The organism is Streptomyces sp. NPDC057280, assembly GCF_042668605.1.
Classification (GTDB): domain Bacteria; phylum Actinomycetota; class Actinomycetes; order Streptomycetales; family Streptomycetaceae; genus Streptomyces.
Genome location: NZ_JBHUYR010000006.1, coordinates 1 through 57,548, shown reverse-complemented (window position 1 = coordinate 57,548; position 57,548 = coordinate 1). Strand labels below are relative to the sequence as shown.

General features: G+C 69.7%; 48 protein-coding genes and 1 pseudogene (1 of these 49 running past the window's edge). 33 read left to right on the top strand and 16 right to left on the bottom strand.

The annotated features are described in order from the left end of the window. From ACFUO4_RS30320 to ACFUO4_RS30305, 4 genes are all read left to right on the top strand, one after another. Nucleotides 1–865, top strand: partial view of an MSMEG_0565 family glycosyltransferase gene (locus ACFUO4_RS30320; RefSeq protein WP_383490851.1) — the 3' portion only. 248 nt of this gene lie to the left of the window's left edge; the window shows 865 of its 1,113 coding nt (coding positions 249–1,113); the start codon falls outside the window, past its left edge; it ends in the stop codon at nt 863–865. 25 nt (nt 866–890) lie between these two features. After that, nucleotides 891–1,280, top strand: a complete 390-nt coding sequence (locus ACFUO4_RS30315) for a VOC family protein (protein WP_383490849.1) — start codon at nt 891–893, stop codon at nt 1,278–1,280. 366 nt (nt 1,281–1,646) lie between these two features. Then, on the top strand, nt 1,647–2,378 hold the full coding sequence (locus tag ACFUO4_RS30310) for a hypothetical protein (RefSeq protein ID WP_383490847.1): 732 nt from the start codon (nt 1,647–1,649) through the stop codon (nt 2,376–2,378). Nucleotides 2,379–2,756: 378 nt separating this feature from the next. Then, nucleotides 2,757–3,014 (top strand): hypothetical protein, encoded by a 258-nt coding sequence (locus ACFUO4_RS30305; RefSeq protein WP_383490845.1) that lies wholly within the window; start codon nt 2,757–2,759, stop codon nt 3,012–3,014. Nucleotides 3,015–3,221: 207 nt separating this feature from the next. Here the strand turns inward: ACFUO4_RS30305 and ACFUO4_RS30300 are convergent, their stop codons facing one another. Beyond that, a complete protein-coding gene (locus ACFUO4_RS30300) occupies nt 3,222–3,947 on the bottom strand; it encodes an NAD(P)H oxidoreductase (protein ID WP_383490843.1) in 726 nt (241 codons plus the stop codon). 59 nt (nt 3,948–4,006) lie between these two features. Between ACFUO4_RS30300 and ACFUO4_RS30295 the strand changes: the two genes are divergently transcribed. The 5 genes from ACFUO4_RS30295 to ACFUO4_RS30275 all read left to right on the top strand — a co-directional run bounded on the left by ACFUO4_RS30295 (nt 4,007) and on the right by ACFUO4_RS30275 (nt 9,450). Next, complete coding sequence (locus ACFUO4_RS30295) at nt 4,007–4,942, top strand: AraC family transcriptional regulator (RefSeq protein WP_383491559.1); 936 nt, start codon at nt 4,007–4,009, stop codon at nt 4,940–4,942. Nucleotides 4,943–5,076: 134 nt separating this feature from the next. Further along, nucleotides 5,077–5,586, top strand: coding sequence for a hypothetical protein (locus ACFUO4_RS30290; RefSeq protein ID WP_383490841.1), 510 nt, complete (start codon nt 5,077–5,079; stop codon nt 5,584–5,586). A 199-nt stretch (nt 5,587–5,785) separates the two neighbouring features. Further along, on the top strand, nt 5,786–6,592 hold the full coding sequence (locus tag ACFUO4_RS30285) for a MarR family transcriptional regulator (RefSeq protein ID WP_383490839.1): 807 nt from the start codon (nt 5,786–5,788) through the stop codon (nt 6,590–6,592). 162 nt (nt 6,593–6,754) lie between these two features. Then, nucleotides 6,755–7,687: an alpha/beta hydrolase gene (locus tag ACFUO4_RS30280; protein WP_383490837.1), complete on the top strand. Its 933-nt coding sequence runs from the start codon at nt 6,755–6,757 to the stop codon at nt 7,685–7,687. A gap of 371 nt (nt 7,688–8,058) precedes the next feature. Further along, entirely contained in the window at nt 8,059–9,450 is a 1,392-nt protein-coding gene (locus tag ACFUO4_RS30275) for a cytochrome P450 (RefSeq protein ID WP_383490835.1), read from the top strand. Between the two features lie 123 nt (nt 9,451–9,573). On the opposite strand, the gene ACFUO4_RS30270 is transcribed toward ACFUO4_RS30275, so the two are convergent. From ACFUO4_RS30270 to ACFUO4_RS30260, 3 genes are all read right to left on the bottom strand, one after another. Continuing rightward, nucleotides 9,574–11,064 (bottom strand): FG-GAP and VCBS repeat-containing protein, encoded by a 1,491-nt coding sequence (locus ACFUO4_RS30270; RefSeq protein ID WP_383490833.1) that lies wholly within the window; start codon nt 11,062–11,064, stop codon nt 9,574–9,576. A 393-nt stretch (nt 11,065–11,457) separates the two neighbouring features. Beyond that, nucleotides 11,458–12,429 carry an alpha/beta hydrolase gene (locus tag ACFUO4_RS30265; protein WP_383490831.1) on the bottom strand — a complete coding sequence of 324 codons (972 nt, stop codon included), beginning with the start codon at nt 12,427–12,429 and terminating at the stop codon, nt 11,458–11,460. A gap of 96 nt (nt 12,430–12,525) precedes the next feature. Beyond that, nucleotides 12,526–12,843: a putative quinol monooxygenase gene (locus ACFUO4_RS30260; RefSeq protein WP_079307888.1), complete on the bottom strand. Its 318-nt coding sequence runs from the start codon at nt 12,841–12,843 to the stop codon at nt 12,526–12,528. Nucleotides 12,844–12,987: 144 nt separating this feature from the next. Between ACFUO4_RS30260 and ACFUO4_RS30255 the strand changes: the two genes are divergently transcribed. Both ACFUO4_RS30255 and ACFUO4_RS30250 read left to right on the top strand, forming a co-directional pair. After that, entirely contained in the window at nt 12,988–13,893 is a 906-nt protein-coding gene (locus ACFUO4_RS30255; protein WP_383490829.1) for an AraC family transcriptional regulator N-terminal domain-containing protein, read from the top strand. Between the two features lie 157 nt (nt 13,894–14,050). Further along, on the top strand, nt 14,051–14,800 hold the full coding sequence (locus tag ACFUO4_RS30250) for an SDR family oxidoreductase (protein WP_383490827.1): 750 nt from the start codon (nt 14,051–14,053) through the stop codon (nt 14,798–14,800). 151 nt (nt 14,801–14,951) lie between these two features. Here the strand turns inward: ACFUO4_RS30250 and ACFUO4_RS30245 are convergent, their stop codons facing one another. Then, entirely contained in the window at nt 14,952–15,713 is a 762-nt protein-coding gene (locus tag ACFUO4_RS30245) for a class I SAM-dependent methyltransferase (protein WP_383490825.1), read from the bottom strand. An 897-nt stretch (nt 15,714–16,610) separates the two neighbouring features. On the opposite strand from ACFUO4_RS30245, the gene ACFUO4_RS30240 reads away from it, so the two are divergent. Both ACFUO4_RS30240 and ACFUO4_RS30235 read left to right on the top strand, forming a co-directional pair. Then, the gene (locus tag ACFUO4_RS30240) at nt 16,611–17,564 is read left to right on the top strand and encodes a phosphotransferase (protein ID WP_383491557.1); all 954 of its coding nucleotides are present in this window, start codon (nt 16,611–16,613) and stop codon (nt 17,562–17,564) included. 210 nt (nt 17,565–17,774) lie between these two features. After that, complete coding sequence (locus tag ACFUO4_RS30235) at nt 17,775–18,089, top strand: hypothetical protein (RefSeq protein WP_383490823.1); 315 nt, start codon at nt 17,775–17,777, stop codon at nt 18,087–18,089. A 143-nt stretch (nt 18,090–18,232) separates the two neighbouring features. On the opposite strand, the gene ACFUO4_RS30230 is transcribed toward ACFUO4_RS30235, so the two are convergent. Then, nucleotides 18,233–18,511, bottom strand: a complete 279-nt coding sequence (locus tag ACFUO4_RS30230) for an Atu4866 domain-containing protein (RefSeq protein ID WP_079307882.1) — start codon at nt 18,509–18,511, stop codon at nt 18,233–18,235. 208 nt (nt 18,512–18,719) lie between these two features. On the opposite strand from ACFUO4_RS30230, the gene ACFUO4_RS30225 reads away from it, so the two are divergent. Together ACFUO4_RS30225 and ACFUO4_RS30220 are read left to right on the top strand one after the other, a co-directional pair. Next, nucleotides 18,720–19,472 (top strand): Atu4866 domain-containing protein, encoded by a 753-nt coding sequence (locus tag ACFUO4_RS30225; RefSeq protein ID WP_383490821.1) that lies wholly within the window; start codon nt 18,720–18,722, stop codon nt 19,470–19,472. A 191-nt stretch (nt 19,473–19,663) separates the two neighbouring features. After that, the gene (locus ACFUO4_RS30220) at nt 19,664–21,055 is read left to right on the top strand and encodes an amidohydrolase family protein (RefSeq protein ID WP_383490819.1); all 1,392 of its coding nucleotides are present in this window, start codon (nt 19,664–19,666) and stop codon (nt 21,053–21,055) included. A gap of 154 nt (nt 21,056–21,209) precedes the next feature. Here the strand turns inward: ACFUO4_RS30220 and ACFUO4_RS30215 are convergent, their stop codons facing one another. Then, nucleotides 21,210–21,677 (bottom strand): hypothetical protein, encoded by a 468-nt coding sequence (locus ACFUO4_RS30215; RefSeq protein ID WP_383490817.1) that lies wholly within the window; start codon nt 21,675–21,677, stop codon nt 21,210–21,212. Between the two features lie 300 nt (nt 21,678–21,977). On the opposite strand from ACFUO4_RS30215, the gene ACFUO4_RS30210 reads away from it, so the two are divergent. Further along, the gene (locus ACFUO4_RS30210) at nt 21,978–25,064 is read left to right on the top strand and encodes a S8 family peptidase (RefSeq protein WP_383490815.1); all 3,087 of its coding nucleotides are present in this window, start codon (nt 21,978–21,980) and stop codon (nt 25,062–25,064) included. A gap of 293 nt (nt 25,065–25,357) precedes the next feature. Beyond that, entirely contained in the window at nt 25,358–26,263 is a 906-nt protein-coding gene (locus ACFUO4_RS30205; RefSeq protein WP_383490813.1) for a hypothetical protein, read from the top strand. 85 nt (nt 26,264–26,348) lie between these two features. Here the strand turns inward: ACFUO4_RS30205 and ACFUO4_RS30200 are convergent, their stop codons facing one another. Then, nucleotides 26,349–26,603: a hypothetical protein gene (locus ACFUO4_RS30200; RefSeq protein ID WP_383490811.1), complete on the bottom strand. Its 255-nt coding sequence runs from the start codon at nt 26,601–26,603 to the stop codon at nt 26,349–26,351. Between the two features lie 20 nt (nt 26,604–26,623). Here ACFUO4_RS30200 and ACFUO4_RS30195 point away from each other — a divergent pair, with 20 nt between their 5' ends. Then, nucleotides 26,624–27,043, top strand: a complete 420-nt coding sequence (locus tag ACFUO4_RS30195; RefSeq protein WP_383490809.1) for an alpha/beta fold hydrolase — start codon at nt 26,624–26,626, stop codon at nt 27,041–27,043. Nucleotides 27,044–27,220: 177 nt separating this feature from the next. Further along, nucleotides 27,221–27,748: an SMI1/KNR4 family protein gene (locus ACFUO4_RS30190; RefSeq protein WP_383490807.1), complete on the top strand. Its 528-nt coding sequence runs from the start codon at nt 27,221–27,223 to the stop codon at nt 27,746–27,748. 251 nt (nt 27,749–27,999) lie between these two features. On the opposite strand, the gene ACFUO4_RS30185 is transcribed toward ACFUO4_RS30190, so the two are convergent. Further along, nucleotides 28,000–29,574: a glycosyltransferase family 39 protein gene (locus ACFUO4_RS30185; protein ID WP_383490805.1), complete on the bottom strand. Its 1,575-nt coding sequence runs from the start codon at nt 29,572–29,574 to the stop codon at nt 28,000–28,002. A gap of 573 nt (nt 29,575–30,147) precedes the next feature. Then, on the bottom strand, nt 30,148–30,645 hold the full coding sequence (locus tag ACFUO4_RS30180) for a GNAT family N-acetyltransferase (RefSeq protein WP_383490803.1): 498 nt from the start codon (nt 30,643–30,645) through the stop codon (nt 30,148–30,150). 209 nt (nt 30,646–30,854) lie between these two features. On the opposite strand from ACFUO4_RS30180, the gene ACFUO4_RS30175 reads away from it, so the two are divergent. From ACFUO4_RS30175 to ACFUO4_RS30150, 6 genes are all read left to right on the top strand, one after another. Then, a complete protein-coding gene (locus tag ACFUO4_RS30175; RefSeq protein ID WP_383490801.1) occupies nt 30,855–31,679 on the top strand; it encodes an SCO2525 family SAM-dependent methyltransferase in 825 nt (274 codons plus the stop codon). Between the two features lie 69 nt (nt 31,680–31,748). After that, nucleotides 31,749–33,614 carry an SCO2524 family protein gene (locus tag ACFUO4_RS30170; protein WP_079307862.1) on the top strand — a complete coding sequence of 622 codons (1,866 nt, stop codon included), beginning with the start codon at nt 31,749–31,751 and terminating at the stop codon, nt 33,612–33,614. Beyond that, nucleotides 33,611–34,528 (top strand): SCO2523 family variant P-loop protein, encoded by a 918-nt coding sequence (locus tag ACFUO4_RS30165; RefSeq protein ID WP_079307955.1) that lies wholly within the window; start codon nt 33,611–33,613, stop codon nt 34,526–34,528. The genes ACFUO4_RS30170 and ACFUO4_RS30165 overlap by 4 nt, the downstream gene beginning before the upstream one ends. Continuing rightward, a complete protein-coding gene (locus ACFUO4_RS30160; RefSeq protein WP_383490798.1) occupies nt 34,525–35,490 on the top strand; it encodes an SCO2522 family protein in 966 nt (321 codons plus the stop codon). The genes ACFUO4_RS30165 and ACFUO4_RS30160 overlap by 4 nt, the downstream gene beginning before the upstream one ends. After that, nucleotides 35,487–36,452 carry an SCO2521 family protein gene (locus tag ACFUO4_RS30155; protein ID WP_383490796.1) on the top strand — a complete coding sequence of 322 codons (966 nt, stop codon included), beginning with the start codon at nt 35,487–35,489 and terminating at the stop codon, nt 36,450–36,452. The genes ACFUO4_RS30160 and ACFUO4_RS30155 overlap by 4 nt, the downstream gene beginning before the upstream one ends. Before the next feature lie 16 nt (nt 36,453–36,468). After that, nucleotides 36,469–37,536: a DUF6879 family protein gene (locus ACFUO4_RS30150; protein WP_383490794.1), complete on the top strand. Its 1,068-nt coding sequence runs from the start codon at nt 36,469–36,471 to the stop codon at nt 37,534–37,536. Between the two features lie 148 nt (nt 37,537–37,684). Here ACFUO4_RS30150 and ACFUO4_RS30145 read toward each other — a convergent pair whose 3' ends face one another. Then, the gene (locus tag ACFUO4_RS30145; RefSeq protein ID WP_383490792.1) at nt 37,685–38,641 is read right to left on the bottom strand and encodes an alpha/beta fold hydrolase; all 957 of its coding nucleotides are present in this window, start codon (nt 38,639–38,641) and stop codon (nt 37,685–37,687) included. A 63-nt stretch (nt 38,642–38,704) separates the two neighbouring features. Here ACFUO4_RS30145 and ACFUO4_RS30140 point away from each other — a divergent pair. Next, nucleotides 38,705–39,699: pseudogene (locus ACFUO4_RS30140) on the top strand (helix-turn-helix transcriptional regulator). Between the two features lie 259 nt (nt 39,700–39,958). Beyond that, nucleotides 39,959–41,359: an alpha/beta hydrolase family protein gene (locus ACFUO4_RS30135; RefSeq protein WP_383490790.1), complete on the top strand. Its 1,401-nt coding sequence runs from the start codon at nt 39,959–39,961 to the stop codon at nt 41,357–41,359. A gap of 103 nt (nt 41,360–41,462) precedes the next feature. On the opposite strand, the gene ACFUO4_RS30130 is transcribed toward ACFUO4_RS30135, so the two are convergent. After that, nucleotides 41,463–43,997, bottom strand: a complete 2,535-nt coding sequence (locus ACFUO4_RS30130; protein WP_383490788.1) for an ATP-binding protein — start codon at nt 43,995–43,997, stop codon at nt 41,463–41,465. Further along, nucleotides 43,910–44,740 carry a BTAD domain-containing putative transcriptional regulator gene (locus ACFUO4_RS30125; RefSeq protein ID WP_383490786.1) on the bottom strand — a complete coding sequence of 277 codons (831 nt, stop codon included), beginning with the start codon at nt 44,738–44,740 and terminating at the stop codon, nt 43,910–43,912. The genes ACFUO4_RS30130 and ACFUO4_RS30125 overlap by 88 nt, the downstream gene beginning before the upstream one ends. Before the next feature lie 212 nt (nt 44,741–44,952). Between ACFUO4_RS30125 and ACFUO4_RS30120 the strand changes: the two genes are divergently transcribed. From ACFUO4_RS30120 to ACFUO4_RS30110, 3 genes are read left to right on the top strand one after another with little or no spacing between them, the layout of a single operon-like run. After that, entirely contained in the window at nt 44,953–46,080 is a 1,128-nt protein-coding gene (locus ACFUO4_RS30120) for an FAD-dependent oxidoreductase (RefSeq protein WP_383490784.1), read from the top strand. A 5-nt stretch (nt 46,081–46,085) separates the two neighbouring features. Beyond that, the gene (locus ACFUO4_RS30115) at nt 46,086–47,654 is read left to right on the top strand and encodes an FAD-dependent monooxygenase (protein WP_383491556.1); all 1,569 of its coding nucleotides are present in this window, start codon (nt 46,086–46,088) and stop codon (nt 47,652–47,654) included. Further along, nucleotides 47,651–48,313 (top strand): SGNH/GDSL hydrolase family protein, encoded by a 663-nt coding sequence (locus ACFUO4_RS30110; protein ID WP_383490782.1) that lies wholly within the window; start codon nt 47,651–47,653, stop codon nt 48,311–48,313. Before ACFUO4_RS30115 ends, ACFUO4_RS30110 begins: the two co-directional genes overlap by 4 nt. 147 nt (nt 48,314–48,460) lie before the next feature. Here ACFUO4_RS30110 and ACFUO4_RS30105 read toward each other — a convergent pair whose 3' ends face one another. After that, nucleotides 48,461–48,829: a MerR family transcriptional regulator gene (locus ACFUO4_RS30105; RefSeq protein ID WP_079307844.1), complete on the bottom strand. Its 369-nt coding sequence runs from the start codon at nt 48,827–48,829 to the stop codon at nt 48,461–48,463. Nucleotides 48,830–48,965: 136 nt separating this feature from the next. On the opposite strand from ACFUO4_RS30105, the gene ACFUO4_RS30100 reads away from it, so the two are divergent. Beyond that, a complete protein-coding gene (locus ACFUO4_RS30100) occupies nt 48,966–49,649 on the top strand; it encodes an SDR family oxidoreductase (RefSeq protein ID WP_383490780.1) in 684 nt (227 codons plus the stop codon). 296 nt (nt 49,650–49,945) lie between these two features. Then, a complete protein-coding gene (locus tag ACFUO4_RS30095) occupies nt 49,946–51,631 on the top strand; it encodes a SpoIIE family protein phosphatase (protein ID WP_128112045.1) in 1,686 nt (561 codons plus the stop codon). Nucleotides 51,632–51,711: 80 nt separating this feature from the next. On the opposite strand, the gene ACFUO4_RS30090 is transcribed toward ACFUO4_RS30095, so the two are convergent. Continuing rightward, a complete protein-coding gene (locus ACFUO4_RS30090; RefSeq protein WP_383490778.1) occupies nt 51,712–53,199 on the bottom strand; it encodes a hypothetical protein in 1,488 nt (495 codons plus the stop codon). A gap of 539 nt (nt 53,200–53,738) precedes the next feature. Between ACFUO4_RS30090 and ACFUO4_RS30085 the strand changes: the two genes are divergently transcribed. After that, on the top strand, nt 53,739–56,288 hold the full coding sequence (locus ACFUO4_RS30085) for a discoidin domain-containing protein (protein WP_079307836.1): 2,550 nt from the start codon (nt 53,739–53,741) through the stop codon (nt 56,286–56,288). A gap of 176 nt (nt 56,289–56,464) precedes the next feature. Here the strand turns inward: ACFUO4_RS30085 and ACFUO4_RS30080 are convergent, their stop codons facing one another. After that, nucleotides 56,465–57,415, bottom strand: coding sequence for an SMI1/KNR4 family protein (locus ACFUO4_RS30080; protein ID WP_383490776.1), 951 nt, complete (start codon nt 57,413–57,415; stop codon nt 56,465–56,467). Between the last annotated feature and the right edge of the window lie 133 nt (nt 57,416–57,548).

Here is a 57,548-nt window from a genome sequence, read left to right as displayed (position 1 = left end):
AGCCTTCGAGTCGTTCGCGGCGGCGTACGACATCGTCCACGCCCAGGACTGCATCAGCGCCAACGCGGTCGGCGGCCGGTGCGTGCGCACGGTCCACCACATCGACCACTTCACCACCCCCGAACTGGCCGCCTGCCACGAGCGGGCCATCGTCGAGCCGTACGCGCACATCTGTGTATCGGCCGCCGTCGCCACGGAACTGGCCGACGGCTGGGGCATCGAGGCGGCGGTCATCCCCAACGGAGTGGCCTACGACCGTTTCGCCACCACCGAGCCGGCCGCCCGCGCGAACTGGCGTGCCCGTCTGGGGCGTTACGTCCTCACCGTCGGCGGCATCGAACCCCGCAAGGGCTCGCTGGACCTGCTGGAGGCTTACGCCCTGCTGCGCTCCGCCCACCCGGACGTACGGCTGGTGATCGCGGGCGGCGAGACCCTCTTCGACTACCGCGACTACCGAGCCCGCTGGGAGGCCCGCGCAGCCGAACTCCGCGTCGAACCCGTTGTCTTGGGTCAGGTCGCCGAGGACGAGCTGCCACCCCTGGTGGCCGCCGCCTCCGCTTTCGCCTTCCCCTCCGTCAAGGAGGGCTTCGGACTTGCCGCGATGGAGGCACTCGCCGCGGGAGTTCCGCTGGTCGTCCGCGATCTGCCCGTCCTGCGCGAGGTGTTCGACACCGCCGCCCGTTTCGCGACCACGTGCCAGGACCTGGCCGCCGAGCTCGGCGCCGCGCTCACGGACGACACCCCCAGGCGCAGGGAGAAGGGCCGCCGACTCGCAGCCCGCCACACCTGGACCACCGCTGCGGAACGCCATCTGGCGTTCTACGACTCTCGGCTGAGGGGCGCCGAGGCTTTCGGGCGACCCTGACGAGGGGGTTTGAGAGGATCGACCCATGGCGGACTCATCCATGCAGATCAATGCCCTCATCGTCGATGCCACGGACCCCGAGCGACTCGCTGCTTTCTGGTCCGAGCTGCTCGGCAGGCCGGTCGTGGGCCGCACGGGCCCCTACGTGTGGCTGCGGCGGGAGAACGACCTGGGTCTGGGCTTTCAGCGGACCGCCGAACCCAAGTCAGGCAAGAACCGGATGCACTTCGACGTCACCTCTCCCGACCCCGCCGCCGAGCAGCAACGGATCGAGGCCCTCGGCGGGCGCAGGCTGGAGAAGTACGACGACGGCGGGTTCCTGGTGATGGCGGACCCTGAGGGCAATGAGTTCTGCGTCATCCCTGAGGGCCCCTTCGGACTCGACGACGAAGGGCGCGCGAACTACCTCGACTGACACCCGAAGCTTGACGGCAAGCCGGCCCCAGGGGCTCCACCTGTGGTGCTGGAGAGGCCGCCTGGCGTGGGCCGCCCCGGGGTGACGGCCTGGCGCCGGCTGCCGGACTGTACCGAGGCCGGCGTCTGCCCACACCTGCACACCGACCTGCCGACCGAACCGCGCCGCGCCGGCCTGCTGGATCCGAGAACCGCTTGATCGTCGACCGTCACGGAACCCCGACGGGGACCGGGGCTATGAACGACTCCGCACCCGCTATGAGCGACGAGCCGACCCCCATCAAGGCATGCTCGAACCCGCCTGCGGGATCATCTGCCTCCGACGGCTTCTGAAAGCAGTGGACGTGCAGCAGTAGGCTCCTGACACGTGACCTCTTCTCCCCATGGCGTACCTGTGCCACTCCGCCATGAGCCCCGTCCGGAGACCAGGCAAGAGGCGGACGACGACGCGTTGATCAAAGCTCTGCAGGCTCGGGCATGGGATCCGGGCCTGCGATTCGACCGCGCGGACGTCCCTGTCGCGTGGATCATCGAGCGTTATGGCAAGCCCCGGTTGGACCGGATACAAGACGACATCGTTTCGTATGGCAATGACGGCACGGTTGAGCTCAAGGCCGAGACCGAGGAAGTGGCCGACTACTACGCCGACGCTCCTCGCGGGCCGCTGTTCCCTCCGATCTCCCTGTCGGACGTCGAGAAGGCAGAGCACAGAATCGGACGACGTCTCCCTGAGCTCCTTCGGCGCCTCTACTCCGAGGTCGCCAACGGAGGATTCGGACCCGATGGCGGGCTTGCCTCCCTGACCGACGGCAACCGGGCCCCAGGGCACGTTCGCGATTGGCCGTGCGCGGCCAGCATCCACGAACGCAACCGATCAGAGGGCATGCCACCATCGTGGCTCTTTCTCACCTACGGCGGCTGCACGATGGAATGGCATGTCTCATTGAGCGCAGTCGACAACCCAGTGCTTCTCTACGACGCCGACGGTTACACCGCCGACGAAGGCCCTCATGACGGCCTTCGCCACGCCACCGCCTCACTACGCACATGGCTGTGGACCTGGGCTTACGGCGGTGACGTCTGGGATGAAGTCCAGTGACTTCCCTTATGAGCAGGCGTGACGACGCGCGCCCATTCAGGCAGCACTCCGGCAGATTTCGCAGGTGTCCGCCAGACCGCGTGACCAGCTCTTTGGACGTCGTCTCATTTGGTCAGCCTGTGCGACGATTCGCCGGCCAGTGGAAGACATGAGCGGGGGCGCGATTCGATGCAGTACGTCAGTCTCGATGCGCAGGTCGGTGACGTGTCAGGGGTCTTGGACCCGTCTCGCTACCTGAGCTGCCTACCCTCGATCTCCGGTGACCTGCCGCCAGGCGCCCGGGCTTTCGCCACGGACGCGGACCACTACGACTTTCGGAGCAGACGATGTGTCAAGGACCTGACCATTCGGGCTGCCCGGGGCGCCGGTGGTGAGGCGATGGAGGTCGAGTTCCAGCACAGTTGCTGCAAGCATGACGAAGACCTGCTGATCCGCTACGCAGGGGTGTCGAGCTACACCATCGACCCCGTCGGCAACGGCCGAGGGACGGACCTCGGGGCTCTGATTCTCGACGAGATCCTGCCGCACGAGGATGGCTGCAGCCACGAAATCGCCTGCTGGGACGGCACTCTCACGATTGTCTGCCGTGACCTTCAGGCGACCTGGACTGAGACCGCCTGCTCGAGGGAGTCGTAGGCGCGACAGGTCGTGGGGATTGTCGAGCGGCTGGTGCCGGATGGGTTGTTCACCGCACCGCCGATGAGCCGTTGCCCGTGACAGCCCCCGGTGGTGAGAAGAGCCACGTGCCGTGCGGCCCGCATCGCCGCTTCGTTGATGCGGGCCGTCTTATCGATCGGGTGCGGGCTGAGGATCACCCCGTCGGGTGGGAGCCGGTGTCTGTCCTCAGGCCGTCGCCAACTCCGCCGCTAGGAACTCTTCCACGGCCTTCTGCGCGCGACGGTCGAACTCGGCATACTGCGCCTCGCGCTCGGCTCCCGCAACCGCGTCGCCGACCAGCAGATTGCCCTCGGCATCGACGCGCTGCGGGCGCTCCTCGGCGTCGGGGAGCAGGGCGACGGACGAGTGGGAGAACCCGCAGTAGTAGGCGATGCCCTCGCTCAGATTGGTCTCCAGCAGGGCCTGCATTCCCTCGGTGACGGGGTCCTCGGAGGTGGCGCCGGCCAGGCCCAGCCACAGTATGCGCTTGCCCGCCAGGCGCGGCTTGCTGCGGCCGTAGGCGAACCCGTAGTTCCACACGCGATCGATCCAGCCCTTGAGGAGGGCGGGCACGTTCTGCCAGTACACGGGGAACACGGCGACGACGACATCGGCGTCGAGAACGCGCCGCATATGGGCTTGGACTTCGTCCGAGTACGGCTTCTCCCGGTTGCCCCAGTCGGGCTGGTCCGCCACGTTCATCCGCGGGTCGAACCCCTCGGCGTGCAGGTCGAGCAGGTCGACGCGGTATCCGGCGTTCTCGAGTCGCGCGGCGGTCCGGCGGGCGGTGTGCGCGGTGAGGGAATCGGCCCGATGGTGTGCGACGACGACAAGTGCGGTCCTGGCAGCGCTGCTGCGGTGCGACACGTCTTCTCCCGGCTGGTCTCGGTCAGTTCGACCAGTCCAGTACATCCGTGATCCATTAGACGATCCATAGGGGAAACGCTCTGATGCATAGGAGTTCGTCTACGATCGTATCCGTGGACCCATTGAGTACGCTGCTCAGCGGCATCCGGGCCGAGGGCTCGGTCGTCTGCCACGCCGTGCTGGAAGCACCCTGGACCATCCGCTTCGTCGACGGCGCCCCGCTCACCATGGTCAGCGTGCTGCGCGGCGGAGGCGTCCTGCTGCTGCCCGACGGCAGCCGACAACCGGTCGGCGTCGGGGACACGGCCATCGTGCGCAGCTCCGACCCGTTCCACCTCGTGGACCATCCGGACACCCCCGACCGCCCACACGTCGAGTACGAAATCGCATGCTTCACAGGGGACGCCGAATGCACTGCCGAAGACCTCGGCGGCATCCGCTGGGGCAACGAACCGGACGGAGCGACCGCACTGATCGTGGGCGCGTACCGCGCCTCGGGCCATCGCCATGAACGCCTGCTCCGAGCCTTGCCGCCCGTACTCGTCGTCAACGAGGACACCGAGGTCTGCGCCTGGCTGGAGACCGCCGCCGCCGACGCCGCCCAGCGCACGGCCGGCTCCCAGGCGCTGATGGACCGACTGCTGGACTGGGCCCTGGTGTGCACGCTGCGTACCTGGTTCGAGCAGGCAGGCTCGGAAGCCCCCGCCTGGTATCGCGGCCTGGCCGATCCGATCCTCGCCCCCGCTCTCGAAGCCTTCAACGCCCGGCCCTCCAGGAGCTGGACGGTAGAGGCGCTCGCCACCGAAGCCGGCGTCTCCCGCGCGCTGTTCGCCAAGCACTTCACCAAGGTCATGGGCCGCCCGCCACTGACCTACCTCACCGAATGCCGTATGGACGAGGCCGAGGGACTCCTGTCCGACACCGACTCCTCCATCGCTCAGATCGCCAAGTCTGTCGGCTACGCCGACGCCTTCGGATTCAGCGCCGCCTTCAAACGCCACCGGGGAGTGAGCCCCAGCGCCTTCCGCGCCCACAACTGAGTTCGACGGCGAGGCGGGCGTCCTCGTCGGGCTTCGTCACTTCCACTGCCGGTCGGGGCGTGTCGTCGGCGTAACGACGCCTGTGACACTAGTGACAGGACCGCGACAAAGAAGCCCACAACTGTCGGTGGAGCATGCCGGTCTCACCCTGCGTGGACGGCAACGACCGGCCGTCCCGCCACAACATCACCAGGGGGAACACCATGAAGTCGATCCGCCACAAGGCAGTCACCGCCGGCGCCCTCGCCGTCCTGGCACTCGGCGGCACGCTCGCCGCGACCACTCCGGCCTCGGCCTCCACCGCCGGCGCCTACAACGGGGCGTGCGGCGCCGGGTACGAGGTCTTCATGTCGACGCCGATCAACTCTTCGCGGACCACCGTGGCAGCGACCACCTACGTGGCCTACAGCTCCGCGGACAAGCAGTGGTGCGCCGTCACCGTACGCAACAAGCCCGGTGCCCGCGTGTTCATGGAAGTCACCCTGGACACCTGGCCGACGAGCAGCTCCACGGCGACGGACGCCGGCTCGTACACGACCTACGCCGGCCCGGTGTACAAGGCCCTCCCCGAGCCGGGCCAGTGCATGACCTGGAGCGGTTCGATCGACATCTACTACAACTCCGACCGTGGCCTGTGCCCGTGACCTGCCCCTCCTCCAGCGGAGTACCGGCGTGTGCCCGGCCGGTCTCACGCTGCAGGGGGTCTGCGTCCGCGCGGTGAGCGGGCTCTCGGCGCACCGATGAGTTTGAGTGTGCGGGGCGGTCCAAGTCGGTACACCTGACGAAAGGGAGAACCCGATGGGTAAGGCGCGCGCGGACTCGAGGACTCACATCGCCCGTCGCATGTATGAGCTCTGGGAGCCGATCTGCCTGGTCACCTACTTCGCGGACGAGTGCAACGAGGAACTGGCGGCGCTCGGCCACCGCACCTACTGGGACGGCTACTTCGCCAGCCGCGCAGCCCCGCTGGGGCGGGTGCCGGCCGAGGTCGTGCACGCCGCGTTCTACAGCTTCGCGGACGGGGAAGCCGCGCGGCACATCCCCAGTGCCTGGGAGACGATCCCGCCGGAGGCGTCGCTTGCGGCACGGGAACGGGGCAGCACCGCCTCCCTGCGGCGGATCCTCGGCGATGAGCCGGCCAAGGCCCCGGGGCTGGTGCGCGCCGCCGATCTCATCACCGCGGCCGCTACGAGCGCGCCCATGGAAGGCCGGGTGATGTACGCCGGGATGCGCACCCTCGCGGTGCCGAGCGACCCCGTCGCCCGGCTGTGGCACTCCGCCACGATGCTGCGCGAGCACCGCGGTGACGGGCACATCGCCGCGCTCGTCGGGGCAGGCATCGGCGGCACCGAGGCTCACGTGCTCTCCGCGCTGGACATGGGCATTCATCCCCCGCAGTCGTTCGGGCGCATCCATCACCTGCCGAAAGCGCGCCTGGCCGTGGTCATGGACGGCCTGCGCGAACGCGGACTCATCGACGCCGACGACCACTTCACCGACGCGGGCCGCGAGACCAAACAACGCATCGAAACCCTCACGGACGAGTTGGCCGCACCGCCGTACGACTGCCTGACCCCCGCCGAACTCGACGAACTGATCACCGAGCTCGAACCCATCACCGCCAGACTGGTGGCCACAGGCTCCCAGTGACCCGCCGCAACGGCTGCGGTGGGCCGCATGGCAACAGGAGAAGGTGTTGTCGGGTCCACCTCTGCGGTGGTGTTGGACCGCTGGTCGGCGAAGCGGGCCGTTCGTAGCGTCGTGGTCATGATGGATGACACGCACGAACAACGAACGGGTGCCACCAGGCGGATGGCATTGCGTGGGCTGGGACTCGCGCTAGGGGGCACGGCACTGGCCACCGGGCTCGGAACCGCGCCGGCCGCAGCGGACCCGCGTCGCGGGCTCACCACCTACGTGCTGGTGCACGGTACCCACAGCGCCGGCGCGTTCTGGATGCCGATCGCGCGGGAGCTGACGCTGCGCGGTCACCGCGTCGTCATGGTGGACCAGCCGCGGCACGGCGCGGAGGCTTTCGTGCCGGAGTCGTATCAGCGACAGGACCTCGAAGCGATGGCGGTCGAGGCTTCTCCGCTGAACGGCCTCGGACTGGAGGACTACGAGGCGCGCGTCACGGGCATCGTGAGGCGGGCGGCACGCCACGGCCCGGTGGTGCTGGTCGGGCACAGCCTGGGTGGCGTATCGGTCAGCCGTGTCGGCGATGCCGTCCCGCATCTGCTGCACCACATGTGCTACATGGCAGCCTTCTGTCCCAGCCGCGTCCTGCCCACGGCGGACGCCTGCACGGCGGCACCCGAGAACGCCGACGCCGTCAGCCCGGTCGAGCTGGCGGTGGGCGACCCGGACCGGCTGGGTGTCCTACGGCTGAACTGCCGGACCGGCGACCGCCGTGCGCTGGCCGTCCTGAAGGAGATGATCTGCGCGGACTACTCCGACGCCGAGTTCCGCCGGATACTGGCCGGCATGCAGACCGACGAACCGGTCGCCGCTTATGCGGGCCGAGCGGTCGGCCGGGCTGGTAGCTGGGGACGCGTTCCCCGCACCTACCTCCGTTTCGGCAGGGACCGGACGATCGCCACCGCACTCCAGGACAGAATGATCGCGGAAGCCGACGCGTTCACGCCCGGCAACAGGTTCCGGGTGCACGATTTTCCTGGGGCGTCACACGTCGGGCCACTGGATCCCGTCCCGGTCGCTGAAGTCCTGGACAGGCTCGCGGGGTAGAGGGAGCGGGCACTCGATGAAGTCACAGGCCGCGAGTGCCACTGCCGGAGCGCGCCGAAAGCCGGACCAGGTCGCGGACAAGCGGCGAGGGGTGGGGGCGCTCCCCAGGGCGATTTCAGATTCCGGATGTTCGCGCGGCTTCGCTGATGGCCGGCGGCACGGAGGCAGTTGATCGCGATGCCCGCCCCGGCGGTGCGAACGTACGACCGAAGCGCTCTCCAGAGGCATGCGCCTGCGGGGCGGCCCCAAGTGGCTCAGGCCGGTCGAAGAAGAGTGCCGTGAATCGGCGCAAAGATCACTTGAGGCATTTCGCTGGCGGATGTGGGGAAGACACTCGCCCGCATCGACGTCCACATGAGGAGTGCCAGGCTGTGAATGCCTCCCCTGCCGCACCCGCCCCCGTTCCGACCGCTCCTGGCGGGCTCCCGCTTATCGGGCACGCCCATCATCTGGTGCGCACCCCGCTGCCGTTCATCTCATCGCTGCGCGATCACGGCAGCGTCGTCCGAATACGTCTGGGGCCGACCCCCGCCTACGTCGTCACCGATCCCGTGCTCACCCGCACCGTTCTGGTCACCGAGGCAGCGCACTTCGCCAAAGGAGGAAAGATCTTCGACGTCCTGCGGGACGTCTTCGGCGACGGTCTGGCCACGATCGGCGACGGCGACACCCACCTGCGCAACCGCCGACTGATGCAGCCCATGTTCAACAAGGCCCACATCGCCACCCGCCGCACGGCCATGATCGAGCAGGCCAGGTCCATGGCCGAGGAGTGGGAGGAGGGGCAACACCGCGACGTGTTCGCGGACATGAACGACGTCACGCTTGCCGCCTTCCTCGTCGCGCTCTTCGGCGCGGATCTCCCCGCGAACCTGCAGAGGGAGTTCACCACGCTCATGCCCGCGCTCATGAAGGGGGCGATCCGGCAGACCGTGCTGCCGCCCTGGGTGACCCGGCTCCCGCTGCCCGCGAACCGCGCCCAGGCCCGCGGGATCGCCCGGCTGCGCGCCCTCATGGACCAGGCCATCGACCACGGGTCCACCCGGCAGGCCGAGACGCCCGCAGACGTGACCGGGGCGGCCGGATGCCCGCACCAGGCCGCCGCCGCCCACCAGGCCGGATTGTTCGACACGCTCAGGGCTGCCGAGGACCAGTTCACGCGGGAGCAGCTCCAGGACGAGGCCATCACCCTCATGAACGCGGCGATCGAGACGACCGCCACCGCCCTCGCCTGGACCCTGTACGAGCTCACCCGGAACCCCGGGATCGAAGAACGGCTGCGCGCCGAACTGGCCACGGTCTGCGCCGGGCGGCCCCTGCGCGAGGAAGACCTCGACCAGCTCTCCTATGCCCGACAGGTCCTGCAGGAAGGTGTCCGCAAATACGGGCCGGCCTGGATGGTGACCCGGACCGCCACCCGGGACGTCGACCTGGGCGGGCACCGCATCCCGCGGGGCGCCGACGTCGTGTGGAGCCCGTACCTCCACCAGAACGACCCGGCCCACTTCCCCGACCCCGGCGCCTTCGACCCCGACCGCTGGGCCGACGGCCGTACGCCCTCGACCCGCGAGTCGTTCTTCGCCTTCGGGGACGGCCGCCGCAAGTGCATCGGAGAGAACTTCGCCTGGGTCGAGATGCAGATCATCCTCGCGACCGTCCTGGAAGCCTGGCCCCGGTTCCGTCTCGTCTCCCGCCCGCCCCGCGCCGAGACGGCCATCACCGTCAAGCCGGACCGACTGGCCATGGCCTTCGGAACCTCCTGAGCGGAACCGTCAGGGATCTCGCCGGGCTTCACCGGTCCGGCGAGATCCTGCCTCGTCGGGTCTCACCGCATGTCGGTCCGCCGCGCACCCGCGCGGGCGACCGGACGGTCCCACCGCAATGGCCTAGCGGTCGAAACCGCCGCCGAGGCGGCCGGCCGTAGTGCCCAGGCCCAGTGCCGACGGGCCGAAGGCGGCGGAACCGGTGCCGGTCGGCACGGGCGAGGCGCCCTTGAGTACCCAGACGCCGCCCGCGGAGCTGTTCTCGCCCGGGGCACCGACCCAGAGTTCGGCGCGGCCATCACCGGTCGTGTCCGCCAGATGCACCGCGGCCCCGAACGCGTCGGACCGCTCCGAAGTACCGGGCACCGACGTGCTGTTCTGCGTGAACGTCTTCGCGCCGGAGGCGGTGATGCCGGATGGACTGCCGTGCAGGAGGGTCACCGCGCCGGCGTCGGCGGCGCTGCCGACGTCCTCACCCGGTGCTCCGACGGCGAGGTCGAGGCGGCCGTCGCCGTCGAAGTCGCCGAGACGGACCGAGGCGCCCCAGTCGTCGCCGTACTCGCCGGTGCCCGGGACACCAACGGTGTCCTGGTCGAAGCGGATGCGTGGAACGGTGGTGTCGGGGCCCGAGGGGCCGCCGCGCACGATCTCGACGGCGCCGCCCACGGCGTTGACATCCTCGGTGCCCTGCATGTCCTCGTCGCCGGCGCGTCCCAGGACGATGTCGGCGTGGCCGTCGCGGTCGAGATCGCCGACGGCGACGTCCCGCCCGCCGTCGATGCTCTGACCGGTGGCCGCATCGTGCAGGGTCCGCCCGGTGGTGAGGCCGTGCGTGGAGCCGGGGAACCAGTTGACCAGACGGGGGCCGTGGTAGGGCAGTTCGTCCTCGCCGTGGGAGATGACGGCGACGACGTCGTCGAGGCCGTCGCCGTTCACGTCTCCCGCGGCCAGGACGGGTGGGTTCCACACATCCTCCGCGTCGCCGCCCACACGGGCGTCCATCGCCGCCGTGTGTGCCGGGCCGGTGGTGCGGCCGAAGGGGCCGTACGCGACGGTGGTGCCGGTGGCGAGGTCGCGGTGGCCGTCGCCGTCGAAGTCCCCTGCGGTCAGGGCGACGCCCAGGCGTTCGAACGGGGCGCCCTTGATGACAGTGCCTCCGGTCAGACCGTCCTTGGCGCCCCACAGCACGGTCAGCGTGCCCGCCTGGTCGTCGGTGTCGCCGACCGCCTCGCCAGGGGTGCCGACGACGAGGTCGGTGAACCCGTCGCCGTCGAGGTCGGCGGCGGTCAGGGTGGCACCGAAGGAGTCGTCGCGCTCCGCGGAACCCGGCACCCCGGGCGTGTTCTGGCTGTAGACGCGGCGGGTCTGGTCCTTGAGGGCCTTCGTGCGGCTGCCGTACGTCACCGCGACGGACCCGGCGCGCTCCCGGCCGTCGACGGTGGCCCCCGACGCGGCTGCGGCGGTGTCGGCCACGCCGTCACCGTTGAAGTCCGCTCGCGTCGTGCCGGCGGCCTGCGCGGCGGCGGGCCCTGCGAGGGCTGCGGGGGAGAGGGCGGCGGTCGCGGCCAGGACCACACAGACGGCCGTGGAAGAACGAGACGAGCGGGTGCGCACAGAACCTCCTGCTCACGAATGCGGTGATGCGACAGACCCCTGTATCGGTCCGCGCACCAGCTCAAGACCCCGCACGTCACCGGATGGTTGTACAAGATCCACCGGCAGTTCGCAGGCTCGGCGTACGGCGATGGGCGCGTCCCGCACACCTGCGGGCTGCCGGGGCGCCAGTGACCAGACCCTTGTTTCCTTGACCTGAGGGATGCCGAGGCCGGCTTGCGGCACGGAGGCGGCCGTCCGTACCGGGGGTGGCGATGGCCTCGCTCCTGTGCGGCGCGGGCGAGGTAGAGGCCCCGGCGAGGGCCCGCCCCCGGGTGGCGTGGTGCTGCCGATCCTTGCAGCTGGGTCCGACCGCGATCCGTGAGAGCCGTGGTCGATCGCCCCCGGCCATGGTCAGCGGCGTAGTTCCGGGAGTCGGGCGAGCCAGTCCGTGCGGGTCCGGCGGGCTGTGGTCGAGACGTGAGCCTGCGGGTAGAGGGCGTCGAAGCCGTGGAAGCCGCCCGCCCAGACGTGGAGTTCGGCCTGCCCGCCCGCTGCCCAGATGCGGGTGGCGTAGTCGGTGTCCTCGTCGCGGAAGACCTCGGCGGAGCCGGTGTCGATGTAGGTGGTCGGCAGGCCCGAGAGATCCTCGGCCAGTGCCGGCGAGACGTATGCGGACACCTCGCCGTCGCTGAGGTCGCTGAGGTCGCCGAGGACCGAGGCCCATCCGAACGCGTTCATCTCACCCGTCCAGACGCCCGGCACGCCGGAGTACTGGCGGCTGGAGGTGCTGGTGTTGCGGTGGTCGAGCATGGGGCAGATCAACACCTGCGCGGCGAGGGCCGGGCTGCCGAGGTCGCGGGCCAGCAGGGCGACGCCGGCGGCGAGGCCGCCTCCCGCGCTGGCGCCCGCGACGATGATCCGGGTGGGGTCGATGCTCAGTTCGGCGGCGTGTTCGGCGACCCAGAGCAGTCCCCGGTAGCAGTCGTCGACGAGGGCGGTGCCGGTGGCTTCGGGTGCGAGCCGGTAGTCGACGGAGACGACGACCGCGCCGAAGCGGTCGAGCCACTCCAGTGGGATGTCGATCTGGGAGAAACGGTCGCCCATGACCATCCCGCCGCCGTGGATCCAGTAGACGCAGGGTGCGGCGGTGGTGCGATCGGTGGTCGGCGGGCTGAGGACCGACAGGGGGATCGGGGCACCGTCCTTGGCGGGCACGGTGATCTCGCGCCGCTCGACCTGTCGGTCGTCGAGGAGGGATTCGACGGGTGGCGAGGGGAGTTGGCGCAGGTGAGCGAGGACTTCCGGGCTAAGACGGGACATGAGGGGCATGTCGGCCAGGAGTTCGCGCAGTTCGGGGTCCAGGGCGGGGCGTGCCATGGTCACGGTCGTTTGCCTTTCGTGGGTGGTGCCGGACGGCCGGTAGAGGAAGGTGCCGCCTCGGCGGGCGCCGACCCGGCGGGCCGGGGGATTGATCGGGCTTCAGAAGGTGGCCTTGCCGCGGACCGGGACGTAGTCGGTGTACTCGGGTTCCTTGGCCAGCAGCGGGTCGATCTGCGCCACGATGGCCTGGGCGCCCTCACCGGCGAAGATCCGGTGATGGTCGTCCTCGCTGGTCCAACCCTCGGTGACGTGGACGACGTCGGGATCGGACGCGGAGCGGGAGACCAGGTAGACGACGCAGTGTTCGCTCGCGCCGGGGTTGCCCTCGGTCAGGCCGGTCAGCAGCAGATCGACCAGTCGGTCGCCCATGCCGGGCCTGGCGGTCAGGGTGGCATTGAAGCCATAGTCGGCGATCATGGTTGCCCTCTCGGTCGGTGGTGGAGTGCGGTGATTCCATTCAATCCACCTGACCTGCGGGAACGTTAGAACGATGCTTGCCCGCACTTGCACGATCCTCGCGAGTACGGGAGCCGCGGCGTGCAACGGTGCTGCAATGGCCCCATGCCTCTCGAAGAGTTCCGCACCCTCCTGGCCCGGCATGCCCGGCCCGACTGGACCACCGCCATCGACGGCGTTCTCGTCTCGAAGGTCGACCGCTCGGACCCGCCGGCCCCGTCCATGTCCGGCATGGTGCTGGCGGTCATCGCCCAGGGCGCCAAACGGCTGGCTCTGGGCGACCGGGTCTACGAGTACGGCGCCGGGCAGTTCCTGGTCGCGTCCGTCGACCTGCCCGTCACCGGACAGTTCACTCAGGCCGACCCCGCACAGCCGGCGCTCGGCTTCGGGCTCGTCCTGGAACCCTCCGCCGTCGCCGAGTTGCTCCTCCAGGCCGGCCCCGGAGACGCCCGCCGCGCCGGCGGAGGAACGCCCTCGGGAATCGCCGTCAGTGATGCCCCGCCCGCGCTGCTCGACGCCGTGGTCCGGCTGCTGCGGCTGCTCGACGAGCCCCGCGACCGGCCCGTACTGGCCCCGCTGGTCAAACGCGAGATCCTCTGGCGCGTGATCACCAGCGAGCAGGGGGCGACGGTCCGTCAGCTCGGTCTCGCCGACAGCAGTCTCAGCCACGTCTCCCGGGCCGTGCGCTGGATCCGCGAGAACTACGCACAGCCCTTCCGTGTCGAGGACGTGGCACGGATGTCCGGCATGAGCGCCTCCGCCTTCTACCGCAACTTCCAGGCGGTGACCGCGATGAGCCCCATCCAGTTCCAGAAGCAGATCCGGCTTCAGGAAGCCCGGCTGCTGCTCGCCACCCACCCGGGTGATGTCACCGGCGTCGGCCAGCGCGTCGGCTACGACAACCCCTCCCAGTTCAGCCGGGAGTACCGCCGCCAGTTCGGCGCGCCGCCCAGCCGGGACGCCGCGCGCCTGCGCGATGCCGTGCGCGCGCCCGCCGGTGTCCTGCCCTGAGCGGGGATACGACCGCGAAGGAGGATTGTGCAAGGGGGAGCGAGGATAGAACTACTGTTCCCGCAGGTCAGAGCGATTCAATGGGATTACCAGTTCTTCTGCGGAGCAGGAAAGTGCCTGTCTCCGCGGATCCCGTCACATCGCCGAGGGGCACAGCATGAAGACAGTTCTGATCACGGGTACGTCGTCCGGATACGGCCGCCAGACCGCCCTCCACTTCCACGCGCAGGGATGGAACGTCATCGCCACGATGCGCACCCCCCGTGCGGGCATCCTGCCCGAGTCGGACCGGCTCCGCGTCATCGAACTCGACGTGACCGAGCCCGCGAGCATCACGGCCGCGCTCCAGGCGGCGGGGCCCGTCGATGTCCTGGTCAACAACGCGGGCGTCCCCTCGATGAGCGTGGTCGAGGGCATTCCCATGGCGCGGGTGCGGGAGGTGTTCGAGACCAACACCTTCGGCGTGATGGCGACCACGCAGGCGGTGCTGCCCCAGTTCCGTGAGCGCGGCTCCGGCGTGGTGGTCAACGTGACCTCCAGCGTGGTGCTGGGTCACATGCCGCTCTCAGCCGTCTACAAGGCGAGCAAGATGGCCGTTGAGGGATTCACCTCGTCCCTCGCGCTCGAACTCGCGCCGTTCGGTGTGCAGGCGAAGACGGTCCAGCCGGGTGCCTGCCTGACCACCAACTTCGCCACCAGGGCGACAGACGCTACCGCACCGGACGAGCTGGTCCCGGCACCCTACGCACCGTGGGCGAAGAAGGCCATGGACTCGTTCACAGGCCAGGAGCTGTTCACCAAGGAGACCGATGTCGCCGAGGCGGTGTGGCGAGCCGTGCACGACACGACCGGCCAGCTGCGATTCCCGGCCGGTCCCGACGCGGTCTGGCTCGCCCAGGCGAAGTGACCGACCAGCAGGCGGGGTCTGCCGAAGGCGACACCGCTTGCCGTTCACCGCCGAGAACGGCGCCAACCGCGCCCTCAGAAACGGGAAATCGCCTCGTTCTGCCGTGGGCGGTGTCTGTGGGCACGGCGATACCCCGGTGCGTGCGCAGCCGTCAGCCGACCAGCCGAGCTTTCCAGATCTCCTCACTGGGCCATTGCTGAGCCCACTCGGCGGAAACTTCCAGGTAGTCCCGCGCAGACGGAGGCGCCTGAATCTCCATCAGGTCCTCGACGACGAAGCCGCAGGCCCGCAGCAGACGGAGCATCTCACCGTGCGGCAGGACGAACTCCACGTGATTCCCCCAGTCCAAGCGCGTCAGGCCGAATTGGCTGCGGGAAAGCGTGGTGGACGCCGGTCCCTCAGGCGGTACACACAGCGCGAACAGCGGTGAGTAACGCGAGAACACCAGCCGGCCGCCGGGAACCAGAAGCCTGGCTGCCTCCGGGATCCACCGGTAGGGGTCGCACCACAGTGAGGCGCCGTACTCGCTGATCGCCAGTCCGAACGAGTTGTCCTCGTAGGGGACCTTCTCGGCATCACCCAGGACAAGGGGGAAGTCGAGTCCGAACTCCGCCTGCATCGCGCGAGCAGTGGCCAGCTGCTTCTCCGAGAGGTCGATCGCCACCGGGTGGGCTCCGGCTCTGGCCAGCCAGGCGGAAACGTAGGCGGTACCGCAGCCCAACTCAATGGTGCGCATTCCCTCGATGTCGTCGGGAAGCAAGGAAGCCTGCGACTCAGGGGTGGCCCACAAGCCCCAGGACGGCTCCTCCTGCGCCCAGTGCTCGCGGGCGAGCGGCCCATGCCATGCGGCTGCCTCGTCATCCCAAAAGCGCCGGTTCTGCTCCACGTGGTGCGCCGGGGCGTCATGAGTCATGAAGACATTTGATCGACGATGCTGATGTTCCGGCAACGGAATTTCCACGGCGCCAGACCGAGAGGGCGGCCAACGGGACGGGTGTTGGCGCTCCTTGAAATTGCCTCTGGCCGCAGTTCCGTGAAGGGCCCGATGCGGGGCAGCTCAGGGGACACCGAAAAATGACGGGACGAGGGCTCTGTCCGTCGACACACTGGGCCACGTACTTCGTCACCGAAGGAGAGGTGTCCGTGGAGGAGCCAGGGTTCGCCGTGCATGTGACCGAACCCGGGAAGGGCGGACAGGAGGCTCTGCAGGCAGTCAGAGCGGTGACCGGACTGAGTCTGTGGCGTGGCAGGCTTCTACTCGAACGCGCCCCTGTGACGGTTCTGGGAGAAGTCCCGCTCGACCGGGCGCGCCTGGCTGCCCGGCACCTGCAGGACGCCGGCGTCCCTGCGGCAATCAGCTGTACCTGGTGCGACAGGACGGTGCCCAGCGACGGGAAGCTGCTCGACCCAGGCCCCTGTGCATCCCGCTTCTGGCCGACTGCCCATTGCCAGGCGAACTGTCTCGCCAGCTGTGATTGCGAGTTCTGCAGCGCCTACGGGCCGACCGCCCTGCCCCTGTGACTGCAGGCTCATCCCGTGCTGAATGATCCTGCGTGCGGGGCTTCTACCGGGGGTTTCACGGAATTCCGGGCAGAACCGTAGGGTGACCGGATGGCCGACCGCAGAGGGATCCTCCAAGTCGATGCGCTGCAGGACTTCTTGACCGGGCTCTGCGCCTCGCCAGTCGCCGTCCACCGCCTGGAGCGACTGGAGCCGTGGGCCGTAGCCCGGGTCTTCCTCCAAGGGACTTCTGTGCTTCCGCGCTCCGTCGTCGTGAAGTGGATTCCGGACGGGCCTCGCGAGACTCGTACTGCCCCGTCGCGGCTGCACAGCGAAACTGGCTGCGCTCCAGTTCCTCCACGAGGATCTCGGGATCGACCTCGCGCCTCGCGTCATCGCCGCCGACACCGCTGCCCGATTCCTCGTCATGGAAGACCTCGCCCCCCGCGTCTCCCTGGACCAGTTGCTGCGACGAGACGGAGCGGCAGCGCACGGCGACCGACTGGCCGCGTTCGCCCGCGCCCGCGGTGTGTTGAGCGCGGCCACCGCGGGGCGGGGGGAGGCCTACTACGCCCGCCGGGCCAAGCTGGGACCGGTTGATGCCGCGGCGGATCGGGCAGGACGACTCGCGCCTCTCCGGACGGGGGCGATCGAGCATGCCTCGTCGCTCGGTGTGCCCCTCGGCGGCCGAGCGTCCCATGAACTCACCTCAGCCTTGGACGAGTTGGCTGCCCCAGGCCGCTTCCTCGCCCTGAGCAACGGGGACGCGGAAGCCAACAACATCCTGCTCCATGCCTCCGGCCCGGCCGACGCCCGCCTCATCGACTTCGAATTCGCCGGCTACACCCACCCGCTGACCGATGCCGTGTGCCTGTATGTGCCCGGCCCGGCCTGGCTGACGGTGGGCGATCCGACCACCACAGGACTCGCCGACGCATACCGCCGCGCCCTGGCCCGCGGCATCCCGGAGGCCGAGGACGACCGGCGATACGGAGACGGCCTCGCCGCCGCCTGCGTGTCCTGGATGCTGGTCCGTCTGCACCGATTCGCCCTGCTCGACGCCCGCTCACCGGGTGACCACAGCCGACTCCAGCTCATCGCAACGCTGGAAGCAGCCGCCCGCACCGCCCAGACCTTCCGGACCCTGCCCCACCTCACCTCCTGGATCCGTCGTGTCGCCGCAGTGCTGCGTCAGCGCTGGCCCGACGCGGACCAAGACTTCGCCGACTCAACAAGATTCCCGCCCTACCTGGCCCGGCGCTGACCCCGAGCATCACCCTCACACCTCGCCCGCGCCTGGGGACTTACAGAGCTCCTCGTCATCGGCGGCTGCCCGCAAGAAGCAAGACGCGGAGCTCACGTACACACTCCAGCGGGTTGATTTGGGCGTGTCGTACACGTGTCGTGGGCACGGCCACAACATGCTCGCCGCTGCCCTTTACGGCGGCTCCAGCGGTTCGACAGCCTGGCCCGCATGCTCTTCCTGGACCCGAACGGGCGTACCTGCCACCCGGACTGGGACAAGGCCGCGAACTCCTGCGTGGCCGAACTGCGTGCTGCCTACGGACATGACCCCGATTCCCCGCGAATCACCGAAGTCGTCGCCACGCTCTGCGCGAAGGGCCCCGAATTCGCCGAACTGTGGGCAAGACGCGAGGTGCGGGGCAAGACGCGGCAGGCGGAGAACCTCGTGCACCCCGAGGCGCTCTGGAGATCCAGGTGGGTGACACGAGTACGGAACGGGCCCGCTACCACCAACGGTCTCGCCGACTTTCAGGCCGACGGATGATCGACAGCGAAGGACATCGCCACCGCGGCGGACGCGGCCGCGGGGATGCCCGCCCTCGGCTGGTTCGATCTTGTGTGAGCAGGGTCCGCCGGCAATCCGGCGGACCCTGCTCGGCGATTCGGAGCCGGAATCTCTGTTCGGCCTCACTGCCGGGCGCGCTCGTCGCCCTCGCGGTAGAGCACCAGATGCTCGTGGAAGAGAATGCCGTCGCGGATGTCGCCGGTGGCGGTGAAGCCGATGTCGTCGACGTAGTCGATGTGGTTACCGGTGACGGTGTAGCGGCCGGTATAGGCGCTCTGCCGGTTTCCGCGGGCCTCGTCGTAGCGGCCGTTCGGCAGCAGTTCCTGGCGGATGAATCCGTCCGCGGTCACCCACATCCCGACGTACGGGTGAGGGGCGCGGGGCGTGTCCTTGCTGGTCATGGCTCCATGGTCGGGCCGGAGGCCGACGGCAACCAGGCCGCCGTCTCCCCGGGTGCGGGCTTCCTGGGTGCGGCGCACCCACCTTCGGGAGGCGGCGCACCCACCGTCGGGAGGCGGCGCACCCACCGTCGGGCGGGAACGGCGCGGCGACATCAAGGTGCCGGCCCAGACGAGTCTCCCAGGCCGTGGCACGAGCAGCGGACCCACCATGGGTGCCGCTCACCTGGGGACAGGACGGCAGGCCTGGTTCCGATTCCGGGGCGCGACGAACCTGATGGGGCGTCCCGTGCTGTTCACCAACGCCTGGACCGTGACGATGGACCCGCTGATCGGGACCATGGCCGGTGCCGACCTCCTGTTCGTCGGCTCTCTCCTCGCGGGCGTCGGCCCGGGCACCATCACCGCGGCGGGCGACGACTACGCCATCGTCGTCGACTGCACGGGCACGACCGTCCTCCCTGCCGTCCTGGACACCGTCGCGCTCTACGGCGGACGCGGCCACCGTTCCGAGTACGTCGCGACGCTGACGCCGGGCAACACCGCCGACTTCCTGGTGGTGCCCGACGAACTTGCCACCGACGTACCGAGCGCAGTAGCCGCCCTCATGACCCGGCCGGAGCAGGTCCGCGCGCTGGTCGCGGCCGGCCGGCCCATCCTGTGGGCGGGCACCGACATCCCCGACCGGGCCACCGGCCCCGATGCGGGCATCCCGGCCGCACCGGACCTGACCGGCAGTCCACGGGTAGGTGTCTGGATCGACAGGAACGGCTTCCTGCACCAGGAACTCACCGCCGACGGCCGCTACGACGAGACGCGGGGCGGTCGCCTCCACGCCTACCAGGGCCGTTTCTGGATCGACGGCGACCGCATCGACTACCTGGACGACCTCGGCTTCCGGGCCTACGGCGAATTCCACGGCGACCAACTGCACCACGCGGGATACGTCATGAATCTGGGCTGACCTCTGCGCCCATCGGCGCCCCCGATCCCGATCCTGGGTGCGCGACACCTGGGGAAACCACGGCCTGGTTGCCGTAGCGGACAGGCCCGAGGCTGGTGTTCGGGCCGCCTCGGCCGCGCCCGGCGACCCGCCCCCTCCCGTGGATGGGACCTTCTTCCACCCTTGTCCGCCGTACGAAAAGAAGACTCCTCATGAACGTCAACGACACCACCGACGCAGCCGTGCTCGAAGAGATCCGGCGCCGCCCCGCCCATGACCGGCGCATCCTGTTCACGGGCGCGACCGTCGTCACCATGGACCCCGGCCTCGGCGTCATCGAACCCGGCGACCTCCTCGTCGAGGGCGACACCATCGCCGCCGTCGGCACCGACCTCGACGCGGGTGACGCCGTGGTCGTCGACGCCACCGGCACCATCCTCACCCCCGGCTTCGTCGACACCCACCGGCACGCCTGGGAAGCCCAACTGCGCCGGATCATGCCGGACGTCGACGACCTCGGCGGCTATGTCATGTCCACCCTGGCCGGATACGCCACGGTCTACCGGCCCCAGGACATGTACATCGGCACCAAGCTGGCCGCCCTCACCGCGATCGACAGCGGCATCACGACCATGCTCGACTTCTCCCACAACTCCCGCACCCGCGAGCACTCCGACGCCGCCATCGAGGCCCTCCGCGACACCGGCATCCGCGGCGTGCACGCCTCCATGGGCCCGCACTTCGGCGACTGGGACCGCCAATGGCCCGGCGACCTGGCCCGCATCAAGGACCAGTACTTCAGCAGCGACGACCAACTGCTCACCCTGCGCCTGGCCACCCTGGCCACCGACGAGATCGCCGGACCGGTGCTCGCCTACGGTCCCGAACTCGCCCGAGTCGCAGCTGACCTGGGCATCGGAGTGAGCGTGGACGCCGTCTTCGGCGGCTCCTCCTCCGAGGCGATCCTGCGCTGGGCGAAGGACGGCATCCTCAACCCCGGCGTCACCCTCATCCACGCCACCGGACTGACCTCCGAAGCGTGGAAGGCGATGGGGGAGACCGGTACCACCGTGGCGCTCGCCCCCACCTCCGACGCGCAGATCGGTCTGGAGACCGCGATCCCCGCCGTCGACGAGGCCCTCTCCGTCGGCATCCGCCCCGGACTGAGCATCGACGTCGAAGTCGCCCTGGCCAGCGACATGTTCACACAGATGCGGGCCCTGCACGCCATCCAGCGGATGCGCGCCGCCAACGCCGCCTACGGCACCGACCAGCAGCCTCACCGCATCACCACCCACGACGTCCTGGACTTCGCCACCCTCCAGGGCGCCCGCACCAACGGCCTGGCCGCCGTCACCGGCTCACTCACCCCCGGCAAGAAAGCCGACCTGCTCGTCATCCGGGCCGAGGACATCAACAACATGCCGCTCAACGACCCGATCGGCACCGTCGTCCTGGGATCCGACGCCCGCAACATCAGCGCCGTCCTCGTCGACGGCGAACCCCGCAAGTGGAACGGCAACGTCCTCGACGTCGACCTCTCCGCCCTGCGCACCGAGGTCCACGCCTCCCGCGAGCACGTGCTGAACACCCCGACGGCCTGAGCACACCGCCGTTTCGTTCAGCGAGCCCCACGTTCTACCGCCTGTCTCGACCGTGATCGTCGATGAACGCGGGACAGTTCGACCATGGTCCCGAAGCAGGCAGCCGGGGGAACGGTGGCGGAGCATCTCCAGGCGGGTCGCTTCGCGGCTGTGATCACACTTGCTCTTGGTAGATCCGGATTCCTTGGGGATGCAAGTGGCGGACGACCGTCCAGAATTCTCGGCGGCTCAGGCCGTCGGCCCAGCGCTTGAGCTCGTCGTCCGTGTCGTGGAAGAACCAGGACTCGAAGTGCCCCAGCGCCCGAAGTTGAGGGAGGGGCTCATATCGAAGTTCGCAGTGGAGCTGGACGTAGTGATCGTGCTCGCCGGAAGCGTCGTTGATCTCGAACTGCCGGGCAAGATCCAGCGTGAAGACGGGCGGCCCCTCGAAGGCGTGAGTCCCGTACTGGAAGAGAAGGCCATCGGCGTCCGGTGTGTCCGCGGTGTCGAACCGTCGGGAGCCGAAGCGTACGAACCTGAGCCACACGTCGTCCAAGTCCAGCGCGGCCAGGGGCCGCTGCCCCCGGACCAGCTCATGGTGGAGTCGCTCCTCGGCCCGGTCGATGGGCAGTCTCCTCGACATCCTTGTCCTCGTGGTCTCGACGGATTTGTGATCTCGCATGCGGCACGTCGAAGCGAGCCAGGATCCCGCCGAAACCGCCGACATGTCCGGCCCCGACAGCATATTGAGGACAACGAGCTAAGACCTCCTGGCCTCGCCCGCAGAAGCGCATCCACTGTGCCCCGTGAATATCAGTAACAACATGTGAATCTCCTCTTAACTGACGTCACGTTAGGTGGGGCCGTGCTCCCCCCGCTTCCCGGGAGGGAGCGCTGACATGAATGGGAGCGCTCCCATACGGGAGCTGGTGGAAGGAGTCTCGTGGCTACGAGCACACGAACCCTGCGACGGAGGCTGGCGATACCCTTGCTGGCCCTCGTCCTGGCCGGCGGTGGCACGGTCGCCGCCGGGAGTACGGCGACGGCGGCACCCGCCGGGCCGGGCACCTCGGCAGACAACGGTGTCAGCTCCGGCCTTCGACCGGAAGGAGACCGGGTCGACCTGACCGGGGGCGCCGGCCGGTTAAGAGCGGGCCGGACCGGTGAGGCGGAGGGAGAGCGCAGGCAAACGCCAACCGGCCGCACTCCGTACATTGTGGAGCTCGCCGAGGATCCGGTGACGACGTACACGGGCAAGGGCTCGGGGCTGGCCCGGACCCGCCCGGCACCGGGCGAGCAACTGGAACCTCAGTCGGGGGCGGCGAAGGCGTACCGGAAGCACCTGGGCACTCAGCGGACGGCCGTAGCCGAGGCAGCCGGAATCACGATCGGCGAGGTCTACACCACGGCCTTCAACGGGTTCTCCGCCACGCTGACTTCCACTCAGGTCAAGGCACTGAAGGCGGACAAGAGGGTCCGTTCGGTCACTGAGTCCCACAGGGTCGGTCTCAGCCAGGCGTCCCTTGGTGACACCACGCCGCCGGCGACCGGGAGGGCAACAGGCGCAGCGGCAACAGCCACGAACGCGGCCTCGGTCACCGGCGCCGAGGGGGCCGGCGCGCAGAAGTCCGCAGGGCGGAAGCCGGGCCGAAGCACCGGCGCCGGGACGGTGATCGGCGTCCTGGACACCGGCATCTGGCCGGAAAGCCCGTCGTTCGCCCGGAAGATGCCGGCCCCGGCGGGCTGGCACGGCACCTGCCAGACCGGCGACAGATTCGTCGCCGAGCACTGCAACGGCAAGATCGTCGGCGCCCGGTACTTCGCCGACACGTTCCTCGCGGCCGATGGTGCGCTGCCCGACGGCGAGGTGCTCTCCCCCCGGGACATGGGCGGGCACGGGTCCCATACGGCGTCCACGGCCGCCGGCCTGCCGGTCGACGACGTCACCATCGCGGGGCGGAAGTTCGGTTCGATCTCCGGTGTGGCCCCGGACGCGCAGATCGCCGTCTACAAGGTCCTGTGGGGCGGCATGGGGTACGACGCCGACATCATCGCGGGCATCGACGCGGCGGTCGCCGACGGCGTACAGGTGCTGAACTACTCGATCGGGACCCTGATGGGGGACGCCGAACCCAACACGCCGATCGGCAACGCCTTCCTCAACGCCACGGTCGCCGGAGTCTTCGTCACGGCCGCGGCCGGCAACACCGGCTTCAGCAGCGCGGTCAGCAACACCCAGCCGTGGGTCACCACGGTCGGCGCGGCGGTGACCAAGGCCAACGCGGGAACGGTCCGGCTCGGCGACGGCACCTCGCTCACCGGCGCCACCCTGGACGTGCTCCCCGGCGGTCGCCCCCTGCCGCTGGTCTTCGGCGAGCAGGCAGGCACGTTGGAGGAGGGCTCGGCGTACTGCGAGCCCGGCAGTCTGGACGCGGCGAAGGTGAAGGGCAAGGTGGTCGCCTGCGCCCTCGACAACCCCTACGACGCGGTGAACGAGCTCAAAGCCAAGGGTGCGGCGGCCATGGTCCTCTTCGCCCCGACCGGCAACTTCAGGGTCAACAGCGTCTACGACTTCCCGGTGCTCTACCTGAACACCAGGGAACAGGCCGGCAAGATCTTCAACTACCTGATGAGGCACCCCTCCGACGCCACCGCACGACTCACCTCCAGCAGCAACAGCTCGAAGGTGCCGAGCGTCGCGGACTACTCCTCGACGGGGCCGGACAAGAACCACTCCGGGCTCATGAAGCCCGACCTGGTCGCCCCCGGCAGCGACATCATCGCGGCCGTCTCCCCGCCGGGGAACTTCGGCCGGCAGTACGACGCATACTCGGGGACCTCGATGGCGGCCCCGCACGTGGCCGGTGAGGCCGCGATCCTGCGGGCCGAGCATCCCGGCTGGACGCCCGGCGCGATCGCCTCGGCGCTCCACACCACCGCCGAATCCGTGGGCGACACCAGCCCCCTGGCCCAAGGCAGTGGGCTGGCGTCGCTGAAGCGGGCCGCCGATCCGGGCCTGGTCATCGAGCCGGACGTCAAGAGCCTGATCGCCTTCAGTGAGGAGGCTCGGCCCGACGGCCGCGAGCTGAACCTGCCGTCGGTCGCGCTGCGGGAGTACGACGGGACCAAGCCGGTGGTGTTGACCCGCAAGCTGACCAACGTCGGCAGCAAGCGGGAGACTTACCGTGCCACGACCAGCGGCCTGGCGGGGATGAAGGTCAGCGTCTCACCCGCCGTGGTGACGGTGGCGCCGGGCAAGACCGCCTCGGTCACCATCACCCTGCGGCGCGGCAGCGCACCGTGGGACCGCTACGTCACCGGCGCGATCACCTGGCGCAGTGCCGGCCATCAGGTGCGGATTCCGGTGGCCGCACGCCCGTGGGGCATCACGCCCCGGCAGTACGACGACAGTCTGGAGGAGTTCGGCCGGCTCTCCGACGGCGCCTACGGCATGATCGAACCCGGCTTCACCGGCGCGCTCTCCGGCCGCTCGACCGGTTACGCCCCCATGCGATGGGAGTCGTACTCGATGCCGACCGGCGTCCGCGGTGGGGTCTTCGACCAGAAGGCCCTCGGGGTGCGGGCGCACTCCTTCAAAGTGCCGGCGGGCAGTGCCGGAATCGTCGTACGGGCCGAGACCGACGCCCCGGACGCCAACCTCGACCTCTGGTTGTTCAAGGGTGACAGGCTGGTGTACCGGAGCGCCGCCAGCTGGAGCAGCTTTGAGCGGGCCTGGGTGTTCATGCCGCAGGCTGGCACGTACACGGCGTATGTCTTCGCGCAGGACGCCGCCGGCCCGGTCCTCGACTACCGGCTGGGCCACGTCGTCCTCAGCCGTAACGGCCACTACAGGGCGGCGACGCTGGAACTGCCGACCGCAGTGGAGCGCGGCACGACACCGCCGTACAAGCTGCGGCCCGACGCTCCACTGAAGCCGGACACCGAGTACTGGGCGTACACCGAGCTGCGCACCAAGGGGCAGGTGGTTCCTGGCCAGTTGGTGTCCACGACCCAGGACTCCTGGCAGTGACGCGGTAATCCCCCGGGGGCCACGGCCGCCCGAGTGGCCGGTGGGGCGGGGCCGAGCGGCACCCGCCTCACCGGCGGATTCGTTCTACGTATCGGTCTGCTGCTCTCTGAAGTCGCGCCAATGGTGCGGGCCGTATACCGAGTTGCTGCACCGGCCCGCGGGGCTCGTGGACCGACGTGATGAGCACACCAAGGCAAGGGCACTTCGGCCGGGCTGGTGAATGCGCGCCGGGCCGGCCGTGTCACGCGGTGTAGCCCGGCACCGGGACGGACCACGGGGCAGAGAGTGGGGGCATGGATGTCGAGGAGGTCATCGACGCGTTGTACGGGCTGCGGCCCGAGGAGTTCGTCGCCGCGCGGGATGCGCGGGTGGCGGAGGCGCGCCGGGCGAAGGATGCGGCTGCGGCGCGGCGGATCGCCGGGTTGCGGCGGCCCACGCTTGCGGCCTGGGCGTCGAACCTGTTCGTGCGCCGGCGCCCGAAGGAGGCAGAGCGGCTGCTGGAGCTGGGGGAGACGCTGCGTCAGGCGCACCGGACGCTGGATGCCGGACAGCTGCGCCAGGCGAGCCGCCGGCAGCATCAGATGATCACTGTGCTGGCGCGGGAGACGGCTGAGCTCGCGCAGCAGGCCGGGCTGCCGTTGACGGAGGCGGTGCGGCATGAGGTCGAGCAGATCCTGCACGGTGTCCTGGCCGATGCGCAGGTCGCTGCGGAATGGGCGGCGGCCCGGCTGGCCAAAGCCCCTGCGGCAACCGTGGACTTCACCGCCGTCACCCCCGAGATCCTGCCGGAACGCCCCCGGCCGCCGGCCGCCACGGCATCCGCGCCGGCGCGGGGGACGAAGTCCCGACCAGCCAAGCCCGATCGGCGCACGCGGGCGCGACGCGAGCGCGTGAATCAGGCCCGCGCGCACAGCGAAGAGGCGGAGACGGAGGCGCGCCGAAGCCAGGACGCCCTCAGCCGCGCGGAGGAGACGAAGCAGGCCGCTGACGCCCGCTCAGGCCGAGCCCGGGACCGGGTGGCCGAGTTGGAGGAGCAACTGCAAGGAGCCCGCGAGGAACTGCGTGAGGCGACGGAGGCCGCGGGCCTCGCCGACACCGCGGTGAGGAACGCTGCCCGGGCCGCCGACAAGGCCCGCCGGACCGCAGACCGGGCACGCCGGGAGCTGGACAGACTCACCGAAGCCGCCGACGAGGCATAGCCCGCCCTCAGTCGGTCGGCGGCGGCGGGCGTCAGGGTTGCCTGCCGCTCGCGGGCGCGGCGGTGGGTTGGCCGCTACGGCCGTTTCAGCGGTCGAGGTGGGCGACGACGAAGTTGGGGTCCTTGCCGGTGAGGTAGGCGGCGCTGGGGACGTACACCGTGTGGTCGTGGACCGCGACGGAGGTCGGAGTCTGGAGGCCGTCGGTGGCCGTGAGGACCGCGGTGTGGGTGCCATCGGGGTGGACGAGGTCGACCTGGTTGTCGTCGCGGGCGGCGAGGCGGGTGTCGCCGCGGCCGGTGAAGGCGAAGTCGTCGATGGAGGGCATGCCGGTGGCGTGCATGCACCTCGATGCTGCAATGGATGGGCGGAGACTTCCCGCCCACCTGGATCCACTCGCCGGACGGACACGCCGTCAAGGCGGGGGACGCCGAGCAGTCCATCTTCAGCGGTGTCGACCCCGCCTTGACCGCCGAGGCGGTCAAGCGCCTCAACTGGCAGGGCATGCGCGCCTTCACGGAGAGGCTGGCCTGCGCGCCGACGGACGTACCACTGGCGTACGTCGTGGCCACCGACGACCCGGCGCTGCCGCCGGCCGTCCAGGAGCAGTGGGCCGCGCACTGTGCCCACAGCGTTCGTCTCCCCTCCGGCCACTCACCTCACCTGTCCCATGCGGACGAGGTGGCCGCGTTCCTCGCCGAAGCGGTTGCCCGGGCTGCGACCGTGGCGGCTCACCACGGCCACGCCGAGCCTCCGGGGGACCGCTGTTCCGGCCGCTCGTGACACTGATCTGGAGAGCAGCAGGTTGGGGAGGGAAGCGTGGCTGCACAGTGCGCGGGAACAGCTTTCCGGACTAAGAGGAACCTGTCCCGCGCACGGCGGCGGTGGCGAAACCGCACCCCTCTGTCGCGCTCTCCGCCGGCCAGGTCCGTTGTCAGCGGCGGCGGCTAGCCTGCGGGCATGATCGAGACGACCGGTGGCGACCGCCACTTCCCGCCCGCCCTGGCAGCCGTTGCCCAGGTGGAGTTCGACTACGACGACGGCGAGGGTGTCGACTTCGAGCCCTACGGCGCCTTCGACTCCGCCGAGGAGACCACCGACTGGATCCGCAACTGGACCGGAAACCACGCATTGGACGGCGACGCCTACCGGGTCTTCGGACAGGACGGCACCGGCGGCCTCGTGGCCCTGTGGCGTGTACACACGGGCCGGCCCCTCGCCGAACAGCCCGTGGTGTTCCTAGGCTCGGAGGGTGAGCGTGGCGTGGTGGCCGGAAATCTGTCCGACTTCCTGTGGCTGCTGGCCGACGGCCTCGGCCCGATGGAGGTCGTCGAGTACGAGCAGCGCGAAGGGCGACCGAACGCGGCACTGACTGAGCTCGCCGAGCGCCACGCCACCACGGGACGCCGACCCGCGCGGGACATCATCACCGAGGCTCAGGCCGAATTCCCCTCCTTCTCGGAGGACCTGGACAAGCTCTGCCGCTGACACGGCCCGCTCTCGCGCTCAGCACCGCTCGACGGCGAGCGCCCGGCCGGGGTCCGCAGTGACGACACGGTTCATCAGCTCCTCACCCAGCTCCAGCGCGAGCCGCGGCCGCACCCGCGGCAGCAGATACGGCATCCCCGCACCGCGGGCGACCGACCGTGATCCGACGGCCAGGGTGTCCCGCCGAGCCGCTACGGCACATCGAGTTCGTGCATGGAGTCGGGGCCGTCCTGAGCCGGAGCCTGAGGTGATCAGCTGTAGATGTCGCGTCCGGGCGCGCACAGGGGGTTCGTCGCTGCGGCGTCGCGGCGGATGAATATGGCGGATTCGCCTCCATTGACCGGTATCACCCAGCAGAGCTGATAGTGCTGGCGAAGGACCGCTCTCTTGGTGATCTCGGCGGGAGTGTTGTCCAGGGGCTGACCGGGACGATCGCGCAGGACATTGATCTCACGATGCTGGAGCATGCGCTGCCGGATGTCGTCGGGGGCCGCCTCGACGCCGTACAGCGTTCCGGACGCAGCCGGCGTCTGCTGCAGCGCGATGTCGTCGAGCGGCCCGAAAACAGCAGGCCGGGCAAGGACCCATGCGCGGCGGCGTGCAGGCTGGAAGAGAACCGCTTCGGGGTCTCCCGGGACGGTGACGGTGAGCCCCCAATAGCTCTCCACCGTGTCGGTGCGACTGGCAGCGGAGCGCATCTGCCAGTACCAGGGGCCGAGCGCTGAGATCAGAGCGAAGGCCACGGCGGCTGTGGCGTACAGCTTGCGCCGCCTGCGCTGTGAAGCTGCCTCCCCCCGCAGGGTCCGCTGCCAGTGCCGCAGGGCCTGGCCGACGAGGAGCGCCAGGCCGGACATGCAGTAGAGGACGTAGCGATCGACGTACCACGGCTGTGCGAGGGACACCGTGAGCAGGAATCCGGCCGGGACGATCAGGAGCGGCACGCCGAGCGTCGAAAGCGTCACTGCCCTTGCCTCGCCTCCCTCTTGACGACGAAGCACGACCCCCAAAGCGGCTGCCACGGCAGCGGGAACCACGAACCCCAGCCAGTCCTGAAGACTCGGACGGCCCAGCCAGTCCAACTGCGCTGACGCCTGACCGGCACTGACCACGGCCAGCGGCGCCACAGCGCAACCGACGCAGGCGATGGCCATCAGCCAGCGGTGTCCGAGACGGCGCAGGTGGCCGCCATGCCAGAGCGTCACGGCGTGCGCGAGGACGACCAACAGAGAGAACACATGCAGCCACCCGCCCAGCAGCAGCAACCCTGCGTACCCGGCCCACCAGCGTCGCCGGCCGTCCAGCAGCGCGCGCACGAAGCACCACGTCGCCCAGACCACCGCGGCGCTCACCAACGCGTACGAGCGGGCCTCCTGCGCGTAGAACTGCACCTGGGGAACGCACAGGAAAGCAACTCCGGCCAAGAATCCGGTTGCCGGGTCACCGAGACGGGTCCCGGTGGCGTAGACCCCCAGCACAGCGGTCACCGTGCCGAGCACCGACAGGACTCGCAAGGTCAGGATGCCGTCGTCCCATACCCCAAGTACCAGATGGGCCAGGAAGTAGTACAGGCCGTGGACAGCATCGATGTTCTGCACCAGGAGCCACAGCTCCCCTGGAGTTCGCTTGGCCACGGCATAGCTCACCGTCTCGTCGCGCCAGGACGAAGCGTCACGGTCGAGCTTCCACAGACTCACCACTGAAGCCAGCAGGACGAGACCGGCCGCGAGCAACTGCCGGTACCTGCGGTTCAGCCGATCTTGATCAGGCGCCGGATACCGCAGGTCAGGTGCCCTCCATGCCTCCAGGTAGCCGAACGTCGTGGTCACGGGCGCTCGGAACACGGCTGGCAGCACGCGTAAGCGCTCAAGCAGAACCCCGCAGCTGCCCAACGCAACCGCCCGCACCCGGCTTTCCCCCACTACCAACCTCCGCCGCCTCAAGCCCAGTTGTACAGATCAAGCTGCAACAGACGGAACATACCGGGTGCTCGCGGTTCGTGTTCTCTTGCAGCACCAAGGGCCGGTGCTGGTGGTCCGGGGAAGAGCCGTAGACGTTCCCCGCCGTGGTAAGCGGAGCTTTGCCACGAGCAGCTCCGTCGGGACTTCCTTGCCCATCTCGTACTTGGGGTATGGGCAGACGGCGGCATCCTGACATTGCGGGTCCTGTCGGTGCTCGGCACGGTGTCCGCCGTTTGGCCACGGCATAGCTCACCGTCTCGTCCCGCCAGGACGACGCGTCACTGCGGGCTCAGGAGGTCGCTCCCGGTCCTGAGTCGGCGTCACGAGCAGTGCGCTACGCCGCCACCACGGGGGGCCGGTGTTCTCTTGTCGTCGATCGAAGCATCCCTTGTGCGCTGAAGTGCCACGGCCGCGGGCCGCCGGTCCAGTCGTGCTCGTCCGTCAGCCGAATCCCGGTCGGCTCAGGCGCAGCCGCATCAGCAGGCGGTCGGCACCCGGGCCGAAGTAGTTCTCGTGCAGGGTGGGTTCGCCGACGAAGCCCAGGTTCTCGTAGAGGAGGATCGCGGGTTTGTTCGCGGGAGCAACGGTGAGTACGACTTCCCGGACCCCGAGGCGACGGAGCCTGCGCAGTGCTTCTTCCATCAGCAGGCGGCCGAAGCCCTGGCCGCGCTCGTCCGGGGTGATCCCCAGGCCGAGGACCCAGCTGCGGCTCAGGTCGGGTGCGGTCCCGCACAGGACATAACCCACCAGAGCGGTGCCGTCGTCGAGAACCAGCAGGTGGTCGGGGTAGACGTCGAACATCTGGCGGAGCACGAAGTAGGGGTAGGGCTCCTCGGGGAACGACTCCCGGTCGAGGAGGGACAGCTCTTGGAGATCCTCTTCTCGGACATGGCGTATTCGGAGGCGCCTTGATGTTCGACGGGAGGGCACGGCGGTCATTTCACCCCCTGGTGTGAAAAGTGAGGTGCTGATTGACCACTTGAGAATGAATCGACTCAGGGTTCGATCAGGATGATGGTAAGTTGCCGATGCAACAAGCGACTTCAAGGCCAAGTCTGCGTCGATATGCGTATTCTCCGGCCAGGATGCGCCTGCTCCGCTTGCACTCTGCCTTTGTTCTCGGGTGCTGTCCCATGTACGCTGGTGCGATGCATTTCCCAGCCTCGGTCGACGCGCCTGTCCGAAATGATCAGGCCCCTTGGAATAAATTTAACAACAAGGCATATGTCGCACAGAATTATCTTGATCTTTTGCCTGCGGATGCAGAGATCCTCTCCAAGGTGGGCGGGTACTTCAGCCGTCACTGCAGCCGTCACTCCGAGAACAGGAGTGCGGGTGCGGGAAGTCCGGTTCTGGGTATTGACATGGGCGCCGGCGGTAACCTTTATCCGGCGCTGGCGATGCTTCCGTGGTGCGGGAGGATCACGCTTTTTGAGCGGGCTCCGGAGAACGTCGAGTATTTGCGTAAGCAGTGCGGCCAGGTGGATGAGAACTGGGACGCCTTCTGGAAAGTGCTGGGCGATGAGGAGGGCTACCGCGATCTGGGTTCGAAATGGAGGGTTAAGTTCCGCGATGTGGCCCGCGTAAAGCAGGGAAACTTGTTCAAGATGGGGCGGCGGAACTGGCTCGGGTTTCGGAGAGCGGCGGGCAAGTATCAGATCGGGACGATGTTCTTCGTGGCCGAATCCATCTCCACCTCGCTGGTCGAGTTCCAGCAGGCTGTCGACTCCTTCATGAGTGTTCTCGCGCCGGACGCCCCCTTCGCCGCCGCCTTCATGGAAGGTTCCCGCGGGTACGACGTGGGCGATGAGCACTTTCCGGCCTGCGATGTCGACCAAGAGCGGGTCGAGAAAGCTCTCGCCCCCTATGCGCGTGAGCTGGAGATGGCGCGGCTGAGCGACGCGGACCATCTGGTGCGACCTGGTCACACCGGAATGATCCTCGCGTGTGGAGTACGGCGTTCCGGGAAATGAACCTCCCCTTCCGCCCGCCGGTGGCAGAGAACGGGCGGTGTGCGGGACGACCTGGTTGAAGGGCTGGGAATGGAGATCAAGCCGAGAGCTCATCTGCTCCAGATCTGGGAAGCGATCGCACGGCACTCCTTCGACGGCGGGCGTTTCGCCTGGGGTGACTCCGGCGGTCGCAGCAGCGTCGCGGACGCCGAGCGGTTGCTCAGCCTCATGTATCCGGCCACCGAGATCCCCGAGTTCCGTCTCGACGAGCCGGACACCACCCAGAAGGACGTGCAGCGCGCCCTCCGCCTGGCAGGAGGGCGCACCGAGATCCCCGTGGCCCTGATCGCAGCCCTCCGCGAGTTCATGCGCAATCATGCGGAGGAGGACGGCACTCCCACCTTCGGCGGCGGCTACTACTTCAGCACCCCCGACCCCGACGCGGAGATCACCACCGAGCAGCGGGACCTCGGTGTAGTCGACTCCTACTCCATGTCCGTCACCCTCTGCCTCGCCACACTCGGCTTCCTCGACAAGTTCACCGGCCCCACCGTCCGTTCCGACCTGCGTGAAGCAGTCAGGGAGCTCAGGGAAGCGACGAGCAGGCGGCTCACCGCGGCGATGGTCGGTCTGCTGCGGTCCTTCACCGTCAGCGTGTTCGACGCCGACACCACCCAGGGACGGCGGCTGAGCCGGACCCTGGGGCAGCGCAGGCTCTCCGAACGGGCGGTCCTGCGGCAGTTCCAGGAACGCTTCGAGACCCTGCGCGCCACCATCGGCAACCGCATCACGCTCGGCGTGGACGTCGAAGACGGCCTCAGGGACCCCGGGATGATGTTCGAATGCGGCTGGGCCTGGGGCGTCGTCAAGGACGCACCGCCCGTGACCCGCACCGACAAGGACGGCACGGAACAGCACATCGGCCGCCAGAGCGTCGGCGTGGCGGACCCCATTCCCTATCTGTACTTCACCGTGGTCGCCCTCGACGGCATCCAGGACCTGTCCTCCGACCGCACGCTCACCCTCGGCCTTCTCGACCAGGAGCAGCAGACACTCGCCGAGGCACTGCGGCTGCGCTGGACCGTCACCCGGGAGTACTGGTCCGCCCTCGCCCGGTTCAGCGCCGACCGGTGGCCGCTGGAGGACATCCCCTGGCGCGTCACCCACCAGAAGCTCGAATCCGAGTACTTCTCGCTCTCCGTGGCGTCCCTCGTCGTCCACGACCTCGTGCGCAGCAGGGCCGGTGACGAGGACTTCGCCCGCACCGCAGAGGTCCTCACCCGGCTCGCCGAGCGCGGCCGCATCACCAGTCCGCTCACCCGCGACGACTCCGCTCTGGAACTGCACAGCCCCGGCGTCGTTCTGCCCCTCCAGGGCAGCGAGCAGCTGGGCCCACCCCTGGAGTGGACGGTCACCGATTTCTCCGCGCACCTGCTCAAACGCACCGTCCAACTCGCCACCTACTCCCGCAGCGCCGCCATCCAGGACGAACTGCTGGCGCTGGCGGAGGAGACCTTCGACCACCTCTGGCAGCGGCGCATCGCCGACGGCGAGGGCACGGACCTGTGGGACGACGCCCAGGCGGTCTTCCCCACCGCACCCAAACGCGAGGGCTCGCCCTCCTGGAGCATGACCGAACGCCTCACCGAGTGCATGGTCGCCGCGTACAACTTCTACGACCGCAAGCCCGTCGGCAGCCCCGAACTCGGCTCCTTCGCCACCGCGTTGCTCAGCGAGGCCACCCACCGATTCGGCCGCGAGCAGATGCGGTCCGCCGTCGTCTCCGACAGCGACCACGCCAAGTCCCTGCGCACCATCGAGATCCGGCTGCGCAGGGCACGCGAACTCGTCGGCGACCAACCCGGCACCGCCGGCGCGCTCGCGCTGTCCGTGCTCGGTGAACTCGACACGCTCGCCCAGGCCCGCAGCGCCGCCGCGGGTGAGGTGTGGCGGTGATCGTCTTCGCCGCCTCCGACAAGGGAGGCACCGGCCGCTCCGTCACCAGCGCGAACCTGGCCTACCAGCGAGCCCTCGCCGGTGACCATGTGGCCTACGTCGACTTCGACTTCGGCTCACCCACCGCACCCGCCGTCTTCGACGTCCCCGACATCCTGCGCGGCACGGGCGAGGGCGGCCTGCACTCCTATCTGGAGGGCACCGCCCCCGAACCGGCCCGGGTCGACGTCTGGCGCCGTACCGAACACCCCGTACTGCGACGCAACACCATCGGAGCCGGACGGCTCGTGCTGCTCCCCGGCGACGTCAGCGGCGGCGAGTTCGTCACGGACGAGGACTCGGTCCAGCGCTGCGTCAACCTGTTCCTGCGCCTGCACGGCGAGTTCGACCTGATCCTGGTCGACCTCAGCGCCGGACGCAGCTACGCCATGGACATGGTCCTGGAAGCCACCGCACGGCCCGAACTGCGCAACGTCCCGCACCGCTGGGTGGTCTTCCACCGCTGGACCCGACAGCACGTCATCGCCGCGGCGGGGCTGGTCTACGCCGCTCGCGGCCTGTTGGAGGGCGGAGCCGAACTCGGTCACGACAAGGACGCACTGCGGGCCGTGATCCGCTTCGTCCGGGCCGCCGTACCCGACCCCGACTCCGCGCTGTGGTCGCACGTCTCGCCCGCGCAGTCCGCCTGGATGCAGATGTACGACGAACGACTGCGCCGACTCGCCTCCGAACTCGGCGTCGGCGACACGGTGTTGCTCGGCACCGTGCCGTTGGAGCCGATCCTGCAGTGGCGGGAACAGCTGATCACCGAGGAAGAGGTCGTCGCCACGAAGATCGCCAACCAGGAGACGCTGGACGCGCTGGAAACGATCGCCGGACGCCTCATCGACGACATCCACTGGGGGAAGCCGTGACCGACGTCTTCCGGGAGACCACGGCACAGGGCCGCACCACCGCGGTACCGCTCTCCCATCTCTCCCTGGAACTCGGCCACCTGTACATGGAGGACCTGGAAGGCGGTCCGGATCGCCTGCGTGAGCTCTTCACCCGGGTCCGGCCCTGGGCGGACGCGGCACGCGCCGACACCGCCGCGCGCACCGGCGCCGCCCGGCCGCGCATCAGCACCTGCTTCCTCGTCGACGACTACTTCAGCCGCTTCTCCACCCCGGCCGAAATCCTCCCCCTCGTCGTCGACGCGGCCGAGGGAGCCGGCCTCGTCATCGACTATCTGGCCCGCGAATCCGCCTGCGCGGTCGCCGACAAGGTCCCCCTCGCCCAGTCCGTCGCACACCGCCTCGTCGAATCACCGCCCCCGGGCAGCTACGGCGCCCGCCCGCCCGTCAGCGAGTCCGGCTGGCTCGCCAACGGACAGCGAAGCCCCTCCGGGCGATCCCAGGCCATGCGCAGGACCGCCCCCTGGCAGCCGCCCACCGAGACCGCAGCCCGCCGCCACTCCGTCTTCCTGGACGTCGAACTGTGGGACGACGACAAGGACGGCAACCGCACCTGGTCCTGCCCTCTCCTCGCCGCCGTCTGGCAGCTGGCCCGCCTCGGTCTCCTGCGCAACGAAGGCGAGCCGGTCCTGCTCCCGCGCCCCGCGAGCCGTCGCGGACACCCCCGGAGCTGGGACGAACTGGCGCCGCTGACCCAGCTCAACCCCGCCGCCGCCCCCTTCTGCGCCTACCGCACGTGCTCCGTGCTGCCCGCCCGGTTCCTTCCCGTCGAACACGCGGTGCGGATCATCCTCGACCAGACCGACGTCGACCACGGCGCCGTCCAGCAGATCGCCGCCCGCGCACACACGGACGGCATCACACCCCCCGACTCGGTGGCCGACCGGGTCTCCTACGTCTTCTGCACGGAGCCGTCGAGGTGACGGCCTTACCGGACACGCCGCCGGCCCTCCCGGTCCTCGCCTGCGGGGAGATCCGCACCTGCGTGCTGCCCTCGCTGAACCCCTTGGACGCCCGAGCCGCCACCCAGCTGCTGCGGCTGCGCCCGGACGAACGCGTGCTGGTCTCCGAGCGCCCCAACCTCTACGTGCGCTCCCCGCAGACCCTCACCGGCGTCGACTGCCGGATGCCCACCTCCAACGGGGCCAAGGTGCGCGTCGTCGGCACCGTCGCCACCAGCGCCGCCCTCACCGAGGGCCGGATCCTGCAGAGCAGTGCCCATGTCCGGGCCCTCGCCCGAGGCCCCGAACGGCGCCGCCCCTGGGGTCACTACCTCATCCATCCCGGAGTGCTCGAACCGCTGGGCCGGCTTCCCGAGCACGAAGCGGCCCAAGGCGTCCTCGACGGGGCAGGCGGCGGCGAACTCGATCTCGGCCTGATCGCCGACGGCACCCTCACCACCCTGCTTCGCCACCCACTGCTCGACCAGAGGGCCCCCTTGAAGTCCCGCCACACCAGACTGCGGTGGGCCGCCCGGCAGACCGAGCCGGGACAGGAACCGGCGATCGAGGAATTCACCCTCACCGAGGACGACCTGCGCACGGTCCGGCTGCGGGTACCCGCCGCCACTGACCCGGCCGCCGTCGCCGCCCTGTGCGAGGACCTGGCACTGCACGACTGGCTCCTCACCACCGTCGTACGCCTCCTCGACGGCAGACTCGGCCCGGCCGAGGGACCCGACGCGCTCACCGCACTGCGCCCGGTCGTCGAGCACCTGATCCATCTGTGGATGCCCGCGGCCCGCGGCGACCACGCGCTTCGGGGACTGTGGAACGTCCTCGAGCAGAACCCGGGATTCACCCGCCAGTGGGACAACCTCATCCAGCGGATCCGGGACCGCCTTGCCCTGCTCAACGCCTTGACGAGGCAGCCCATAGGCCCTTAACGACGGGGGAGACGACATGAACGGAGCACCAGCGACCACCACACCGGCAAACCCGGCACCACCGGCCCCCGCCCCGCCGGCCCGGCGGCCCGACAACAGGGGACTGCGGATCCCGCCGGTCCTCATGAAGACCCTCGTGACCTCCGTGGTCTTCGTCATCGCGCTGCTCGTCACCAACGCGGTCGACGCGAACCAAGGCGCGGGCGACGTGTGGAACCTGACCGCGTCCATCGTCATCGGCGGCGCGGCCCTCATCGTGCAGTACCTCGTCGACTTCGAGAAACGCCTGGTCGAGATCGAGGCCAGCCAGGCGGAGCTGATCCGCGACGTCAAGGACAACCTGATCAGCCATCATGTCGCCCTCACCACCCTGGTCGACGACCGGTTCCGGCAGATCAACGCGGCGACCGAACTGTTCAGCAACGTCGACCGCTCGGTGCTGCGCTCGGACGCGGTCATCAAGCTCGCCCGCCGGGCAACGGAGTGCGGCGAACTCAACAACGAGACCGTGAAGACCTTCGCCAGCGAGGAGATCGAGCGCCTGGCCGGACTGCTGGAGAACCTCAGCAACCGCAGCGCGGACTGCCTGGGAGAGAACCAGGACTGGCTGATCGACCTGACCCGCTGCATCAAGCACAGCCTCGACGCGACCAGCACCTCCGTCGACCGGCACTTCTGGGGCAGCGAGCCCGCCGCCCGCTATCTGGAGGCACAGAGCGACGCCCTGGCACGAGGCGTGGCGGTCCGCCGGCTGTTCCTCGTCGACGACGAACAGCACATCGACACCGAAGTGCGGACACTGTGCGCCAACCAACGCGCTCTCGGGCTCGACTCCCGCGTGGTGGCACTCTCCCAGCTGCCGCCCTGGGCCAGGCTCGGCACCCAGAGCGACTTCATCATCTTCGACCGGGAACTGAGTTACGAGATCGATCAGGACACCAAGGACGTCAACGCCAAGACCACACTCAACGCCCGCCCCGCCCACGTCGAACACCGGCTCAGGCAGTTCACCCGCCTGTGGGACGCCACAACGAGCCTGCCGCACCAGGGCATCCCGCAGCCCGACCCCGCAGGATCGGACTGAAACACCCCGGCGAATGACGGGGGGATGCGCGAGGGATACCTTGATCATGCGGGTGGGGTGCGGCCGCGGGCTGCCGCGTGGCGCTGGGACCCGGCTTCGTAGGTCCTGTTGGCAACTCCTTCACAGGCGCCCGTCGCCGGCCCCTGTCTCAACCGGTCCGCCCCCACGGCCGGTCGTGCTGTTCCAGCCATGTCGTGATCGCTCGGTTCGTTTCTTCGGGCTTCTCCTGCTGGATCCAGTGGCCGCAGTCCAGGCTGACCACTTCCACGTCGGGGACGAACTCGCGCAGGTTCTCGGACCTGGCGACCGGGTCCCGGTCGCCGTAGATCATGAGGGTGGGCTGGTGGATGATCGGGTCGGCGTCCGCCAGCAGGTGCCAGTTGCGGTCGAGGTTCCGGTACCAGTTGATGCCGCCGGTGAACCCGGAGGCCCGGAAGGCGGAGACGAGGACGGCCAGTTCGCTGTCGCTCATGACGGGCTCTCCAAGGGGTGTGTCCGCTCTGGCGAGGTTGATCAGCGCCATGCCGGGCTGCGGCTCCGCGGGGGGTACGTTCTTCCGGTACAGGTTGCGCAGGAAGGGGAAGGTGTTGTCGTCGAAGACGGCGTCGGCGACGCCCGGTTGCCGGTTGAAGTGGACGAAGTAGAAGTCGCCGCCGAGCACCTCTTCCATGGACTCGATCCACGGCCTTTCTCCGCGCTCCTGGTAGGGCAGGCTCAGGTTGATCACCTTGTTGACGCGGTCGGGGTGCAGCAGGGTCAGCCCCCAGACGACGAACGCGCCCCAGTCATGGCCGACGAAGGTGGCGTCCTGGTATCCGTAGTGGTCCAGGAGTGCGACGAGGTCGCCCGAGAGGTGTGCGATGTCGTAGTCCGTCACTTCGGCGGGGCGGGAGGAGTTGCCGTAGCCCCGCTGGTTCGGGACGAGGACGTGGTAGCCGGCCGCGGCGAGGGCGGGCATCTGATGGCGCCAGGAGAAGGCGTGCTCGGGCCAGCCGTGGCAGAGCACGATGGGCTTTCCCGCGTTCTCGCGCCCCGCTTCGAAGACTTCGAGTTCCACGCCGTTGACGGGAATGAGGGTGGGCTCGGGGAAATCGGTTGAGGTCATGGCGCCATCCTGTCGCCCGAAACCGGTCATCTCATGACCGGTTTGCTATGAGAGTTTGTCGGGATGCGAACCGACCGGCTGGTGGCCGTCCTCCTGTTGTTGCAGCGGCGCGGGCAGGTGACGGCGGCCGAGGTCGCGCGGGAACTGGAGGTCTCCGAACGCACCGCCCGCCGCGACCTCGACGCCTTGGCCATGGCCGGGGTGCCGGTGTACGCCACGCAGGGCCGAGGCGGCGGCTGGCGCCTTGTGGGCGGCGCCCGCACCGATCTGTCGGGGCTGACCGCGAGTGAGGCCCGCGCCCTGTTCCTGGTCGCCGGCCCGGCCTCGGCCGCCACCCCGGCCGTGAAAGCCGCCCTGCGCAAGCTCGTCCAGGCCCTGCCCGAGCCGTTTAGGGCGCAGGCCGAGGCGGCTGCGTCGTCATGGGTGACGGACCCGCGACAATGGGGAGCGAGCCGGGTCGAGCACCGGCCGCCCCGCTTCCTCGACGCACTCCAGGACGCGGTGATCCGCGGCGTCCAGGTGCGGCTCGGCTACGTCGACGGCAAAGGCGCCGAAACGCAGAGAACCGTCCACCCGCTGGGCATCGTCGCCAAAGACCCGGCCTGGTACCTCGTCACCGATACCGAGGCCGGCCGGCGGACCTTCCGCATCGACCGCGTGTCCTCCGCCGACCCGACGGACGATCCGGTGAACCGGCCGGAGGACTTCGACCTCGCCGCAAGCTGGCGCGAGATCGCCGACGGGGTCGACCGCAGACGAACCCCCCTGGAGATCCAGGCGGTCTGCGCACTGGACGGCATCGGCATCCTCCGGATCGGACTCGGCGATCGGCTCGAAGTGGGAGGCACCACGACCGACGGTCGCGTCGAGGTCGTGATCCGCGGACGCGACGAGTACACGCTCGCCGGCGAACTCGCCGGGCTGGTCGAATGGCTCGAGGTGACCGGTCCTCCGAGCGTGCGCCATCACCTGGCCTCGATCGGCGACGCGCTCGTCGAACGCTACCGCTGAGACCTCGTACCAGGCTCGCCGTGCACCAGCTGCTGGTCAGGTCGTAGCGCGCTCCCACCATGGCGAGTTGCCCGGCAGCCGCTTCCTGTCTCGACGGCCGCGTGCGCACGGCTCAGCTCGCCTGGCCCGCCCCTGTGCGCACACTATGAACAGAATCACGCGGCACATGGTGCACCAGCGCACGCGTTCCTAGCATCACAGCGCTCGGCGCGAACCGCGCCCCTGGAGTTCAGGAGCATCGCTGTGAATCGCTCACGCCGGATCACCCTTCCTTCTCGTCGTCTCCGGACCGGCACACGACGTCTCGTGACGCTTGCTGCTGGTGTCACCAGCCTCGTTGCCGGGTCACTCAGCGGCATCAGCCCGGCCCAGGCGGCCGCGGAGACGCCCCCAGCAGTCGTCTCCTGCCCGGCGAACCTGACCGAGAAGGCCACCTGCTACACCGGTCAGGACTCCAACGGAGCCTTCTACGCGATCGCCGTGCCCAAGCGGTGGAACGGCTCGCTCGTCGTGCACGCGCACGGCGGCCCCGACTTGGGCGACACGTCCGATCCCGAACGGAGCGTCGGAGACCTGGAACGTTGGTCGGTGATGGTGGATCAGGGCTATGCCTGGGCGGGCTCGTCCTATCGCCGCGGGGGATACGGGACCCGCATGGCCGCCGACGACACGGACAGTGTTCGCCGGCTCTTCTTGAAGGAGTTCGGTGTTCCCGAGCGGACCTACGTACACGGCCAGTCCTGGGGCGGGAACGTCGCCGCCAAGGTCGTAGAGGTGTACGGCAAGCACGGCGCCTACGACGGTGCTCTGCTCACGAACGGAGTGCTGGGTGGCGGCTCGCGTGGCTACGACTACCGTGTCGACCTCCGCGTGGTCTATCAGTACTACTGTCAGAACCTTCCCCGTCCCACCGAGCCCCAGTACCCGCTGTGGCAGGGACTCCGGCCCACATCGACGCTGACGACGGCGGGACTACGGGCCCGTCTTCAGGAGTGCACGGGTTACGCGTCGGCACCGCAGGACCGGACGGCGCTCCAGCAGCGCAACCTTGACGACATCCTCGCAGTCACACGTATTCCGGAGCGCACTCTCGAATCACACCTGCGTTTCTCCGTGTTCACGTTCCGCGACATCGTGCACAACCGGCTCGGCGATCGGAATCCCTTCAGCAACACGGGGGTGCGGTACTCCGGTTCACACGACGACAAGGCCCTCAACGAAGGTGTCGAGCGTTTCGCCGCCGATCCTGCTGCCCGGCGAGACCTGTCCTACGACAGCGATCTCACCGGCCGGGTCTCGATCCCCGTCCTCACCTTGCACGCCATGGACGACCCCACGGCGTTCGTCGAACACGAGGCCGCCTACCGCGCCAGCCTTGAAGGCGCGCACCGGGAGAAGAACCTCGTACAGACCTTCACGACGGAACACGAGCACAGTGAACTGAGCAACGCCGAGTACGCCAACTCCATCGCCGCGTTGTCCGCTTGGGTACGTACGGGAAAGAAGCCCACCCCGCAGTCCGTCGCATCCTCGTGTGCTGTCCACGACCGCACCTACGGGACAGGCTGCTTCTACGATCCTGACTTCCGTCCGCTGCCGTACGCCTCCCGCGTCGAGCCCCGGCCGGGCGGGAGGTCGTGGCCGGCCATGACAGCTCAGCAGGAAAGGGCCTGGAGCCGGATCGGCGGCGTCGGCATCGCGTCGTGAGGGGGCCGGACGAGCCTGTTCGTTGACTCGATCACCGGCCTTCCGGTCAACATGCCGTGAACGTCGCGTACGCCCGCGTCTGGGTCGTCGGCGAGCAGGCTGCTTACGTCCGGTGATCCGCGAGCAGCCGGACGGGGTCGGCCTCGGTCGCGGCGGTCCTGGGGTCCAGCTCCCAGCCCTGTGCGTAGGCTGCGGCGAAGGAGTCCGCGCCCAGCGCGGCATGCCCGCTGCGGGTGAGATCGCGCACCTGCGGGTCCGTGCGGTCGTGGGTGCCCCGCAGCCGGGAGGCGGCGCCGAGCCGGACCGCGGCTCGCCGATGCAGCTCGCGTGCGTCGGCGAGCGCGGCCGTGTGCACCGCCACCAGGGCCAGGATGGGCAGATCCCGGGTCCGCAGCGCCGCTGCGTAGGCCGTCGCCAGTGCCTTCTGCGCGCCGGCCTGGTCGCCCGTCCGCAGGCAGAACGAGGCACGTGCGGTGCCGAGCAGCGTCCGCGCATGGTCCCCGGGAAAGGGGATGCCGTCGGGCAGATCCTTTTCGGCTGTGTCGAGGAGTTCTCTCGCCCGGTCCAGCTCGCCGAGTCGCACCCGGAAGCCGGCCTCCCACGCGTCGACCAGGAGCAGCATCGCCGGAGCCCGTGTGCGCCGCGCCCGTTCCCGGGCCGAGTCGATCAACGCGATCGCCAGGTCGGTGTCGCCGCGCCGTATGTGCAGGTCGATCCAGCGCAGGTCGCCGAAGACGGTGTCGGCGAGGCTGAGCGAGCCGAACTCGTCGGCCGGTGACCGGGCTTCGCGCAGGTCGGCCAGCGCGCCGTCGAGGTCGCCGTCGTACTGCCGCAGCCGGGCGCGCATCGGCAGGGCCTCGGACTGGCCCCAGCGGTCGCCGACCTGCCGGAAGCAGGCCAGGGCCGCCTCCACGTCGGCGCGCGTCCGGTCGAGTTCGCCCGCGTTCTCGGCGAACTGGGCGCGGAACATACGGGCCAGCCCGGCCAGCCACAGGTCGTCGCCGCCGGCCATCCGTTCGATGATCGCGGGCGTGGTCTTCTCTCCTTGGGTCCTTTCCGCCTGCAGGAAAGCGAGCGGGAGCGCGGCGAGCGCACCGTACGGGCCGGGCAGCTCCGGATACGCCAGCAGCCGGTCGGCCAGTTCGAGGATTCCGGCCCGGTCGTCGGCCGCGTCCCTGCTCGCCGTGACCGGTCTCGTGTCGCCCCGGTGGAGCAGGTAGATCGCGTGGGCGCAGTCCCGCTCGGCCGTCGGCACGCCGCCGGGCACGGCCAGCGCCTCGCCCAGCCAGTGGGCCGCGTCGGAGGTCCGGCCCAGCATCTGCCAGTACCAGGTCAGATCCAGGGCGAGGGAGAGGGCGCCGGGGGCGTCGCCGGTGTCGCAGCGCCGGCGCAGGGCGGCGAGCGTGTTGTCGTACTCCGCGTCGATCACCCGCATCGCCGCCGACTGGCCGGGGCCGCGCAGCTGCGGGTCGTAATGGGCCATCAGTCCGGCGAAATGGTCGGCGGCAAGGTCGCGGACGGTGGCGAGCTCGCCCTTCTCGGCGAGGCGGTCGGTGCCGTACTCGCGCAAGGTCTCCAGCATGCGGTAGCGGCCCGGCTCGGGCGCGAGGTGCAGCAGCGACCGGTCGACCAGGCCCGCGAGCAGTTCGGGGACGTCCGCGGCGGGCACTGCCGTACCGGCGCAGAGCGCGGTGGCCGAGGCGGGGGTGACGCCGCCGGGCAGGACCGAGAGGCGTTCGGCGACCGTGCGTTCGTGCTCGCCGAGCAGGTCCCAGCTCCAGGCGATGACCGCGCCGAGCGTGCGATGGCGGGGCAGGGCGGTCCTGCTGCCGGTGGTGAGCAGCCGGAACCGGTCGGACAGCCCGTCGGCGAGCTCGGGCAGTGACAGCGTCCGCAGCCGGGCCGCGGCCAGTTCGAGAGCCAGCGGCATGCCGTCCAGGCCGCGCACCACCTGCCGGACCTGGGGCAGGGTGGCCTCGTCGACCTCGAAGCCGGGGCGTACGGCAGCCGCCCGTTCGGTGAACAGACGCACCGATTCCGCCCGCCGGGTCTGCTCGACGCCGTCGTCCGGGCCGGGCAGCGCGAGCGGGCCGAGCGGCACCAGCGCCTCACCGTCGACCGCGAGGGGCTCGCGGCTGGTGGCCAGCACGCTCAGGCCGGGGCAGCGGGAGAGCAGCGCCGTGACCAGGTGGGCCACGGCGTCGATGAGATGCTCGCAGTTGTCGACGAGCAGCAGGCTCTCCCGGCCGCCGAGCAGGTCGACGAGTACGTCCACGGCGTCGCCCGCACCCCGGGTCCGGGCCTCGAACATCGCGCCGCCGCGCAGCCCGGTCCCGGCGAGCAGGGCCGCGCCCACCTTGGTGGGCTCGGTGACCGAGGCGAGGTCGATCATCCAGGCGCCGTCGCGGTACGCGTCGCGGTGGCGGCGGGCGGCCTCGACGGCGAGGCGGGTCTTGCCGGCGCCGCCTGGACCTAGCACGGTGACCAGGCGTCCGGTGGCGAGCAGGGCGTCGATCCGGGCGAGGTCGGCCTCGCGCCCGACGAACCCGGTCAGCGGTGCGGGCAGATTGCCCGCCGCGGCGCGGGACCGGTGGCCGGAGGGACGGCCTCTACGGCCGGGGCGGGCGGCTCGGCGCACAGCAGGCGCGCATGACGGTCGCGCAGGGCCGTGCCCGGGTCGGTGCCCAGTTCGTTGGCCAGGGCTGCACGGACCTGCTCGTACCGGGCCAGGGCCTCGGCCCGGCGGCCCTGGGCGGCGAGCGCGTCCAGCAGCAGCGCGGCCGCCCGCTCGTGGACCGGGTGCCCGGCGAGCAGCGCGGTCAGCCGGGCGGCGGCGTCCTCGGCACGGCCCAGGGACAACTCGGCGTCGGCGAGGCCGACCACGGCCTCGACCGAGGTGTGGGCCAGCCGGGTCGCGGCGGCGGGCGCCACCCGCGCGACGGCCGTCGGTTCGGCGCCCGGGGGATCGGCCCACAGCGCCACGGCCTCGTCGAGCATCGCCGCCGCGGCATGACGGTCCCCGGCGCGCAGACGGTCCCGGCCGGCGGCGGCGAGCCGCTCGAACCGCAGCGCGTCCACGTCGTCCGGGTCCACGGCCAGCCGGTAGCCGCCCGTGGTCTGCGTGACGCGGTCGGCCGAGCCGAGGGTCCGGCGCAGCCGTGAGACGAGGGCCTGCAGGGCATGGGCGGGGTCGGCCGGCGGCTGTTCCTCGGCCCAGATCGCGTCGGCCAGAACGCCCGGGGCGACCACGCGACCGCCGGCGAGGGCCAGCCGTACGACCAGAGCCTGCAACCGCGCACCCGCGACCGGCAGGACGGCGTCACCGCGAGACACCTGGAAGCCGCCGAGCAGCGTGATGCGAAGCCCCGTGTCGCCGTCCATCCCCCGATCTTCCCTCGCGCGACCACGAGTCCCCAAATCGGTGCGCTGCCCTGGCTCTTCGGCCGGTGACGCGACCGTGTCAGCGCCGTGTGAGCCGCTGTCACCGCCGTGTGAGCCACGTGTGAGCGGTCCGCGTCAGTCTTCGAGTGCCTGCCTGTCGGCAGGTGGCCGACCGGGGTTCGCCGGGCGGTCCGATCCCTGGGAGATACCTCATGAACAGCCCTGTCACGATCATCGGCGCCGGACTCGGCGGTCTCGTCCTGGCCCGGGTCCTGCACGTCAACGGCATCCCGTCCAGGGTGTACGAGGCCGATCCGGCTCCGGCCGCGCGCCGGCAGGGCGGCATGCTCGACATCCACGACTACAACGGGCAGCTCGCCCTCCAAGCGGCCGACCTGATGGACGAGTTCCGCGCCATCGTCATCGAGGGCCGTCAGACGATGCGGGTCCTCGACCAGGACGGAACCGTCCTGATGGACAAGGCCGACGACGACGGAGGGCGCCCCGAGGTGATGCGCGGCGAGCTGCGGCGGATGCTGATCGACTCGCTCCCGGCCGGCACCGTCCGCTGGGACCACAAGGCCGCCGGCGTCCGTGCGCTCGGGAAGGGCGGCCACGAGGTGACGTTCGCCTGCGGGTGCACGCTGGTCACGAGCCTGCTGGTCGGCGCGGACGGCGCGTGGTCACGGGTCCGCCCGCTGCTCTGCGACGCCACCCCCGAGTACGCCGGCACCTCCTTCGTGGAGACCTACCTGTTCGAGGCCGACACCCGGCATCCGGCCGCCGCGCAAGCGGTCGGCGGCGGGTCGATGATCGCGCCCTCGCCGGGCAAGGAGATCTTCGCCCACCGGGAGAGCGGCGCCACCCTGCACACCTATGTGCAGCTCACCAGGGAGCGGGACTGGTTCGCCGCCATCGATTTCACCGACACCGCCGCAGCCACCGCACGCATCGCCCAGGAATTCGACGGCTGGGCGCCAGAACTCACCGCGCTGATCACGGACACCGACACCCCGCCGGTCCTGCGCCCCCACTACGCCCTGCCGACCGGGCTCCGCTGGGACCGGGTGCCGGGTGTGACCCTGCTCGGCGACGCCGCCCACCTCGCGGCCCCGAACGGCGAGGGCGCCAACCTGGCCATGCTCGACGGCGCCGAACTCGGCAAGGCCCTCGCCGCGCACCCCGACGACGTCGAGGCCGCGCTCACCGAGTACGAGAAGGCCATGTTCCTGCGTCCCACCGAGGACGTCATGTTCGAAGGCGTCGAGGTCCAGGGGATCGACTCCGCGGGCAACACGGCGCAGGGCCTGGCGGACATGGTCAACGGGCAGGGCCGGTGAGCCCCGTGTACGACGTGGCGGTCGTGGGTGCGGGACCGGTCGGGCTGTTCCTCGCCTGCGAGCTGGGCCTTGCGGGCTGCTCCGTCGTGGTGCTCGAGCGGGAGCCGGAGCGCGGTTCCCCGTGGAAGGCGGTCCCGTTCGGCATGCGGGGGCTGTCCGCCGTGTCGGTCGCGGCGTTCGACCGCCGCGGGATGCTGCACGCGCTGCTGTCGGCGTCGGGCGCCGGCGACGCTCCGGGTGCGGGTTCCGGCACGGACTTCGGCAGGGACTTCGACGCGGACTTCGACAAGGACGAGCCGTCGCCTCCTCGGAGTGCGGGCCACTTCGCCGGCATCATGCTCGATCCGGCCGACGTCGATGTGACCGCCCTCCCGTTCCGACTGCCCGGCCCATCGTCCGAGGGCCTGATGACGAGCCTCGCAGCGGTCGAGACGGTGCTGTCCGAGCGGGCGGCCGAGCTGGGCGTGGAGATCAGACGCGGCGTCCCCGTCTCAGCTGTCACCCAGCACGACGACAGCGTGGTCGCGCACGCCGGCGAGCACGCGTACCGGGCGCGCTGGCTCGTCGGCTGCGACGGCGGCCGCAGCACGGTGCGCGGGCTCACAGGTTTCGACTTCGTCGGCAGCGAGCCGCAGTTCACCGGCTACGTCATGCTCGCCACCGTCGCCGATCCCGAGAAGCTGCGCCCCGGGTTCAACCCGACGCCGACAGGCATGTACCTCACGATGCCCGCGACCGCGTACATCGGCATGCTGGACTGCGACGGCGGCGCGTTCGACCGCTCACAGCGGCCGACCCGCGCACATCTCCAGACGGTTCTGCGCCGGGTGTCCGGCACCGACGTGACGCTGAGCGACGTCCGGCTCGTCTCGACGTTCACCGACCGGGCGATGCAGACGACGACGTATCAGCAGGGTCGGGTGCTGCTCGCGGGGGACGCCGCGCACATTCACTCCCCCCTCGGAGCGCAAGGGCTCAACCTCGGCATCGGCGACGCGATGAACCTCGGCTGGAAGCTTGCGGCGACCGTGCGCGGCCACGCCCCGGGCGGGCTTCTCGACACCTACACCCGAGAGCGCCGTCCGATCGGCGCGGCGGCGCTCGACTGGACGCGTGCGCAGTCGGCGGCGATGAAGCCGGACGCGCACGGCCAGGCGGTTCAGCAAGTGATCCGCGACCTGATCGGGACGCGGGACGGAACCACGTACGTCTTCACGAGGGCATCGGGGTCGTCGAACCGGTACGACCTCGGCAGCGAGCACCCGCTCGTCGGCCGGGACGCGCCGGACCTCCGTCTGGAGGACGGCACCCGCCTCGCGGATCTGATGCGGGACGGACGGGGCGTCGTGCTCGAGCTGGGCGCCGACCGGTCCCTGCAGGGTCCGGCCACGCGCCGGAAGAGCCGGATCCGGTACGTAGCCGGGCCGGCGCGCAACGACCTCGGACTGCGTGCCGTACTGGTCCGGCCCGACGGCACGGTCGCCTGGGCAACCGCCGGTGACCCCGACCACGCACAGTTCGAACAGACCGTGGACCGTTGGTTCGGTGCCACTGACCGGGGGGAGCACACATGACCATCACCCTCAGGCCGGACAGCACCGTGATGTTCACCGGAGACTCGATCACCGACAGCGGGCGGCTGGACAGCGACCAGCGGCTCGGATCCGGCTATGCGCTGCGCATCGCGGGAGAGTGGGGACTGCGCCACCCGGACCGGGCCGTGACCTGGCTGAACTCCGGAATCGCGGGCGACAAGATGAGGGACCTCGAAGCCCGGTGGCAGACGGACGTACTCGATGTCCGCCCGGACGTGGTGTCGATCCTCGTCGGTATCAACGACGTCGGCTGGCACTCGTACGACCCACACGGCCATGTGATCTCCACGCAGGAGTACGCGGCGGCTTACGACCGCCTGCTCGCGCCCCTCGCCGAGGCCGGTACCCAACTCGTCCTCATCGAGCCGTTCCTGTTGCCGATCCGCGGCAGCGTCGAGGTCGGGGACGTGATCCTCGACGAAGAGGTCCGCAGGCAGTGGCGGGCCGACCTCGACCCGAAGATCCAGGCCGTGCGCGAACTCGCCCGCTCCTACGGCGCGCATCTGCTCGCCGCCGACGGCCTGTTCGCCGGACTCGCCGCGACGACCGGACCGGAGTACTGGGCCGCGGACGGCGTCCACCCCACAGCGCCCGGCCACGCCGCCCTCGCGGAGGCATGGCTGCGCCTGGTGTCCTGACCGGGCCTCACGAACGGCGCCGGCACCGGCCGTCGTGACAGGCTCTGCGACGACGGCAGCGGGGACATGGTGGCGCGCACCCACCAGGCCCACGGCGGCCGCACTCGCGCCACCCCCACCGCAGCGAGGCTGCGGTCGCGGCTCCGGTCAGTCGGTACGGGGAGGGGAGTAGCGGCAGGCGGGGTCACCGGCCATGATCTGGTCGAGGCGCGCCCGGACCTCCAGCAGATCGGTGATCTGCCGGTCGATCCGGGCGCGTTCCGCGGAGAGCAGCGCGACCGGGTCCGGGCCGTCCTCGCCGGTGCCCATGTAGAGGCGCAGGATCTCGCGGACCGTCCCACTGCGCAGCCCGGCGGCATACAACTGCTGGATGAGCCGGACCCGGTCGACGTCCGTGTCGCCGTACCGGCGCTGTCCGCCGGACGTGCGGTTCGAGGTGAGCAGATCCTGCTCTTCGTAGTAGCGCAGGGCGCGGGTGCTGACCCCCGCTCGCGCGGCGAGTTCCCCGATCCGCACCCGGCCTCCCGAGAGTCGTCCGTCACACGGACTTGAAGTTGACGTCAACGTGAGGTTCTAGCGTAACGGTGCTCGGCGTTCCGTTCCGGACGCCCGGCTTTCCGTACCCACTTACACCTAAGCAGAGGCTTACGACATGCAGATCGCCGACTCCGTCGCCCTTGTCACCGGTGCCGGGCGGGGCCTGGGCCGCCACTTCGCCACTCAGCTGCTGGAGAGGGGCGCGGCCAAGGTGTACGCCGCGGCGCGCCGTCCCGAGAGCGTCGACGTGCCAGGGGTGGAGGTACTGCCGCTGGACATCACCGATCCCATGTCCGTCGCCGCCGCGGCCGCGGCGGCCGACGATGTGACCCTGCTGGTCAACAACGCGGGCATCGCGACCTTCACGGATCTGGTCACCGGCGACATGGACAGGATCCGGCTGGAGATGGAGACCAACTATTTCGGCCTGCTGAACATGGTGCGTGCCTTCGCACCGGTCCTCCGGGCAGGCGGTGGCGGCGCCCTCGTGAACATGCTGTCGGTGGCGTCCTGGGTCGGCGGTGAGCACGCCGGCGCGTACAACACGGCCAAGGCCGCCGCCTGGAGTCTGACCAACTGCGTCAGGCTCGAACTCGCCGCCCAGAACACTCTGGTCAGCGGTGTCGTCCTGGGTCCGACGGACACAGACATGATCGCGGGCATGGACCTGCCCAAGAACGATCCGGCCGCCGCCGTACAGACCGTCCTCGACGAGGTGGAGGCAGGTCGCACGGAGATCCTCGTCGACGAGTTCGCCGCCATGGCCAAGACCGCGCTGTCCCTGGACCCGGCAATCTGAACCACCACGGGTTTCGAGCAGGTGCCTCGTCCAGGCGTTTCGACGCATGAGGCGCTGCGTACTGCGCGTCCTGTGTCGTAGAGGCGCGCGGTACAAGGGCCGTAGCTGGTTGGCTGGCTTGCCCTGTCGTCTCAGGACATCGGTTCCTCCCGCTCGGGCCGGTCGGCCGCCTTGTCGTACGCCTGCGCGAGGCAATCACACGATGGGGCAAGCGGGTTGGACTGCGCGGATCGGTCGGGTATGGATGAGCTCCGTTGACGGCAGCGAGAGGCACATCTGTGAACGGTGACGAGTCCATGCCGCAGTGGCACCTTCCCGAGGGCGAGGGCCTTCCCGGGCGTCAGCTTGTCGAGGGGACCCTGGCGGCCATCGTCGTCCTCGATGCTCAGTTGCGACATCTGTACGTCAATCCGGCATGGGCCGAGATCAGTGGCCTGCCCGCCTCCGCGTTCCTGGGACGCACGCTCGGGGAGGTGCTGCCCGACCTGCAGCGCCCGGACGATGTCCTGGCCGAGGTCCTGGCGGACGGGCGACCACGCGAGACGACCATCTCAGGAACGACCGGTGTCTCTTCGCCACTCGGGCAACGGTTGTGGCGGGCGGTCTATCACCGCGTGGAACTGCCCGGGCAGGATGCCGGCCTGTGCGGCATCGGCGTCGAGATCAGCAGTCTGCGCAGCTACCTGGACGATCTGGAGACCGCTCATCTCCGGCTCGCCCTGCTGGATGCGGTGGCCACGCGCGTCGGCACCACCCTCGACATCGAGACCACGTGCCAGGAACTGTCCGACTTCCTGGCCCCCTCGCTGGCGGACATGGCCGCGGTGGGCATCGTGGAGGAGGAGTTCACCGGTGCGCCCCCGCCTCGGCCCGGTTTCGTGCGGCTGCGCAAGGTGAGGGGTTCCGCGCCTGCGGGGATGGAGTGGCTGCTGCACCAGATGGGCGGACCGGGTCCTTACATCGACATCCCTCGCGGTGTCGCCACGCGCCATTGCATGGACGTCGGGCGGCCGTGGCTGGGCAACCTGGCCTCGGACGACCTGTTCCAGAAGGTGACTGTGGACCCTGAGCGCACCAGGATCTTCCGCGCCGCCGGCATCCACTCGCTGCTCATCGTCCCCCTGATCACCGCGGGCCGCCCGGTGGGCGTCGTCCTGATGGGCAGGACCGGCACCTCACAGCCCTTCAGCGACGACGACGTCACGACGATCCAGGCCGTGGCTGCTCGGGCAGCCCTGTCCGTCGACAGCGCGCGCCGCTACAGCCACGAGCACACCATGGCACTGGAACTCCAGCGGGCGCTGTTGGCCGAACCCCGCGCCCCTCACCCAGGTGTGGAGGTGACCGCCCGCTACATTCCCTCCGGCCGCAGCGTCCTGGTCGGCGGAGACTGGTACGACTCGATCCCCCTGCCCGACGCGCAGACCCTCCTGGTCATGGGCGACGTGATGGGTCACGGCTTTCAGGCCGCTGTCACCATGAGCCAGTACCGCTCCCTGCTGCGCACCATCGCCACCGACGTCATGGGCGTCGAGGAGATCCTCGAAGAGTTCGACCGCCAGGTCGCACAGCTCGGGCTCGACCGTCTCGCGACCTGCCTCCTCGCGGTCATGGACCCGCAGGACGGCACCTGCACCGCGGCCAGCGCAGGACACCCGCCGCCCGCCGTGCTGCGCCCGGACGGCAGCATCGACATCCTGTGGCTGCCGGCCGGCCCGCCCATCGGCACCGGGCTGGGCGGCTACGAACCCCTCACCGCCACCATGGCCCCCGGAACCACCCTGATGCTCTACACCGACGGACTGGTCGAACGGCGCGGCACCGACATCGACGACTCCGTACAGGAATTCCAGGGCCTGAGCCTGTCCGCCGACACCCCGCTGGACGACCTGCTCGACACCGTCCTGGCACGCCTTGCGAACGGCGCGTACGAGGACGACGTCGCCATCCTCGCTGCCCGCCAGCACCATCACGCCCGGTAATCTCCCGCACATCATCAGGCGCGCTTCTGCATGGCCTGTTGAACAGGCCCGCTCCGGCTCGTCCGGCCGCGCCAGGGCTCCTACGTCCTCACTTCGCCCTTCGTCAGCAGCCACTCCTCGTGCACGGCGCCCAGAGGGATCCGTGTCTGGAAGACGGGCGTGCCGAAGATGGAGAGCTGCAGATTCAGCGTGCCGCTCAGGTCGACTCCGCCGTACAGAGCCCAGGAGCCGGAGGCGGAGCCGGCGCCGCCCGCCGAGCCTTCGGCTGCCGCGTGGGATTCGGCGCGGAGATAGGGGGCGAGGTCTGCGGTGACGCCCACCGTGCCGTACAGGCCCACGGTCGCCTCGGCGCCCATGGCGGCCTTGGCGTCACCGAGGGCGGTGACCGTCGTCTTGAGGGGCTCACCGGTCATGTGCGATTCGCTGACGCCGCGCCAGCCCTTGGCCCAGGTGAAGTTGCCGCCCACCCGGAAGTCTCCCTTGAGGCGCTGTTCGGCGTCGACCGTGACGCGGCCGTCGGCGTCCACCCGGAAGTAGCAGACGAGATCGAGGTTGACGACGATCGGGACGGGGCCGACCTGGATGACGGGGTCGGCGTGCAGTTGGGCGAAGGGGATGCGGATCGGCTTGCCGTGTGTCGTGCCGGCTGCGCGGCCCTTCATCTGCCACTGGGAGGTCCACTTGCCGGTCAGCCCCAGGAACGCGCCGCTGGGCGAAGAACTCGCGGCGGCGCGGGACCCGTCGTAGGAGAAGGCGACCTCGGGGGCCAGTTGGACAAAGCCCTTGAGCGCGGCGGAGGCCGAGGCGGGGGCACCTGCGGCGGTCTTCACCGCGGTTGCGACGTCGATGCGCAGGCTGCCCAGCGGGAGCTGCGCGCCCTCGGGTCCGAAGGTGAGATCCCCGGTCTTCGCCCAGGAGACCTTCACACCCTCGACGAGCGGCTCGACCTTCAAGGCGGACGGGTCGACAGGGACCGCACCGTCCGCCTCGCTCCGGCCCAGGACGGAGTTGAGCTTGGCCGGTTGCGTCTGCACGGTCGCACTGCCGTCCGCCGCGGTGTCGACGATCTCGGTCACCTTGGCCAGTACGCCGTCGGGGGCGCCGGGGGCGGGGGCGCTGGCTATGACGTCGCCGACCGCCACGGCGGCGTTGGACTTCGCCCCGTCCGAGCCTGTGTCCTGGGCGGTGCCGGAGGCGGTGGGTGAGGAAGCGGTCGTTGTCGACGGGGTGGGCGACGGTGCCGTGCCCGAGCCGGAGGGCGGTGCCGCTATGACCGCACGGCCGCTCTTCCTGTCGTACGACGCGACCTTGAGCGCGGATTTCCGGGCCCGGGCCTGGTCGGGCGTGCTGGCGGCGGCCACGGCGGTCGGGGTGGCGACGTCACCGGTCGGGGCGGAGACGACCGCGAGTCGCTCGTCGTCGGTGGCGGGCTTGGCGGCTTCGGCCGTCGAGGCGGCTGCCTCGCCGGTGCCGGCGGGGGAGTGGGCGGAGCAGCCGGTGGCCAGGAGAGCCGCGACGGTGACCGTCGACAGGGCCGAAACCAGGGCATGCGTTCTGAGCTTGTGCACGCGTGAGTCCTCGGGAGCGGTGGTGGGGGGTGTGGCAGGGCGCAGGCGCCATGGCGACATGCGTCTGAGCGGGTACGCAGCGGTTATTACCTGTCGGTAAGTACGCATGAGCATGCCAGGTCGACAGCGTGGCAGGGAGCACTTCTCCTCTGGTCGCAGGGTGACGTGGGGCACACTCAGTCGAGGGTCAACTAGCCCTCGGGCAAAGGGTGTTGGGTCTCGACCGCTGCCTTTGGTCGCCGCTGTCGTCGGTTGTCGTCGGTGCGCTGCGTCGGCAAGCGGCGGTGGCGCTTGCCGGCATCAACCCCTGAAGGCTGACAGCGGGTCAAGCCGCCTGGGCTCTGCACAAGTTGCACGGATTCTGATGTCGCAGGGCTTGCCCAAGCGATGAGGTCACTATTTAAATCAAGATGTGAACTAAGTGTTGGCGCAACTTGGTTGCACCTATCACCGTTTGCGCGCCGCACCCCGCACCCGCATGCAGCACGGCCTTTCGTGACCATCCTTCATTCCTTCATCCACCCCCAGGGGAACATGGCATGGGCCTCAGATCTCTCGGCATCGCGCTCGCCAGTACGGTGGCGCTGATCGCTCTTCCTGTCGTCGCACCACCTCCGGCCCTCGCGGCTGACGCCAACCTGTCCCAGGGCAGGACAGCCGCATCGTCCTCGACGGAGAACGCGGCAACCCCCGCCGCCGCCGCGGTCGACGGCGACACCGGCACCCGCTGGTCCTCGGCCGCGACCGACGACCAGTGGCTGCAGGTCGACCTGGGGGCCACGGCTTCGATCAGCCAGGTGGTCCTGAACTGGGAAGCCGCGTACGCCACGGACTACAAGATCCAGGTCTCGCCGGACGGCGGTTCCTGGAGCGATCTTCGGACCGTCACCGGCGGGGACGGCGGCACCGACACCCTCACGGTCTCGGGCCAGGGCCGCTACGTCCGTATGCAGGGCATCCACAGAGCCACCCCCTGGGGATACTCGCTCTGGGAGTTCCAGGTGTTCGGGACGCCCGGCACCACCCAGCCCGCCGCCTGCTCAACCGCCAACTCGGCGCAGGGCAAGACCGCTTCGGCGTCCTCCACGGAGAACGCCGGCACCCCGGCATCCGCGGCGTTCGACGGCGACGACTCCACCCGCTGGTCCAGCCAGGCCGCCGACCCGCAGTGGCTGCGCGTCGACCTCGGCTCCTCCCAGGACATCTGCAAGATCGACCTCAACTGGGAAGCCGCGTACGGCAAGGACTTCCAGCTCCAGGCTTCCGCCGACGGCCAGAACTGGAGCAACCTCAAGACGGTCACCGGCGCGACGGGGGGCCGTGCCTCCTACGACGTGAGCGGCACGGGGCGCTACGTCCGCGTTCTCGGTACGGCCCGCGCCACCTCCTGGGGCTACTCGCTGTGGGAGTTCGCCGTCCACACCACGTCCGGCGGTACCGGCGGCCCGATTCAGGGCGGCGGAGATCTCGGCCCGAACGTGATCGTCGTGGACCCCTCGACGCCCAACCTGCAGCAGAAGTTCGACCAGGTCTTCGCCCAGCAGGAGTCCGCTCAGTTCGGCTCCGGCCGTTACCAGTTCCTCCTCAAGCCGGGCACGTACAACGGCATCAACGCCCAACTCGGCTTCTACACGTCGATCTCAGGGCTCGGACTGAACCCCGACGACACCCAGATCAACGGCGACATCACCGTCGACGCGGGCTGGTTCAACGGCAACGCGACGCAGAACTTCTGGCGCTCGGCGGAGAACCTCGCCATCACCCCGTCCAACGGCACCGACCGCTGGGCCGTCGCCCAGGCCGCCCCGTTCCGCCGCATCCACGTCAAGGGCGGCCTCAACCTCGCCCCCAACGGCTACGGTTGGGCCTCCGGCGGTTACATCGCCGACTCCAAGATCGACGGCACCGTGGGACCGTACTCGCAGCAGCAGTGGTACACCCGTGACAGCTCGGTCGGCGGCTGGACCAACGGCGTGTGGAACATGACCTTCACCGGGGTCCAGGGCGCCCCCGCGACCAACTTCGACACCGGCCCGTACACCACGCTGGACACCACTCCGATATCCCGCGAGAAGCCGTTCCTCTACCTCGACGGCACCACCTACAAGGTCTTCGTGCCCGCCAAGCGCACCAACGCACGCGGCGTGTCCTGGCCCGCCAACGCCGGAACCTCGCTCCCGCTGGACCAGTTCTACGTGGTCAAGCCGGGTGCGACGGCCGCCACCATCAACCAGGCGCTGGCCCAGGGGCTGAACCTGCTGTTCACCCCCGGTGTCTACCACCTCGACCAGACCATCGACGTCACCCGGTCCAACACGGTGGTCCTCGGCCTGGGCCTGGCCACGCTGGTACCTGACGGCGGCATCGACGCCATGCACGTGGCGGACGTCGACGGGGTCCGGCTCGCCGGATTCCTCATCGACGCCGGCGCGACCCGCTCCGACACCCTGCTGCGGATCGGCCCCGCCGGAGCGGCGGCGGACCACTCCGCGAACCCGACCACCATGCAGGACGTGTTCATCCGCATCGGCGGCGCGGGCCCGGGCCTCGCAACCAACTCCGTCGTGATCAACAGCGATGACGTCGTCGTCGACCACACATGGATCTGGCGCGCCGACCACGGGGAGGGCGTCGGCTGGGAGACCAACCGTGCCGACTACGGTCTGGTCGTGAACGGCGACGACGTCCTGACCACCGGCCTGTTCGTCGAGCACTTCAACAAATACGACGTGCTGTGGAACGGCGAACGCGGGCGCACGATCTTCTTCCAGAACGAGAAGGCCTACGACGCCCCGAACGCCGCCGCCATCACCCACGACGGCATCGTCGGCTACGCCGCCTACAAGGTCGCCGACGCGGTCAACGTCCATGAGGCCTGGGGTCTGGGCAGCTACTGCAACTACACCTCGGACCCCTCCATCGTGCAGCGCCACGGGTTCCAGGTGCCGGTCAAGTCCGGCATCAAGCTGCACAGCATCCAGGTGATCTCCCTGGGCGGCAAGGGCCAGTACGCCCACGTCGTCAACGACACGGGCGCCCCCACCTCCGGCACCGACACCATCCCCTCCAAGATCACCCAGTTCCCGTGACAGGCGACCGCTGAGCCGTACGGCCACCGACGAGAACACCGACCCCGAGGTGCTGCGGGCCGCGAGCCCGGCCCCCAGCACCGCGGGGGGTGGGCACACGCCGTCCGGTCCCACGTGCGGCCGGGCCGGCCGGTCCCCCGGGCGACCCGGCCCGCCAGGCCCAAGTGCGAACGGCGTCAGCAATCCGCCAGCGACCGCCACCGGGTTTCCTGCGCAGGGTCGAAACCGCTCAGCCACACCAATGTCCCCCCGATCAGCCCGGGCCTGTCCCGGACGGCCAGCGCCGGGTATTCCAGCATGTCGGCCATCTCCTCCAGATAGGTGACCAACGTGTCCCGCTCCTCACCAGGGGCTTCGTTGTAGCGGGACCAGCGGCCCAGGTAGCCGGTCGCAGCGTCCAGGTACAGGCCTGAGGAGTCGTCGGACGGACCCACGGCGACCACCGGAATCCAAGTGGCCTCCCACACCGTGATCCGTTCCTCTTCCGGGCGACCGGAGTCGCGGGCGTCCTGCGCGACCTGAGCGTCCCGCTTCCTCCGGTAAAGGGCCCGCACGCCATCCAAGGTCATCAGAGCTTGGTTGCCCGGCAGGCACCCCCAGCCCTGAGCGCCGTCATCGCCCGCGGTCAAGAGCCACAGGGCACGCAGTTCCACGGGTATCCGCACTCCGAGATCATCTTCCACAGCGGCGACGGCAGCGGAACTCGCGCCGGCCCGAAGAGCCGCCAGAGAGGCGGGAGCGTGAGCCTGGAGCCAACCGATGATGCGCCGCCAGGCGTCCGCCACCTCCCGGACGGTGACTGCCTCGGCACCGGGATCAACACCCTGCTCCCGCCCCTGCCGTTCAGGTTCACCGGGGACGTCTGTCGCGGGCTGAGCGAAGGAGGCCGGGGTCACGAATCGGATCTCGATCCTGTCGGGCTCACGGATGTAGCCGACGGCCAGGGCAGGACAGTCCTCGAAGAGATCACCGTCGATCTGCACGTGGAGGATGCCGGGCAGACTCGACGGCTCACCCAGATCCGGTTCATCCGCCAACCGACCGGCCAGCACCTTCAGCGCATAGGGCACGCCGCCCCCGAGCTGAGAAGCGGTCTCGCGGACGTGCGGGGCAATCTCGACGTTCACGGCCAAGCGCTCCTCGTGGGTTCGGATGGGTGAAGAGCCTAAGAGGTCCTAACAGAAGTCGGTTGATCATGTGACTGTCGGTGTGGTGGTTCGTTGGTGCAGTCGTGGGGAAGCACCAGCCGAGGCCGTGGGT

What these genes read in the sequence shown, in the direction of transcription:
- ACFUO4_RS30315 (WP_383490849.1), top strand. Translation starts at nt 891, where the DNA reads ATGGCGGACTCATCCATGCAGATCAATGCCCTCATCGTCGATGCCACG.
- ACFUO4_RS30305 (WP_383490845.1), top strand. Translation starts at nt 2,757, where the DNA reads ATGGAGGTCGAGTTCCAGCACAGTTGCTGCAAGCATGACGAAGACCTG.
- ACFUO4_RS30300 (WP_383490843.1), bottom strand. Translation starts at nt 3,947, where the DNA reads ATGTACTGGACTGGTCGAACTGACCGAGACCAGCCGGGAGAAGACGTG.
- ACFUO4_RS30290 (WP_383490841.1), top strand. Translation starts at nt 5,077, where the DNA reads ATGCCGGTCTCACCCTGCGTGGACGGCAACGACCGGCCGTCCCGCCAC.
- ACFUO4_RS30285 (WP_383490839.1), top strand. Translation starts at nt 5,786, where the DNA reads ATGTATGAGCTCTGGGAGCCGATCTGCCTGGTCACCTACTTCGCGGAC.
- ACFUO4_RS30280 (WP_383490837.1), top strand. Translation starts at nt 6,755, where the DNA reads ATGGCATTGCGTGGGCTGGGACTCGCGCTAGGGGGCACGGCACTGGCC.
- ACFUO4_RS30260 (WP_079307888.1), bottom strand. Translation starts at nt 12,843, where the DNA reads ATGATCGCCGACTATGGCTTCAATGCCACCCTGACCGCCAGGCCCGGC.
- ACFUO4_RS30255 (WP_383490829.1), top strand. Translation starts at nt 12,988, where the DNA reads ATGCCTCTCGAAGAGTTCCGCACCCTCCTGGCCCGGCATGCCCGGCCC.
- ACFUO4_RS30250 (WP_383490827.1), top strand. Translation starts at nt 14,051, where the DNA reads ATGAAGACAGTTCTGATCACGGGTACGTCGTCCGGATACGGCCGCCAG.
- ACFUO4_RS30245 (WP_383490825.1), bottom strand. Translation starts at nt 15,713, where the DNA reads ATGACTCATGACGCCCCGGCGCACCACGTGGAGCAGAACCGGCGCTTT.
- ACFUO4_RS30235 (WP_383490823.1), top strand. Translation starts at nt 17,775, where the DNA reads ATGCTCTTCCTGGACCCGAACGGGCGTACCTGCCACCCGGACTGGGAC.
- ACFUO4_RS30230 (WP_079307882.1), bottom strand. Translation starts at nt 18,511, where the DNA reads ATGACCAGCAAGGACACGCCCCGCGCCCCTCACCCGTACGTCGGGATG.
- ACFUO4_RS30225 (WP_383490821.1), top strand. Translation starts at nt 18,720, where the DNA reads ATGGGTGCCGCTCACCTGGGGACAGGACGGCAGGCCTGGTTCCGATTC.
- ACFUO4_RS30220 (WP_383490819.1), top strand. Translation starts at nt 19,664, where the DNA reads ATGAACGTCAACGACACCACCGACGCAGCCGTGCTCGAAGAGATCCGG.
- ACFUO4_RS30215 (WP_383490817.1), bottom strand. Translation starts at nt 21,677, where the DNA reads ATGTCGAGGAGACTGCCCATCGACCGGGCCGAGGAGCGACTCCACCAT.
- ACFUO4_RS30205 (WP_383490813.1), top strand. Translation starts at nt 25,358, where the DNA reads ATGGATGTCGAGGAGGTCATCGACGCGTTGTACGGGCTGCGGCCCGAG.
- ACFUO4_RS30200 (WP_383490811.1), bottom strand. Translation starts at nt 26,603, where the DNA reads ATGCACGCCACCGGCATGCCCTCCATCGACGACTTCGCCTTCACCGGC.
- ACFUO4_RS30195 (WP_383490809.1), top strand. Translation starts at nt 26,624, where the DNA reads ATGGGCGGAGACTTCCCGCCCACCTGGATCCACTCGCCGGACGGACAC.
- ACFUO4_RS30190 (WP_383490807.1), top strand. Translation starts at nt 27,221, where the DNA reads ATGATCGAGACGACCGGTGGCGACCGCCACTTCCCGCCCGCCCTGGCA.
- ACFUO4_RS30180 (WP_383490803.1), bottom strand. Translation starts at nt 30,645, where the DNA reads ATGACCGCCGTGCCCTCCCGTCGAACATCAAGGCGCCTCCGAATACGC.
- ACFUO4_RS30175 (WP_383490801.1), top strand. Translation starts at nt 30,855, where the DNA reads ATGCATTTCCCAGCCTCGGTCGACGCGCCTGTCCGAAATGATCAGGCC.
- ACFUO4_RS30170 (WP_079307862.1), top strand. Translation starts at nt 31,749, where the DNA reads ATGGAGATCAAGCCGAGAGCTCATCTGCTCCAGATCTGGGAAGCGATC.
- ACFUO4_RS30150 (WP_383490794.1), top strand. Translation starts at nt 36,469, where the DNA reads ATGAACGGAGCACCAGCGACCACCACACCGGCAAACCCGGCACCACCG.
- ACFUO4_RS30145 (WP_383490792.1), bottom strand. Translation starts at nt 38,641, where the DNA reads ATGACCTCAACCGATTTCCCCGAGCCCACCCTCATTCCCGTCAACGGC.
- ACFUO4_RS30125 (WP_383490786.1), bottom strand. Translation starts at nt 44,740, where the DNA reads ATGGACGGCGACACGGGGCTTCGCATCACGCTGCTCGGCGGCTTCCAG.
- ACFUO4_RS30120 (WP_383490784.1), top strand. Translation starts at nt 44,953, where the DNA reads ATGAACAGCCCTGTCACGATCATCGGCGCCGGACTCGGCGGTCTCGTC.
- ACFUO4_RS30110 (WP_383490782.1), top strand. Translation starts at nt 47,651, where the DNA reads ATGACCATCACCCTCAGGCCGGACAGCACCGTGATGTTCACCGGAGAC.
- ACFUO4_RS30100 (WP_383490780.1), top strand. Translation starts at nt 48,966, where the DNA reads ATGCAGATCGCCGACTCCGTCGCCCTTGTCACCGGTGCCGGGCGGGGC.
- ACFUO4_RS30095 (WP_128112045.1), top strand. Translation starts at nt 49,946, where the DNA reads ATGCCGCAGTGGCACCTTCCCGAGGGCGAGGGCCTTCCCGGGCGTCAG.
- ACFUO4_RS30085 (WP_079307836.1), top strand. Translation starts at nt 53,739, where the DNA reads ATGGGCCTCAGATCTCTCGGCATCGCGCTCGCCAGTACGGTGGCGCTG.